Genomic DNA, 57,671 nt, shown 5'->3' with positions numbered 1-57,671 from the left:
TTACGATAGTTTCACTTATAATTTAGTACACTATTTAGAAGATTTAGACTGTGAAGTAACCGTTTACAGAAACGATGAATTTGATATTGACGAAATTGATTCTTTCGATAAAATTCTACTTTCACCAGGACCAGGAATTCCAGACGAAGCAGGATTGCTGAAAGATGTAATTCGTAAATATGCACCAACAAAAAGTATTTTAGGAGTTTGCTTAGGACAACAGGCTATTGGAGAAGTTTTTGGAGGAACGCTTTCAAACCTTGACAAAGTATACCACGGCGTTGCCACAAATGTAAAAAAAGCTGTTACTGACGAATCCTTATTTGAAGGACTCGAAGATGAATTTGAAGTTGGCCGTTATCATTCGTGGGTTGTTGATGCTGATTTACCGGATGTTTTAGAAGCTACTTCCTTTGAAGAACACGGTCAGGTAATGTCTTTACGTCACAAAACATACGATGTACGAGGTGTACAATTTCACCCGGAAAGCGTTTTAACACCTAACGGGAAAAGGATTTTAGAGAATTGGCTTAAAAGCTAGTCGAAAGTCATAAAGTTAAATACGCAATAAACTTAGTCTTTCAGTATATTTTAAAATAAAAAACAGTAATTAAACTAAAAATTAAAAGTCAGAAGACTTTAAGACCTTTGACTTCCGACTTTAAGACTTATCTATAAATGAAAAACATATTAAACAAATTAATCAATCACGAAGTACTCTCAAAAGAAGAAGCTAAAAATGTATTGATTAACATTTCAAACGGAAACTACAACCCAAGCCAGATTTCGGCATTTTTGACCGTATTTATGATGCGAAGCATTACGATTGACGAGCTTTCAGGATTTCGTGAAGCTTTATTGGAATTATGCATTCGTGTTGACTTATCAGCCTACAATACAATCGATTTATGCGGAACCGGAGGTGACGGAAAAGACACTTTTAATATTTCCACTTTAGCTTCATTTGTTGCTGCAGGAGCCGGAATAAAAGTTGCGAAACACGGAAATTACGGGGTTTCATCAATTTCGGGCTCAAGCAACGTAATGGAAAAAATGGGAATTAAGTTCAGCAACGATACTTCCTTTTTAGAAAAATGTATTGATAAAGCCGGAATTTGTGTTTTACACGCTCCCCTATTTCACCCGGCAATGAAAAATGTTGGGTCAATCCGTAAAGAATTGGCTGTGAAAACATTCTTTAATATGTTGGGACCAATGGTAAATCCATCTTTTCCAAAAAACCAGCTGGTTGGCGTTTTTAATTTAGAATTGGCCAGAATATATGCGTATTTATACCAAAGTACCAATGTAAATTTCACGATCTTACATTCACTTGACGGTTACGATGAAATATCCCTGACAGGTCCAACCAAAACGATTTCAAATCATATGGAAGGAATGTTGAAACCGGAAGATTTCGGAGTTAGGCAATTATTGCAAAGCGAAATTGAAGGTGGAAAAACGATCGAAGAATCTGCCGCTATGTTTATCAGCATTCTTTCAGGAAAAGGCACAGAAGCGCAAAACAATGTAGTCTTAGCCAATGCAGCAATGGCAATGGCAACGGTTACAAAATGTTCTCCGCTGGAAGGATTTGAATTGGCGAAAGAAAGTTTATTTTCCGGAAAAGGATTAAAAGCTTTGAATACCTTGCAAAAACTAAGTAAAAACTAAAGTTATATTTCGGAATTAGAAATATCGAATTTAATAAATCACAAACAATGGACTTATTTCCTTTAATCTCTTTACTAATTGTACTCTCAGCAAGTTTTGCTTATGTCAATTTCAGGTATTTTAAATTACCTAATACAATTGGCTTAATGCTCGTTTCTTTGTTGTTTTCATTGGCAATTATTGCAATTAGTCCTTTTTTTCCTTTTTTAAAAATAGAGGTCGAAAAACTGCTTGGCGATATTGACTTTAGCGAATTGCTACTCGAAGTTATGTTGAGTTTTATGTTATTTGCGGGTGCCATCCATATTAAATTAGAAGATTTAAAAGCTGAAAAATTAAGTATTTTACTTTACTCCACGATTAGTGTTGTTATCAGTACTATTTTAGTAGGTTACACCAGTTTTTACATTTTAGGTTGGTTTCATTTTGACGTTACACTCGTTCAATGTTTACTTTTTGGGTCTTTAATTTCACCTACCGATCCTATTGCTGTTTTAAGTATTTTAAAAAGTGCGGGAGTCTCTAAATCATTAGAAACCAAGATTGCAGGAGAATCCCTTTTTAACGATGGTGTAGCTGTTGTGGTTTTTATTACTATTTTGCAATTGGCGAAGCCCGGCAGTGAAATATCGATTCCTGATATACTTGTTTTTTTTGGACAGGAAGCTATTGGAGGAATGATAATGGGCGCTATTTTAGGTTGGTTTGCTTATAAATTAATTGCGAGTATTGACAATTACAATGTAGAAGTGCTTATCACACTAGCGCTCGTAATGGGCGGTTATTCTCTCGCACATTACCTTCATGTTTCGGGACCTTTAGCCATGGTAATTGCAGGTTTGATTACAGGAAATCAAGGAAAAAGCCTCGGAATGTCAAATAAAACTGCCGAATACGTAGATAAATTTTGGGAACTAATTGACGAAATTTTAAACGCTTTGTTATTTGTGCTTATTGGTTTAGAATTGTTAATTATAAAATTCAATAATAGTTTAATATTAGTTTCCTCAATCATTATTGTAGCTTCTTTAATCATTCGTTACATTTCGCTTTCTGTACCTTCAATTTTGATTCGCGTAAAAGAAACAATTACCAGAAAAACATTATTAATCCTTACTTGGGGTGGTTTGCGAGGCGGAATTTCGATTGCCTTAGCTTTATCGATTCCAAATGAATTAGGCAAAGAAATTTGGGTAACCATAACCTATATTATTGTTTGTTTTTCAATCCTCGTACAAGGATTGACAATAGGAAAAGTAGTCAACAGATTAAAAGAATAAAAACTATAGAAATGAATATTTTAGACAAAATTATAATTGATAAAAAAAGAGAAGTAGTTCTTAAAAAATCGATCATTCCTGTTTCGCAATTGGAAAATTCAGTGTTTTTTGGAAGAAAAACCATTTCCTTAAGTCAAAAACTCAGAACGAGTTCAACCGGAATTATTGCTGAACACAAACGCCGTTCTCCTTCAAAATCAGTAATAAATCATAGTTTTACAGTTGAAGAAGTCGTTAAAGGATATGAAAGTGCCGGAGCTTGCGGAATTTCGGTTTTAACCGATGGAAAATATTTTGGCGGTTCCTTAGACGATTTACTTTTGGCAAGAGCGAGCGTGAATATTCCGCTTTTACGAAAAGAATTTATTGTTGATGAATACCAGATTTTAGAAGCAAAAGCGTTTGGAGCAGATTTAATTTTACTGATTGCTGCTGTTTTAACACGCGAAGAGATCAAATCATTGTCGGCATTCGCAAAGAAATTAGGGCTGGAAGTTTTACTGGAAGTTCACAATCAGGAAGAACTGGAAAAATCTATTATGCCAAGTTTAGACATGATTGGCGTAAACAACAGAAATCTAAAAACGTTTGAAGTAAGTCTGGATTTCAGCAAGCAACTGGCTTCAAAAATTCCGGATGAGTTTGTAAAAGTTTCAGAAAGCGGAATCTCTTCAATCGAAGCCATTTCTGAATTGAGACCTTATGGTTACAATGGTTTTTTAATTGGAGAAAACTTCATGAAAACCGACAACGCAGGAAAAGCAGCAACAGAATTTATTAAACAGCTATAAGCTCTTAAAGCATCAAAAAATGAAACTCAAAATATGCGGTATGAAGCATCCCCAAAACATTCTCGAAGTAGGCACACTCCTACCCGATTATATGGGATTTATTTTCTGGGAAAAATCCGCTCGCTATTTTAACGGTGAAATTCCTGAACTGATCAAAACAATAAAAAAAACAGGTGTTTTTGTAAACGAATCAGTTGGAAATATCATCGAAAAAATTGACCAACACGATTTACAAGCTATTCAGCTTCACGGAAAAGAATCGGTTGAATTTTGTCAGGATCTAAAAAGTAAAATTGATCCTAAAATCGAAATTATAAAAGTATTTTCAGTTGGAGAAGATTTTGATTTTGATGTTCTGAAACCTTATGAAAATATCTGTAATTACTTTCTGTTTGATACAAAAGGAAAATTACCAGGTGGTAACGGAGCCACTTTCGACTGGGAAATATTAAAAAAATATAAATCTGACAAACCGTTTTTCTTGAGCGGCGGTATCGGAATGAAAGAAATAGCAGCGATTGAAAATCTCAAATTACCTATTTACGCCATTGACGTAAACAGCCGATTTGAAATTGAAGCCGGATTAAAAAACAAAAATTTATTAAGCAATTTCAAAAGAAAACTTGATATTGTAAACATCTAAAATTTAAATAAAATGAATTTTAACGTCGACGAAAAAGGATATTACGGAGAATTTGGAGGAGCTTATATTCCCGAAATGCTCTATCCAAATGTAGAAGAATTACGCCAGAATTATTTAAAAATCACTGCAGAACCCTATTTCAAAGCAGAGTTTGACCAATTACTTAAAGATTACGTTGGCCGCCCTAGTCCGCTTTATTTTGCAAAACGTCTATCTGAAAAATACAATACCAAAGTTTATCTGAAAAGAGAAGACTTAAACCATACCGGAGCACATAAAGTTAATAATACAATTGGACAAATATTAGTAGCAAGACGTTTGGGCAAAAAACGAATTATTGCCGAAACGGGTGCCGGTCAACACGGAGTTGCAACTGCAACAGTTTGTGCATTAATGGGCATGGAGTGTATTGTGTACATGGGCGAGATTGACATTGCTCGCCAGGCGCCAAACGTAGCCCGTATGAAAATGTTAGGCGCTGAAGTTCGTCCGGCACTTTCGGGTTCCAGAACTTTAAAAGATGCTACAAACGAAGCGATTCGTGACTGGATCAACAATCCGGTTGACACCCATTATATTATCGGATCTGCGATTGGACCTCACCCTTATCCGGATATGGTAACGCGTTTTCAAAGTGTGATTTCTGAAGAAATAAAGTGGCAGCTAAAAGAAAAAGAAGGACGTGAAAACCCTGATTATGTTGTGGCCTGTATTGGTGGTGGAAGTAACGCTGCCGGGACGTACTATCACTTTTTACATGAGCCGGAAGTTGGAATCATAGCCGTCGAAGCTGCCGGAAAAGGCGTTGATAGCGGTCACAGTGCAGCAACCAGTAAACTAGGAAAAGTAGGTGTTATCCACGGTTGCAAAACCCTTTTGATGCAAACACCTGATGGTCAAATTACAGAACCGTATTCGATTTCTGCAGGTTTAGATTATCCCGGAGTTGGTCCAATGCATGCACATTTGGCACAAACTGGTCGTGGTGAATTTTTCTCCGTTACCGATGATGATGCGATGAACGCAGGGTTGCAATTAACTAAATTAGAAGGTATTATTCCGGCAATCGAGAGCGCACATGCTTTTGCAGTTTTGGATCAAAAAAAATTCAAACCAACAGATATTGTAGTAATAAGCCTTTCAGGTCGTGGTGATAAAGATTTAGATAATTACATAGAGTATTTTAAATTACAATAAAAATCGTAATTTGGGCGTTCCCTGCGGTCGGGCTGTCCGCTAAATTCCCGATTAACAAAAACTAAGGCTAAAAAGCCTTGTTTTTCTAAATCGGGAGATACCGCTCCTATCCCTAACGCAAACAAATAACGAGAAAAATAGTAATTATGGAACAAATATTTTCTTACGGAACATTACAATCTAAAGAAATTCAAATGCAGGTTTTTAACAAACTGTTGGCCGGAACACCAGACCAGCTCATGGGTTACAAAATAAAAGACCTGCAGATAGAAGAAGAATTTGGAATGGAAGATTATTTTGTGGCAACACCAAGTGAAAATCCTTCAGATTCAGTAGACGGAATTGTTTTCAGTATCACAACTGCAGATTTAGCTAAAGCAGATCTATTCGAATCGAATGCTTATAAAAGAGCTCAGGTCACACTGAAATCCGGAATAACGGCATGGATTTATATTGAGAGTTAAAAATTTAAAAAAAAGAATACACCAACTGACAGGTTTTCTTACAGCCTGAGAGATAAAATATATAATAAAATGAACAGAATAACTCAGAAACTACAAGAAGAAAAAAAGATTCTTTCTATTTATTTTTCGGCGGGATATCCCAGTTTAAATGATACCGTTCAAATCATTCAGGATTTAGAAAAAAATGGCGTTGACTTAATCGAAATCGGTTTGCCTTTCAGCGATCCTCTGGCCGATGGACCAACTATTCAGGCAAGTTCTACACAGGCACTTCATAACGGGATGACCACTCAAATTCTTTTTGATCAACTGAAGAATATTCGCGAAAGCGTAAAAATTCCGTTGATAATTATGGGTTATTTTAATCCGATGCTGCAATACGGAGTCGAAGCATTCTGTAAAAAATGTGCCGAAATTGGTATTGACGGGTTGATCATTCCGGATTTACCGGTTGATGTTTATGCTGAAAAATACAAAGCAATTTTTGAAAAAAACGGACTAATCAATGTTTTCCTGATTACGCCACAAACTTCAGACGATCGTATTCGATTTATCGACAGCGTTTCAAACGGATTTATATATATGGTAAGTTCTGCAAGTGTAACGGGTTCTCAATCCGGTTTTGGAAATACACAGGAAAGTTATTTCGAAAGAATCGGAAACATGCATTTGAAAAATCCACAAATTGTTGGTTTCGGAATTTCAAATAAAGAAACCTTTAATCAGGCAACAAAATATGCAAAAGGAGCTATTATTGGAAGTGCTTTTATCAAACATTTGAGCGAAAGTGGTTCTGGAAAAATTTCTGAATTTGTAGGGGACATTAGATAGAACCATATGCCCAATTAATAATTAATTTCATGTTGACATTTCCGACGAAAAAGTAATGACAAAATTTTGAAAGATATAAGCTGAAATATAAGTTTCAGCTTTTTTTATTTTCAAAAATAACTATATCTTTTTGTGTTAATTTTTTGTTAAACAAAAATTAAACAAGCGTTTAATTTAAACACTTGTTTAATTTTGTATCCGATTACAAACATTACCATGTCAAACATCGAATTAAACGACAAAAAAATTCAGATTCTGGAAGTTGCTGAAAAACTATTTTCTGAGAAAGGATTTGAGGGTACATCAATACGGGATATCTCAAAACATGCCAAAATTAATATTGCCATGGTTTCGTATTATTTTGGTTCAAAAGAAAGACTTCTGGAGGCTTTAATTCTCTATAAAACTTCTGATTTAAAACTACAACTCGAAAATTTATTACAGGAAAATCTGGAACCGATTGAAAAAGTCAATAAATTGATTGAAATTTACATCAATAGAATTAGCTGTAACAAAGGCATTTTCAGAGTTTTACATTTCGAAATCAATTCAGAGAAAAGAGAAAAAAGCATGATCGCTTTTACCGAATTAAAAAAAGGCAATCTAAAATCAGTAGAAAGTATTATAGCACAAGGCCAATTAAAAGGCGTTTTTAGAAAAGATGTTATAATTCCGCTGCTTACACCAACCATAATTGGAACCTTCTTTCACTTTCACATGAATAAATCCTTCTTCGTGGAATTATTGAATTTAAAAACCGAAGAAATGTATAACAATTACATTAAAACCAGTCTTACAAAGCACATTCAACAAACTATAAAAGCGCTACTTGTTTATGAAAATTAATCCATTATTGCTCTTTGGTATTTTCTTTATCGGAATCTCATCAATAGAAGCACAAGAGAAAACAAGTTTAACCTTAGACGAAGCCGTTAAAATGGCCTGGGAAAAAAGCAACGAAGTTACACTTGCCAATACTAAGGTAAACTCAAAAAAATACGAATTGCAAACGGTCAAAAATAATCAATATCCTGATCTTAAAATTTCAGGACAATATCAGCGTTTGGGAAAAGCTTCGATTGATATGCATAATGATGAAGCCAGTTCTTCTGAACCAGCACCATCTCCGAATCAGGCAATGTTAGGAATGGCGAATCTAAGTTTGCCAATATTTGCAGGATTTAAAATCCAAAGCAGTATTGATGCTTCAAATAATTTATATGAAGCTGAAACTGCCAATGCAGAAAAAACTAAAGAAGATGTTGCCTTACGTGTAATAACCTATTACACTGCGCTATATAAAGCTCAAAAAACATTGGATCTTTTAAACGAAAATCAAAAACAAGCTAAACAGCGTGTAACTGATTTTACGGAATTAGAGAAAAACGGAATAATTCCAAGAAATGATTTATTGAAAGCACAATTATTGGTTTCTAAAACGCAATTATCTATTGATGAGGCTAATAATAACATCAATAATATTAATTTTTATTTAACGACTTTGCTTAAATTAGATCCTAGCGTAAAGTTAACTGTTAATGAAAGTGATTTCTTTAGTTTAAAAACAGGAAATGCTCCTACTTCAGATGCTTTGGCACTTGAAAACAGAAAAGATTTAGAGGCAATTCGTTTTCAACAAAAAGCGAGCGAAGCTAATGTGAAAGTGGCAAAATCAGGCTATTATCCCTCACTTTCGTTATTAGGCGGTTATACTGCTTTTGATCTAAAAGATTTTATTACTGTAAAATATGCAATGAATTTTGGAGTTGGTTTATCTTATGATTTATCAGGAATCTATAAAAACAGTGCACATGTAAAAGAAGCTGAAAGCAGAGCGTTAGAAGTAAAAAATACTGAAGCTATTATGACGGATCGCATCAAAATTGAAGTTCAAAAATCTATTGAAGATTATGATTTAGCGATTAACCAAAGTGTGGTTTACGATGAAGCGCTTCAACAGGCATCTGAAAATTACAGGCTTGTAAAAGATAAATTTGACAACGGTTTATCTGACACAAACGACTTGGTAGAAGCAGATGTTGAACACTTAAGTGCTAAAATCAACACCGCTTTATCGAAAGCAACTATAATTCAAAAATATTACGAATTACTTTCAGTATCAGGACAATTATCACAATCATTCAATCTTTCTAAAATATAATCGATAGCTCTCATGGAAAAGAAAAAGACAAATAAAAAATTCATCATCATATTAACCGTTTTGATTTTAGTGGGCGGAACTTACGGAATATCAAAATACTTACATTCACAGGCTCACGAAGAAACTGATGATGCTCAAATTGAGAAAAAAATGAATCCAATTATTCCAAGAGTATCCGGATACATTAGTAAAGTGTTTGTAAAAGATAATGATTTTGTAAAAAAAGGAGATACCTTATTTACTATCGACAAAAGAGATTATCAATTGAAAATTGACGAAGCAAATGCTGCATTATTAGGAGCTGAAGGACAATACGAAGCTGCTAAAGCAGATATTGGAAGTGCTTATGCGAGTATCTCAGTTTCAGATGCAAACATGAAATCGGCAAGCGGTTCAATTGAAAGTGCAAAAATCAGATTGAGACAGCTTACAAACGATTTTAACCGTTATAACAATTTATATAAAACACATACCATTACAAAGCAACAATTTGAGCAGGCTCAAACTGCAAAAGAAGAAGCTGAAAACCAGGTACGTGTTTTAGAGCAACAACAAAGAGCAAGTTCTTACCAAAAATCGGTAATTGAATCTAAATCTAAAGCTTCTGACAAACAAACTGAAGTTGCTGCTGCAAACATTAAAAGAGCTAAAACAATGCTGGATGTTGCAAAATTAAACCTTACATATACTGTTGTAACTGCTGCAATTGACGGTCAGGTTTCTAAAGTTGATATTCAGCCGGGACAATTGGTTCAGCCGGGACAATCTTTATTTTATATCATAAATAACAATGAAGCCTGGGTTGTAGCGAACTTTAAAGAAACACAATTAAACAAAATGATTGTGGGACAAAAAGTAAGCTTAAAAGTAGATGCCTATCCTAACTATGAGTTTAAAGGAATTGTTACATCATTCTCTCCTGCTACCGGATCCCGTTTTTCATTATTACCTCCAGATAATGCAACAGGAAATTTCGTGAAAACAATTCAAAGATTACCAGTAAAAATTAGTTTAGATCCATCTAACGATCCTGAAAAAGTAAAATTATTACGCCCAGGGATGAATGTTGATGTAGACGTACATTTAAAATAAATAAATGGCAACAGCAGTACAAGCAGACGACGATTTAGTAGAATACGGTTACAGACGTGTCATAATAACGATTACGGCGGTACTTTGTGCCTTGCTTGAAATCGTTGACACGACCATTGTAAACGTAGCTCTAACAGACATGCGAGGCAGCCTTGGTGCTACCCTGACAGATGTGGCTTGGGTAATTACAGCATACGCTATTGCGAATGTAATTGTAATTCCGATGACGAGTTGGTTATCGCAGCAATTTGGAAGACGTAATTATTTTGTGGCTTCTATCATAATATTTACGGTCTGCTCCTTTTTATGTGGTAACGCAAGCAATATTTGGGAATTAGTGGCTTTTAGGTTTGTACAGGGAATGGGTGGAGGAGCTTTATTAGTAACTGCCCAAACCATTATTACAGAAAGTTATCCGATTGCAAAACGTGGTATGGCTCAGGCTATTTACGGAATGGGTGTAATTGTTGGCCCAACCTTAGGTCCGCCTTTGGGAGGTTATTTAGTAGATAATTATTCCTGGCCCTATATTTTTTACATCAATATTCCATTAGGGATTATTGCAACTATTTTGGCTCTTACTTTCGTAAGAAGTCCTAAATACGGAGAAAAATTAAAAGCAAATCAGGTTGACTGGTGGGGAATTATATTATTGGCTGCTTTCATTGGATCTTTACAATTTGTATTAGAACACGGTCAGCAAGACGACTGGTTTAACGATTCATTAATTGTAACCTTAAGTGTTGTTACCGTTATGGGGCTTATTCTTTTTATCTGGAGAGAGCTAACCTATAAACATCCAATTGTAAACCTGAGTGTTTTAAAAGATGGAAATTTAAGAATTGGAACTATAATGTGTTTTATTCTTGGTTTCGGATTATATGGTTCAACTTTGATTATCCCAATTTACACGCAGTCTATTTTAGGATGGACAGCCACTGATGCCGGATTATTATTGATTCCAGGTTCTATTACTACTGCGATTATGATGCCATTTGTTGGTAACATGATTCAGAAAGGTGTTCCGCAAGGGTATATGGTGGGAGTTGGATTTTTAGTTTTCTTCTTCTTTACCTTTATGATGCAGACTCGTATGACACCTGACACTGGTGTTGAGCATATGTACTGGCCTTTGATATTAAGAGGAATTGGTTTAGGATTACTTTTTGTTCCTATTACCACACTTTCGCTTTCCACTTTAAAAGGTAAACAAATTGGTGAAGGAGCTGCTTTTACCGGAATGATGCGTCAATTGGGAGGTTCATTTGGTATTGCAATTATTACCACTTTTATTACTCGTTTTAGTCAGGAGCACCGCGTGAATTTATTAAACAACTTAGATCCTGCAAAATTCGATGTTCAACAGCGTATTGCAGGAATGCAAAGAGCCTTTATGTCAAAAGGATATAGTGCTGATGTCGCCCTTAAAAAATCATATCAGGCATTAGATTATGCCGTTATGAAACAAAGTACAGTAATGTCTTATATAGATATTTTTATGTACTTAGGAATTATGTTCTTATGTTGTATTCCAATTATCCTTTTTATCAAAAAAGGCAAAAACAAGATTAATCCTGCAGATGCAATGCATTAATAATAATTGATTTATAATTTTTTATAATACGAAAAGCCGGGCTAATTAAATTTAACCCGGCTTTTTAAATTTTATAATTTTATTTATTATCATTTGAAGAGAAAATCCTCCCGACAATATGAATCGAGACTACGACTCACTACCGAAAACTTAGTTCCTCTAAAAAATTATCTTGTAAAGACCAAATGATTTTCTTTTGAAAGATTCGCATCAAAATGATACCCATCATAATTAAAACCTTTTAGGTCATCAATAGTTTCGGCATTCGTATCAATAATGTAGCGCACCATCATGCCCCTAGCTTTTTTAGCAAAGAAGCTGATCATTTTTAATTTTCCGTCTTTATAATCTTTAAAATCGGGAGTTACAACCGGAACCTTTAACGTTTTTACATCAACTGCAGAAAAATATTCATTACTGGCCAGATTCACGAATAATTCATCTTTTGTCAATTCTTTATTTAAAGCTTTGGTTACTGTTGGTTTCCAGAATTCATGAAGGTTTTTATATTCACCAACAGGCATTTTTGTTCCCATTTCTAAACGGTACGCCTGCATTAAATCGAGTGGTTTTAAAACTCCGTACAGTCCGGATAGAATTCTAAGTTTATCCTGCAATACCTCTAATTTTTCTAACGAAATTGTATACGCATCTAAACCGGTATATACATCACCATCAAAAGTATAAACAGCCGGGCGGGCATTTTCAGGAGAAAAAGGTGTTTTCCATTTTTGATTACGTTCCCAGTTTAAATCAGATAATTTGTCTGAAATCGACATTAATTCAGATAATTCTGCTGGCTTTTTAGTTTTTAAAACTTTATGAACCTGACGCGCTTCTTTTAAAAATGACGGTTCAGTATATTGAGTAGTTGGTAATTCTTTTTCGAAATTCAGTGACTTCGCTGGCGATATAACAATTTTCATTTGTACGTTTTTCTATGTTTCAAAAATACAAATTGAATTTTTAAAAATAAGCTATCGGAATTGATTTGTTTGATAGTTCTATAAGCCACGATTAGCATATTATTTTATTCCCAGGAATGGCATTGATTTCTACTGATCTCAATTTTTTAGAACTGAAAGAATTTGTTTGAATTCGTGAAATTGATCCCAAACCTTTTTGTGATTAATAAAATTTCATGCCTCAAACTATGAATTTCTATAAAAAAGTGATCGTTACATTATAAAAGGCATTTTCTATGTTGTAAATTTGCAGACGTTTTATTCTCTTCAAGAAAAGAATGTAATACTTAAAAATTCGTGAATTCGTGGCTATACAAACAAATTACAAAACAGCTTTACAACACAAAATCTTTGGCATAATTTCGCAGGCATCTCAGGAACTAAACGTTGACAGTTATGTTATTGGTGGTTTTGTTCGTGATTTACTTTTAACCCGAGGATCAAAAAAAGACATTGATGTAGTGGCCGTTGGAAGCGGTATCGAATTGGCTTTAAAAGTTTCTGAATTGCTTCCAAAAAAACCTAAAGTACAGGTTTTTAAAACGTACGGAACGGCAATGCTCCGTTTTGAAGACACTGATATTGAATTTGTTGGTGCCAGAAAAGAATCTTATAATTTTGAAAGTCGAAATCCTATTGTTGAAAACGGAACTCTGGAAGATGATCAAAACCGTCGTGATTTTACGATCAATGCTTTGGCTTTATCATTAAATAAAAAAACTTTCGGAGATCTTTCGGATCCTTTTAACGGATTGGCGGATCTTGAAAACAAAACTATAAAAACGCCTTTAGACGCAAATATCACATATTCTGATGATCCTTTGCGAATGTTACGAGCCATTCGTTTTGCCAATCAATTAGGTTTTGAAATTGAGAAAAATTCTCTTAATGCTATAACCAAAAACGCAGAGAGAATTAAAATTATTTCGGGCGAAAGAATTGTCGATGAATTGAACAAAATCCTTTCTACTGATAAACCTTCTGTTGGATTTTTACTTTTATATCAAACAGGACTTTTAGATATTATTCTTCCAGAATTAACAGCTTTAAATCAGGTAGAAGAAATTGAAGGTCATACACATAAAAACAACTTTTATCACACTTTAGAAGTCGTCGATAATATTTCCCCACATACAGACGATGTCTGGTTACGTTGGTCGGCATTATTACATGATATTGGGAAAGCGCCAACAAAACGTTTCAACAAAAAACAAGGCTGGACATTTCACGGACATGAATTTTTAGGCGGAAAAATGGCTAAAAAAATATTCGAACGTTTACACATGCCATTAAATCATAAAATGAAATTTGTACAAAAAATGGTGATTATGAGTTCGCGTCCAATTGTTTTGGCTGAAGATATAGTGACCGACAGTGCAGTGCGTCGTTTAGTTTTTGATGCAGGAGAAGATGTTGAAAATTTAATGACATTATGCGAAGCCGATATCACAACGAAAAACCCATCGAAATTCAAAAAATATCACAAAAACTTTGAAGTTGTCCGTAGAAAAATTGTTGAAGTTGAAGAACGCGATCATGTACGTAATTTTCAACCGCCCATTTCCGGCGAAGAAATTATGGAGATGTTCGATTTAAAACCTTCAAGAGAAATTGGAATTTTAAAAGAAGCTGTAAAAGAAGCAATTTTAGAAGGCGATATTCCAAATGAATATCAGGCTGCTTATGATTTTGTAATTAAAAGAGCTGAAAAGTTAAATTTAAAACTTAAAAAATAATGGATGCATTAGGGGTGCTTTTTTTTTCTGTATTTTTTGGAACAATGGCATTTACTTATTTTTTCTTTTTAAAAAAACTAAAAGCTAAAGGTGAAATCAAAAAAATCAAAATCAAATTTATAGTTGCTCTAATTTGCATTCTTACTCCTATCATAATAATACTAATTTATTTTTGTTTTGAATTTTATTTTATTGGAGACCTTTTAAATTTCAAAATAAAGAACAATTACCTAACGCGCATTACAAGAACAACTATAATATTTAGTGCAAATAGCCTTATAAACTTCTATTTATTAAATTTCTACCTAATAAAAATTAGCAAAGAAAACGAAATCGAATTAATCGGAACAGAATGAAAAAAAACTTCCCTACAATCGCAAAAACAGCATTAGTTTTAGTTTATTTAGTAATTATTGCAGGAGCTTTGGTTCGTATGACAGGTTCTGGAATGGGCTGCCCTGATTGGCCAAAATGTTTTGGGTATTACATTCCTCCAACAGATTTGAGAGAATTAACCTGGGAACAAAACCGTACTTTTGAAAAGGGACAAGTAATCATTAAAAATGAAATACTTTTAGTGGCAAAAGATAATTTTACTACTGAAGCTTCTTTTGATGTTACGCACTGGGAAAAATATACAAAACATGATTATGCTATTTTTAACCCTTTACATACCTGGATTGAATATATCAACAGATTGTGTGGGGCCTTAGCAGGAATGGCGTGTTTTTTCATGGCAATTGCTTCCTTTAGATTTTGGAAACAAAACAAAAAAATCACTTTACTCTCCTGGTTAGTCGTTTTTATGATGGGCTTTCAGGCATGGTTGGGTGCAAAAGTGGTTTATTCGGTATTAAACCCAATAAAAATAACTGTTCATATGGTTATGGCTTTGGTAATTGTTGCTGTAATTTTATACATTATTCAATTAGCCAGACCGAAATTAGTTACAGTAAGATATGATTCTACTTTCAGAAATGTACTTTTATTTTCGCTTTTACTTACTTTAATTCAGGTAGCAATTGGAACACAAGTACGCCAGTTTGTAGATGAACAGGTAAAAAATGGTTTGACGGCCAGTATTCTTTGGCTACAAAATCCGTCAGTTATTTTTTACGTTCACCGTTCATTCTCTATTTTAGTCCTTTTGATAAATTTATACTTGTATATTAGAAACACCAAATTTGGCTTAGGTTTTTCAAAAATAAACTGGGTGCTTTCCATTATCGTAATCGAAATTTTCACTGGAATTGCAATGGCGTATTTTGATTTCCCAATAGGAAGTCAGGCGATACATTTGGTAATGGCTTCTGTATTATTCGGAATTCAGTTTTATATGATTTTGGAGGCTAAGAAATCTAGCCCAGCCAACTCTTAAAATCCTGAACTTTTTCTCGGCTTACAATAACCTCATCTTCTTTATAAGTTGGCAAAACAACTTTAAGTCGTGAATTGGTGTAGACCTGAATTTCCTTAATTGCCTGAAGCGGCACAATGAATTTTCTGCTTACCCTGTAGAAATCTTTCATATCTAATTCCTGCTCCAGAATCTCTAAAGTCGAATCGATTAAATAGTTTCGATTGTCGAAAGTATGAATATAAGTTCCTTTGTTTTCACTAAAAAAACATTCGATTTCATCAGTTGTGATCACTTTTAAATGCTGTCCGATTTTAACCGTAAATCGCTTTTTATAATTCTTTTCAAAAGGGTTCGACAGTATTCTGCGTATTTGTTCAAAATCAAGCTGCAGATTTTGACTGTCTGGATTTGACTTTGGCAAACGTGTTTTGAATTTAGCAACTGCTACTTCCAAATCATCCTCATCAATTGGCTTTAATAGATAATCTATACTATTAAGTTTAAATGCTTTTAAAGCATATTCATCATAAGCGGTTGTAAAAATAATAGCACTTTTGATGTCTATTTTCTCAAAAATTTCGAACGATAAACCGTCAGATAATTGGATATCCAAAAATATCAAATCAGGATGTTCATTGTTAGTAAACCAAACTACAGATTCTTCTACAGAATGTAACATGGTTTCTACGGCAATTTCTAGCTTTTCAAGCTTTCTCTGCAATAATCTTGCTGCCGGTTTTTCGTCTTCTATAATTAATGTGGTCATTTATTGATTGAAAAAAAAATTAAAATTACTCCCATTTGTTGGTATTTGAAGTTTTCTTATCCATGTATTTTTGGATTTTTTTTTGCTCCCAATCTTCGTTGAAAAATAAATCAGGTCCAAATACTGTAAATGCGTGAATCCCTAAAGCTATTCCCCAATAAAATGCTGTTGAATATGTATGCCAGTCAAACAATCTGCTATCGTAAATATTATGTCCGAAAAAATCTCTGTTTAAGTTTGAAACAATAATAATGATATTTACAATAATGTATACTTTTAAATGTGAGTAAAAACCTTTAATCTTTTTTACTTTTCTGTATGCTGCGTTGTAACTTTCGTCTGTACTAAATTCTTGTCTGTATTCTCCGTACATATGTCTTCTAAATCTTCCCATTTTATATTGATTTAATTATTGCCATTTATTTTTATTTTCTTTCTCTTTTTCCATCAGTTCTTTTATTTTTCTTTCTTCCCACTCCTTTCCAAGAACCGGAAATATTTCAAAAACCTTTAAACCATGAAAAAGAACACCTGCTCCCCACCACATTAAAGGCCAATAAAACCATAAATGATGTGGTGTTGTGTATAAATTAATAAAAATTAAAACAATATTTACACCAATATAAGAAGTTAAATTACTGTAAAATCCCTTTATATTTTCGACTTTCTTTTTTGCAAGGTAATATTTGTCCTCTTCGTTATAATTTATTTCCATGATTACTCCCATTTATATGTTGTTGCTTTTTTTTCTAAAATACTTTTCATTTTACGCGCTTCCCATTTTTCATCAAAAATTTTGTAAGACACAAACAAATCAATTGCAGAAAATAAAAATACACTTGACCAGATTAACATTACTACACAGTTTATGTATTGTATTGGAAAGAAATTTAAGGGCGCTCCAAAGTATTCTTTCAAAACATATACAATTAATCCAATCGCATATATAAAGGCGTGGGAATAAAAGGATTTTAATTTCGTTGCTTTTTTACTAAATATCTCCTCAAACTCGATTTTTTCTCTGGCTTTGTTACAATTTCTTTCCATAATTATTTCCAGTTTTGCCTATTTTTTTCTTTTTCCAAAATTTCTTTGATTTTTCGTTCCTCCCACTCCTTATTAAAAAATGGTGAAACTCCAAAAGCCTTCAATCCGTGTGCAATTACACCAATTCCCCAACCCAGTATGCACCAAATAAACCATAAATATTCTGGCGAAGTCATTAAATTTATAACAATAAGTATTATCGTTACGAGAATAAAAACGGTTAAATGCTGGTAAAAATCTTTCATCTCTTTAACCTTTTTCTGAGCCTGCTGATAGCGCCTTTCTTCATTATATTCTGGTTTCATGATTATTTCCAGTTTTGTTTATTATTCTCTTTTTCCAGGATTTCCCTGATTTTTCTTTCTTCCCAATCAGAACTGTAACCAAACACTTTAAAAGCATGCATTACTACTCCAAATCCCCAGCCTAAAGCCGAAAACCAAAACCACTGAAATCCAGGAGAATACCTCAAATTTATAAAAATCAAGAACGGTATCACACAACAATACGAAATTACGTTTGCATAAAATCCTTTTAATTCTTCTACTCTTTTTTTAGCTCTGAAATAAGCTTTGTTTTCATCACTATAGTCTGCAGTTGTTTCCATTACTGATATTTGTTTTGTTAAAATCGGAATCTTAACTGTGAATGTTTTTTCATTTTGTTCAATTAATACTTTTCTGTTGGTTACAATTGCGTATCGATTTACTATATTTTGTAATCCAACTCCTTGCCTGTCCTGCAAAACTTCTTTCTTCTGAAAATCATTTTGAATTGCCAAACAATCTCCATCAACAAAAATTCGAATATGTAAAGGCTTTTGCTCACTTACTACATTATGTTTTACTGTATTTTCAAGTAAAAGCTGCAACGATAACGGAACCACTTTGGCCTCCGGATTTATATCTGTTGTGGGCAATTCGTAAAACAAACTATTTTCGAAACGCATTTTAAGCAGATTCATGTAGGTTTTAGCGAAAGACAATTCATCTTCTACCGAAACCAGTTCTTTGTCTTTTTGTTCCAAAACATAGCGATAAATTTTAGACAAAGAAGTGGTAAATCGCTGTGCATTATCCGGATTTTCTTCGATCAAGGAACTTAGAACATTAAGGCTGTTAAAAAGAAAATGCGGATCGATTTGATTTTTTAAACTTTCGAATTTAGCGTTGGCCGTGCCCGCGATAATTTTTTGCTGTGTGATTTCAAATTTTGATGCCTGTTTCCACTTTACCATAAAGCTTCTGGCTTGCATAAAAGTTGAGACACCAAGAGATAAAATGATATAAAAAAGATGCACCCAAATCATTCTTTCTCCAAAAAAAACGGCTAAAGTTACATCTTGTAAAACAACAAATATGAAATAATTTATCCCTAAAACTATCGGAATAGTGTACAAAACAGTTACTAGAATTCCGTAATAAACTCTAAGATTTGTTTGCTCCAGCCAATCCCATCTTCTATCTAAGAGCACATTAATAAATCCATTTCCAAAACCAAGACCAAAAGAATAAAGGCAACTAACAAAAAAAGTAACTAAGACATTTTTAATAGTTAAATCTTCTCCTAAAAGTGCTATAAATATTATAGCAAAAATCATAGATATCTTAAACGAGACAATTGTTCCGCTTTTTAAACTTGCATATACATATCTCTGATCTTTCATTTCTTTCCTGGCTTAAATTAGTTTTATTTTTTGCAATTTTTTTGTGCTTCCAAAGCTCTTTCTAATCCCCATTTTGGTGAAAAAGGCGTTTCAGGTTTAAAAGTAGCAAAAAGTTCGACAGCTTTATCAACCTGCACACAAAGTGGTTTTGTATCCACACCTGTCCATTTTGCTCCTCCTAACTGATAATCAGCTTCGCCAAAAACGGCTCTTGGATTATTTGGATCTATAGCTTTTGCTTTCGCATAAGATTCCATCACTTTAGCCGAATATTTCATCCCGTTTGTCATTGGATCAGCAACTACATAACCTGTATATATTAAAGCCTGTAGAACATGTAATTCTGCGTTGTTTTGATCTTTGATTAATTCGATATCTAAAGCGTCCTGAGCTTTTGTCAACAATAAATCGATTTTAGTTTTGTCTTTCTCCGTAAAAACTGATGTTGTATTGATTAGTGCAACATAATAATTTGGCAAATAACTGGTTTTGTCTGCTGCTGCAATTCTTTCAAACATTGCCGAAGCTTCAGCATTTTTTCCTTCTTTCCAAAGCCCGAAAGCTTTTCCCATTCCTTGTTCAAATTGTGTTTGTGCAGATAATAAACTGCAGATAAATAACGTGGTAATTGTAATAATTTTGGTCATGATTTCTTTTTTTTTAGTTATTATTTTTTTGATGATTGAAACTCTAATTAATTTATACTTCAAAAGTATATTGGTTTTCGCTGTTTTAAAATTAAATGATACTGAATTGTTGAATTTGATGACTGAATTGTTCTTTTCTGAGGTTATGAGATTCTGAGTCGCTAAGCTTCTAAGTTTTTTCTTAGCAACTCAGAATCTTAGCATCTTTTTTTACAAATTTTTCAACTGATTATCATTCTTATTTTTACTAATCGTCCAGAAAAACCCTACGAAGAAAAATCGGTCTGCTGTTGGCACAACAGCCTGGCTATTATAAATTCCGTTTGCATCCGGCAATTTTGCATAATCATATCCAAACACGTTTTGACTTCCTAATACATTTGAAACCGAGAAATATAGGATTTTTTGTGTCGTCAATAAATATGCCCAGTTGAAACTTAAACTGTTATATGATTTTGTTTTTCCGTTCATAAACTGTGTTTGGTTTGGATCGTTGTACGGACGTCCCGAACTGTAACTGTTTGTGAAACCAATTTGCGATTTCCAGTCGGTTATAAAATATTTCGTTACAATTGATAAGTTGTGATTCGCAATAAAATTGGGTGTCGCCATTGTTGGAAAATTCTTGTACTGTCTTTCTGAATCGATATACGAGTAAGAAATCCAATATTCTAAATTTTTATACAAATTACTGTCTCTCCAAAACAGATCCAAACCTTTTGCATATCCCGAACCGTTATTATTGAAAACCGAATTGTATTGAATATCTTTTGTATCATACTGAACTAAATTGCTGTAATCTTTATAGTAAGCTTCAGCCCTAAAAGTCTGACCCGGTTTTGTAAATTGATAGTTTAAGATATAATGTTTGGCTTTTTCGCTTTCGAATTGATGGTATTTTGAATATTTAATATAATCAACCACAGGTGTTTGTGTGAAATCTCCGTAAGCAAAAGAAAACTGACTGTTTTTTGAAACTTTGTAAGCTAATGAAGCTCTTGGTGCAATATTCGTTTCGTTAAGCAAACTATTATTCGAAAGCCTGAAACCTACTTTTGCTGCGAAATTTTTCGAAAATAAAATATCGCCTTCGGTGTAAAAAGCAGCAATATTTGAATCGTAGCCATTTTCAACTTTTATAGAAGCATTATCGTCAAAGTTTTCATTGAATTTCGTAATGAAATAATCGGCTCCAAAAGACAATTTAAAATAATCAGAAACATTTTTTCTTAATTTTAGTTTCAATTGCGCTGCGTTTTCATCATTATCAACATCATTTACATCATACTCAATTTTGTTTATACTGTATCCATAACTAATTCCTGAGGTTAATTGCCAGCCTGTTCCAATAGTGCCTTTATAAGATGCATTCAAATAGAAATTATTATTGTTTAAATCGGTTCTGATTTTGTCTTCGAAATTCACGTTTTTCTGATTCAGATCGAATTTCTCTGAATCAAAAGCAGCATATAATTTGAATATTCCATTGGTAAAATGATAACGATAAACCGTTTCTCCAGATAAAGACTGATATGGGCTATTCCAATCTACATTTTGCGGAATCACAGCCTGGTAAGGTGCCAGATTGATGTAAGCCGTATTGACACTCAGGGAACTTTTTTTCCATTTCTGTGTATTTCCCAAGCCTAAACCAACTGTCATTAAAGCAATATCGGTTTTGTTCATATCCGGTTCGTCCTGGGTGTTCAGCAATAAAACACTTGACAAAGCCTCGCCATATTCTGCTGAGTAACCTCCGGTTGAAAACGCAATTCCGCTGAATAAAAAAGGAGAAAATCTTCCTCTTGTTGGCAAATTATTGGTTGTTGCACCATACGGCTGAGCCACACGAATTCCGTCAACAAAAGTCTGCGTTTCACTGGCTTCACCTCCACGAACAAACAAACGTCCGTCTTCGCCAACAGTTTGTGTTCCCGGCAAAGTCTGTAAGGCAGCAATAATATTTCCGGCAGAACCGGCAGTGGTTACAATATCTAAAGGTTTTAAAACTGAAACTCTTGCTTTATCACCGGATTCTAAAGTTCCGGCAGTAATTACAACTGCATCAAGTGCATTTACATTTTCTCTCAGCTTTACGCTCTGATCTTTAAAATTCGTTACATCAATTTCTTTTTTGAAGGTGTCGTAAATTAAAAAACTCACTATTAAAAATTGATTTCCGGTTGCAGTGGTTTCAAAAGAAAATTCTCCCGTTTCAGAACTTGTGGCACCATCGTAAGTTCCGTCAATGTAAATGTTGGCACCCGGAACCGGTTTTCCTTTTTCGTTAACCACTTTTCCTGAAATAGTGTTTTGAGCAAAGATGAAAGATGTTAGTAATAATAAAATTATAGTAAAATTGGTTTTCATGATATTGTTGGTTTTTGATGAAGCAAATGTATTTTAACAGTTCTTGTTAAAAAAAATTAAATAACCGAATTGTAGAATTTCAAGGATGAGTTGTAAAATACTTATTTGTATCTTAGCTAACCGTTTTAAAACTATCGATTATGTCAGAAAGCAAAAGAATTTCGAATCTATATCAGTCCATTTACAATGGAAATCCGTGGCTTGAAGTCACTTTGGCAAATACTCTAAATGAGATAACTGCAGAGCAGGCTTACAAAAAAGCACATCCTAATCTCAATACGATTTGGGAAATTGTCAATCATCTTATCCAATGGAGAAGAAATATTTTAAAACGTGTTCAGGGAGAAGTAATCACAACTCCTGACCATAATTATTTCGTACCTGTTTTAGATCCATCTGAAGCAGCCTGGGAACAATCGCTTCAAAGTCTGGCAAAATCACAAGAATCGTGGAATGCTTTTTTTGAAAGTTTTGATGATGCTGATTTAGCAAAAATATATGTTAACAACGATCATACGTATTACGAACATATTCACGGAATTATTCAGCACGATGTTTATCACTTGGGTCAGATTGTTATTTTGAAGAAACTGCTTTAAAATTCGTGAAACATAATCAAAAACAAATAAATGATTAATGATCAATTAGATTATAGATTATTAAAGATTAAGAATGGAAAACCATTTTTTGCAATAATAAATCTTGAAATTAGTACAAACTATAATCAAAATGAAATTATAGAAGAATATACAGGTGAAGGCTGGATTAGAATAGGCGATATTGAGAATGTTCCTGCAAAAGACATAGAAGGTAAAATAGGTTATAAAGATTGGAAAGAAGCTGTAATAAAAGGATTAGAATTTGTTCTTTCAAAAACTAATCAAAAATGGACCGTGAAAATAAAAAAAATAGAAGGCAGAATTGCAACTGATACGAATCCAACTATTGTAGGTTATGCCACTATTTTAGCTTTCTGTAAACAAACTAATCTAGAATTAGATTTAGACTTAAATAGTAAAATTGAAAATTTCGCATTTAATAGTTGGGAAAATAAAAATTACGAAAAAATTCCAAACTTTATAAACTTAAATTATGAGCTATAAATATTTTGGTAATTATATTACGCAAATTATTCTCTAAAAATATTTCACATGAAAAAATCAACACTATTGATTCTTTTCTCATTTCTGAGTGCAATTGGATTTTCACAGGAAACTGAAGCAAAATATGACGAAGAACTAGCTAAATCATTAAATGCAGACGAATACGGAATGAAAAAATATGTGTTTTGTCTTTTAAAAACAGGCATTAACACTACTGCTTCAAAAGAAGAAACCAAAAAAATATTTGAAGGCCATATGGAGAATATTAATAAATTGGCGCAGAAGGAAAATTGGTTGTAGCCGGACCTTTCATGAAAAACGATCGGAATTACAGAGGTATTTATATCTTTAATGTAGCAACTATTGAAGAAGCAAAAGCACTCGTAGCAACAGATCCGGCAATAAAAGCAAATTTATTGGAAGCAGAATTAATCCCTTGGTATGCAACCGCAGCTTTGCAGGAAACATTGAAAATTCATGAAAAAATTACTAAAAAGAAGTTGTAAATCTAATTTAAAAAACTCTTCCTAACTTACATTAAATGAATAAATCTGTCGTCAAATTTTCATTCCTTTTATCACTTTTAGTTGTTTTTATATCTTTTGGTTGTGTTAAAAAAAATAATTCTGAAACATCAAAATTATCTAAAAAAACAATCGCTATAGTTAGGCGAATAGAAAAAATTAATGTTCTGATGGGGTCTGCAGTCTATTCGTCGGGAACAAGACCAAAACAATATGAAAATTTCGAAGAATTAAAAAAGAATGCATCAATAGAAGAATTGAAAGCTCTTACTAATCATGCAAACGGTGTTGTAAGATGTTATGCGTTCTGGGCGTTATCAGATTATAAAGAAGCTGATTTATTTTCAATTGTAAAAGAGCATATCACGGATGACACACGAATAGAGGCTCTATTTGGTTGTATAAAGTCTCAAGAAAAAGTTGGTGATTTTTTTATCAATGTAGTTACTCCTGAACATGTTGACATTGATGTGAAAAAATTGAATGAAAAAGAATTCGCAACACTTGATAGTCTTTTAATTTATAAAGAAAACAATCTGGACTCAAGATTTAGAGCCATCGAAAATGCACCTCCTACAGAGTTTCTTTATCCAAAAGTCCGGGAACTAGTAATAAAAAAAAATATTCAAACTGCCTTAGTTACATTAGCAAAATATAAAAAAGAGAGTGACATAAAACTGATTTTAAAAAACAATGACAGTGACAACAGTTATTTCTATACTTACAAAGCAATTCAAAAGTTTCCAGATCCAAGCTTTTTTCCACTCCTTGAAAAAAACTTAAATCTAACTTTAAATGATGATCATTATGATGGCGAATGGTTACAATTGTACACAGCAATTACTACCTATAAAAATCAGAAGTCATTAGAATTATTAAAAATTCCATTTACAAAAATCAAACATCAAGACATTAAAAAATATCACATACATTTTGTTTATGAAGCAATTTTAGCAAATAAATCTAAAATTTATGATGATTTATTATGGAAAATATGGGAAGAAGAAAGCCTTATTACCATGGAAGGTTTTAAATATCTATTAGAATTAAATAAATCTAAAACTTACGAATTAACTAAAAAAAATTTAATCGAAAATTATCAAACTAAAAATTCAGAAACTATTTTGAAAAGTAATGATAATATGATAAGTGAAAGTTTAGATGAGACAATGTTAAACTTCATTCTTCTAAATGATAAACCTATTGCTTATAGTATAATCATAAATAAAATTGCTAATACAGATGTAAATGACTTTGAAATGTATTGTCGTAAAGTTTTAGAATTAAAAGAGAAATTCTTTATTGAAACCCTTTTTAAAAGAATGCTAAAAGACGATAATCCTCATGTTTATTTGCAAATTACAGAAACATTAATTTCTTTTAAAGATATTAGTATCAATAAAAGAATTCTTGAAACTAGAAAGACAAATAAAAGCATGAATGAAGGCTGGGGAAGCGAGTCTTTAGAGAAAATTCTAAAAGAAAATAGTATTAAGTAATAGATTAAAATATAGAATGAGGACAGAAAAAGAAAAAATGATTGCCGGAGAATACTATATTGCGGGCGATCCTGTTTTAGTAAAAGAACGAAGAAAAGCCAAGAATTTATTACACCGCCTGAACGTAACCGAGTATCGTTTGACGAAAAAAGCCAAAGAAATTTTGGCCGAATTAATTCCGAATACAGGCAAGAGTTTTTATGTTGAACCTCCTTTTCATTGTGACTATGGCTACAATATTACTTGTGGTGACAATGTTTATTTTAATGTCAATTGTGTTGTTTTGGACTGCGCACCTGTAAACATAGGCTCCAATGTGTTTTTTGCTCCAAATGTTCAAGTTTATACCGCAACGCATCCGCTTGACGCAGAATTAAGAAAAACACTCGAAAATGCTTTACCTATTTCTATTGGAGACGATTGCTGGATTGGTGGAAATTCTGTTATTTGCCCGGGCGTAACTATCGGAAAAGGCTGCGTTATTGGTGCCGGATCTGTTGTAACAAAAGATATTCCGGACAATTCATTGGCCGTTGGAAACCCTGCTAAGGTAATTCGCAAATTAAACCAGAAAACTCAACAAAGCTCATAATGCTTACCTTAAACAAAATTCACCATATTGCTATTTTATGCTCTGATTATCAAAAATCCAAAACTTTCTATACCGAAGTTTTGGGATTAACTATTGTTAGGGAAATCTATCGCGAAGAACGTCAGTCTTATAAACTTGATCTGGCCTTGAACGGCACTTATATCGTTGAATTATTTTCTTTCCCAAATCCGCCAAAAAGACCATCAAGACCGGAAGCTGTCGGTTTGCGTCATTTGGCTTTTGAAGTTACAAATTTAGATGAAACGATTTCTTTTTTAAATACAAAAAATGTAACATCTGAACCTATAAGAATTGATGAAACTACCGAAAAAAGATTCACTTTTATCGCTGATCCTGATGACTTGCCGATTGAGTTTTATGAACAATAGTCTATCAGCTGATACGATTACTTATGAGATATTTCATCGCTATGCTAAGAAAAACATAATGAGAGAATTTCTTATTTTATAAGTTTTAACATATTATAAAGACTGTCTATTATTAAAAAATAAATTTGATTGCCTAATTTTGCGAAATCGCAAATAAAATTCTGCGGTTTACAAATTTACTTTCTGATGAATAAAACGGCGCAAATCAAAAAAAATCATCAATTTATTAAATTCCGGAAATTAGTTATTGTTTCTGTATTAATTGGCTTTCTCTCCGCGTTTCTTGGAATCTCACTTAAAAAAATAACCGAATATTACGAAGAAATCTTCTTTCATGAAGTATCTGTAAATCCCGTTTTTTATATCTTTTTCCCCGTTTTTGGATTATCTGTAATTTATTTTCTAAGGCAATATCTTTTTAAGAAAAAAGAAAACAAAGGAATCAAGGAAGTTTTTGAAAGTACAAATTCAACCTCAAAAAACCTGCCTTCTTACAAAATCCCTTCTCACTTTATAAATGGATTATTGACCGTTATTTTTGGAGGTTCAACCGGAATCGAAGTTTCTACGGTAGTTGGTACAGCTACAATAGGCTCTGTAGCACAGCAAAAAGAAAACGTATTTCGTCAATATAAAACCGAGTTGATTTGTGCAGGAGTTGCTGCGGGAGTTACCGCTTTATTCAGCAGTCCAATCGCCGGAATTTTATTTGCTCTTGAAGTTATTTCGAGAAAAGTGAGCCGAGCATTTATCATTTCAAATGTAATAGCGGTTTCAGTTGCTTTCGGATTGCTTTCTATTTTAAAAGAAGAACCTTTATTTGCGGTATCAATTACAACCTGGCATTTAAAAGCAATTCCCTATTTTATTCTTTTGGGAATTTTGGCAGGAATGAATTCGATTTATCTTACACGATGTGTTTTATTCTTTAAATCCCAATTTGGAAAAATAAATACACATTATTACAAAATCATAATAGGTTCAGCAGTTTTAAGTATTTCGCTGTTTATTTTTCCGCAATTATATGGCGAAGGATATCATGCAATTAAAACCAGTTTCATTGCTCCAAACCAAATAATGACATTCACTTTAGCCTTAACTTTTATCGGAATATTGCTTCTAAAACCAATTGTCACATCCATAACATTAGCTTCAGGAGGCGATGGCGGCGTTTTTGCACCTAGTCTTTTTATCGGTGCTTTTTTAGGATTGTTACTTTCTTCGATATTAAATACTTTTTTTAATGCCAATGTAATTCCTGTAAATTTTATGATTATCGGAATGGCAGCAGTTTTAAGTGCGAGTATTCATGCTCCTTTTACAGCTATATTTTTGGTTTGCGATTTAACAAATGATTATACTTTATTTTTCCCGATTCTTGTAGTTTGTTTAATTTCGAAATACACGGCAAAAATGATTTATCCTTATACTGTGTATAGTTATTCTCCAAGTTTATTAAAATAGAAGTCATGCCTGTTCAAAAAATAAAAAGGGGATATCGAAAAACACGATACATTCTTTACAAAGAAACTTTAGTAGATTATAAAGAACATTTTTGGTCTTTCTTAGGCTCTTTTGTAGGCATTGGGATTTTAGCTTACATTCAGTCGATACATTTTTCAGGAAATGATGCGGTTTATTTAATTGGTTCGTTTGGAGCATCGAGTGTTTTGGTTTACGGAATTATTCAGAGTCCGTTTTCACAACCGCGAAATCTAGTTGGAGGACATGTTATCTCCGCATTTATTGGTGTTACTGTTCACAAACTGGCTCCGGATATTATCTGGATTGCAGCGCCCTTAGCAGTTTCACTTGCTATTATTTTAATGCAGATGACCAAAACATTGCATCCGCCAGGAGGTGCAACGGCTCTTATTGCCGTTATTGGCTCTGATAAAATAAAAGCCTTAGGCTATATGTATATACTTTCTCCTGTATTAATTGGCGTTTTGATATTGCTTTTTACAGCGCTAATTTTCAATAATATGACTTCGAGCAGAACTTATCCCAGCCATAACAAATATCATAAAAATTACCATAAAATCAGGAAACGATTGATAAAGAAGTAATATTTTTTATTAAACCGACTATCGTCCGAAGCTGTCGAAGACTTATCAATTGAAATGAGCATCAACTTAGTTTATTCTGAGGTAAGCCTACAGACTCAGCCTGACAAAAGAAAAATGTTTTCAACAAATCGTATTTACTAATTCATAAATCATAATTTATATTTTACCTTTGGCTTTTCAAAAATACAAAGATTATGGTTTATAAATTTAGAGTAATTCTGGACGCCGAAGAAGATATTTTTAGAGACATTGCAATTCTTGAAGATGATACTCTTGAGGATTTACACAATGCAATCTTCAACGCTTTTGGTTTTGACGGAATGGAAGTAGCTTCGTTTTACACTTGCGATGAAACCTGGAACCAGGAAGATGAAATTCCGCTTTTTGATACTGGCGACGTTCCCGGAGAACAAAAAACCATGAGTGATTATCAATTATCTGATATCTTAGACAAAGAAAATACCAAAATAATTTACGTATACGATTTCATCAATATGTGGACTTTCTTAGTGGAATTGGCTGCTATTGAAGATCAAATTGCCGGAGCTCCTTATCCTGAAACGCTATTCTCTCATGGAGAAATGCCGGATGAAGCCGGAGAAAAAAGCTTCGAAGCCGATATGCACGACGATATTTATGGCGAATTTGAAGATGATCTTGACGAAGACGATCTTGATATGTTCGAAGGTGATGATAGCTTTGAAGATTTTGGATTTGAGGAGAACTGGAATTAGAAAATAACAAATTAAGAATCAAGAGCCAAGAGTAAAGACTTTAATGCTGTCTTTTTTCTTGGCTCTTTCATCTAAAAATATTAAAAAAATGATTAACCTTTTCAACACCCACATCGAAACGCTTGCGATTCATCGCGTAGGAAACAAAAGCAGAAACGAAGCTATTTTTTTATCAGAACAGCCTTTTAATTTAAATGATGAAATTGTGCCCTTGATAAAAGAGTACTTTTTTAAACCTTTTAGAGAGAAAGAAGAAAACTATTATCAGTTTGCGCACGAAGTCGATCTGGATTATAACGACATGTTTAAATATGCGACTGAGATTTTTGATAATCCCAGCAGATTACAGGAGATTTCTAAAAATATTACGACACATTTATTCGAACAGTCTAATCATCCGCATATTAAAAACGGAGAGGTTTATGTAACCTATTTAACAAATTTAAGCATTGATAATAATGTTGTGGATGCTATCGGAATTTTTAAAAGTGAGTTGCAAGCAGACTTTTTACAATTTGAGGAAAAAGACAGTAATCTTGAAATGATATTACAGCAAGGAATCAACCTGAGCAAATTAGATAAAGGCTGCTTGATTTTTAACTATAAAAAAGAAGAAGGTTACAAAATTCTAACCGTAGACAGCAACCGTTACGATGCACGTTACTGGTTAGAGCACTTTTTATCTGTTGATGCTTTTGAAGATGAAAATTTCATCACTAAAAAGTATTTAAAATTCTGTCAAAACTTTGCGAAAGACGTGGTTTTACCAGCAGAAGACAAAAAAGAGGAAGTAATGTTTATGAACCGATCAGTGAATTATTTCGCTAAAAATGATCAGTTTGAAGAGCAAAACTTCCTGAATGAAGTTTTAGATAATCCTGACTTAATTCCTGAATTTAAAAACTACAAAGTTGATAAAGGAGAAAAATACAGCATCGAAGATGTAACCTCATTCCCTATTGCAAACGCAGCAGTTTCTGACGCCAGAAAATCGATTAAAAACGTTATTAATCTGGATACTCATATTCAGATTAAAATGGATTTTATCAATCCTGAAAGTGCCGAAAAATTTGTTGAAAAAGGCTGGGATGAAGAAAAACAAATGTATTACTATTTAGTTTATTTCAATAAAGAAGAAAAAAGCTAAGAAGTTATTCATTTTCTATTACTTACTTAAACAAAAAACGGCATTTATAAATATAATTGCCGTTTTTTTATAGTCCAATTTTATTTTTTACATATTCAAGCATTTGTAATGTTATTGGCTTAGAAAGGAAATCAATAATAATATCATACTGTTTAGCTTTAGCTAAATCTTCAGGATTGATTGTAGAAGACAGAACAATAACGCTTGTCGAATTGAATTCATCATAATCTGAGGTTGTAAAATGATCTAAAAACTCCCATCCTCCCATTACCGGCATATTTAAATCCAGAAAAATTAGTTGTGGTTTTTTTGCAGTTTGATCTTTACTATATTTTAATGTATTGAAATAAGACAAAGCTTCCTCTCCATTTTGAGCAGTTATGATTTCATCAGAAAAACCAGATCTTGCAATTACTTTTTTAGATAGCATCAATGTAATAGGATCATCATCAATACATAAAATTTGTTCCAACATAACTTAATTTTTAAATGTTATGATAAATGAGGTTCCTTTGTTTACCTCGCTTTCAACACTAATTGTGCCTCCCATAGTTTCAACCTGAGATTTTACAAGGTACAAACCAAGCCCCTTACTATCTGGATAATTATGAAACCTTTGATATAATCCAAAAACTTTATCACCATTTCTTTCCAAATCAATACCGATTCCATTATCACTAAAGGTCAAAAAGACTCTTTGATCAATCTGTTCAGCAGTTATAGAAATTTTTAATTTTCTGTTCTCGGACTTATATTTTATAGAATTCGTTAACAAATTTAGTAATATACTTTCAATATATGCCTTATTTGTATTAAGTAAAGGAACTTTATCTAACCTAAGCTTTATTATTGGCTTATGTGCTTCTATTTGAAAGGACAACTGACTAAATACATTCTCAAAAACATCGCTCAAAGAAACCATTTCTTTTTGCATTGAAGGATTATCTTTTATAATAATAACTTTTACTAAATCATTGATTGTTTCATTGAGGAGATGCGTAGACTTAGAAAAACCATTTAGTATTTCCTCTAACTCAGGGTTTTCTAAAGGAATATCCTCTATTAAATTCAACAGCCCCATTAAATTAGACAATGGAGCTCTAAGATTATGTGATGTTATATATGAAAATTGCTTTAAATCTTTATTATTTTGAGTTAGTTCACGAATTAAATGTTCTTTTTCAGTTTCTAATTTTTTCTCTTCTGTAATGTCTTGCTGAATAGATATCCAATGTGATATTACATTTTCAGCATTAAAAATTGGAATCATTGAAAACCGAACCCAATATTCTCTTTTGCTTTTGCTGTAACTTATTGTTTCAATAAAACACTCCTTTTCCTCTTTAATAGCTTTTAATATTTTTTTCAAACCTTCTGAATCAGAATTTGGCCCTTTAAAAACATTTGGGGACTGCCCTAAAATTTCATCAGATTCATATCCTGACATTTTAGAAAAAGCTGGGTTTACGTAAACAATTCGCGGAATTTTGCCTTCTGTAGAATTCGCCTCGGTAATCAAAATAGAGTCTTTAGATTGGGTAATTACCGTTTCTAAAAGCTTAAGCCTCTGTTCTTCTTCTTTTTGTCTTGTAATATCCTGAATGGCTCCAATCATTCTGATGCCTTTACCATTGTCATCTTTTAAAAGGAAACCTCTGTCCAAAACATATTTGTAACTACCATCAGCACATCTGAAACGATATTGATCCTGCCATTTCTCCGTTTTAAGTTCAATAAAAGAATACAATCTGACAGACATTTTTATTGTATCTTCTGGATGAATTTTATCAAACCACCATTTTGAAGTCATCCCTACTTCTTCCAGCTTATAACCAAAAACATTTTCGATTCCTTTATTCCAGGTAATATAATCCTCCTGAATCCTCCAATCCCATATTGTATCACTTGTAGCTTTTGCAACTATATCATACTTTTCATTAGATTCTTTAATCTCTTCATTAGCAAGTTGCATTTTGTTTAAAATAGAAATAGTTCTGCTTTCATTTTTTGATAAAATATAATTAAAAATTAACCCTGTAAAAAAAATAAAAACGATATCTTTTATAAAACTGAAATAATAGAATTCAGTCCTTAAAACGTAGCAAATTAGAAATTTATGACATAAGATAGCCATAAATAACGAAATGATAACATATATCAGCGTAATTTGTTTTGGTTTACTTTTCATTACTCAAATATAAGTAAATAAACCAGATTGAACCAAATGGAAAATACTTTTAAATCGATAGAAACATCACTATTTCGTTAAACTAATTCGTTGGCATTACGTAAACTATCTCCAAAACGTTTTTTATATCAAAATAAAGTGTACCTTTGCACCCATTAAAAATCACAGATGGAATCTATTAGAAACATTGCAATTATTGCCCACGTCGATCACGGTAAAACCACTTTGGTTGATAAAATTATGTATCACTGTCAATTATTTCGTGACAACGAAAACACAGGTGATTTAATTCTTGATAATAACGATTTAGAGCGTGAGAGAGGGATTACTATTACTTCTAAAAACGTATCTGTTCAATATAAAGGAACAAAAATCAATATTATTGACACTCCTGGTCACGCCGATTTTGGAGGTGAAGTAGAACGTGTATTGAACATGGCCGATGGTGTATGTTTGCTTGTGGATGCTTTTGAAGGTCCAATGCCACAAACTCGTTTTGTATTACAAAAAGCGATTGACTTAGGTCTTAAGCCTTGTGTAGTTATCAATAAAGTTGATAAAGAAAACTGTACTCCTGAAGAAGTTCACGAAAAAGTTTTTGACTTAATGTTTGAATTAGGTGCTGAAGAATGGCAGTTGGATTTTCCAACCGTTTATGGTTCAGCTAAAAACAACTGGATGTCTGATCACTGGGAAAACATAACTGATAATGTTGAAGCACTATTGGATATGGTTGTTGACAATGTACCTGCTCCTAAAGTTTCTGAAGGAACACCACAAATGTTAATTACTTCTTTAGATTTTTCTGCTTTTACAGGTCGTATTGCAATTGGTCGTTTAGAAAGAGGAGTTTTGAATGAAGGTATGCCAATCTCATTAGTAAAAAGAGATGGTACTGTATCTAAATCCCGTATCAAAGAACTACATACTTTTGAAGGTCTTGGCCGAAAAAAAGTACAACAAGTTATTGCCGGAGATATTTGTGCAATCATTGGCGTTGAAGGTTTTGAAATTGGAGATACTATTGCTGATTTTGAAAATCCTGAAGGTTTAAAAACGATTGATATCGACGAGCCTACTATGAGCATGTTGTTTACAATTAATGATTCTCCTTTCTTTGGAAAAGAAGGTAAATTTGTAACTTCTCGTCATATTAGAGAAAGATTGACAAAAGAATTAGAGAAAAACTTAGCTATGAAGTTAGGTGAAACTGATTCTGCTGATAAATTCATGGTTTTTGGTCGTGGAGTACTTCACTTATCTGTTCTTATTGAAACAATGAGAAGAGAAGGTTACGAATTACAAATCGGTCAGCCACAAGTTATCATCAAAGAAATTGATGGTAAAAAATGTGAGCCAATTGAAGAATTGACAATCGATTTACCGGAATCACTTTCAGGTAGAGCAGTTGAGTTCGTCACTATGCGTAAAGGTGAAATGCTGAGCATGGAAACTAAAGGTGACCGTATGATTGTAAAATTTAATATTCCATCACGTGGAATTATTGGATTACGTAATCAATTGCTTACTGCTACAGCTGGTGAGGCTATTATGGCACACCGTTTCATAGGATACGAACCTTACAAAGGAGAAATTGCAGGACGCAATAAAGGTTCATTGATTTCTATGGAAAAAGGAAAAGCTATTCCTTATTCTATCGATAAATTGCAGGATCGTGGTAAGTTTTTTGTTGAACCAAATGCTGAAATCTACGAAGGTCAGGTAATTGGAGAAAACTCTCGTGGTGATGATATGTGTGTAAACGTAACTAAAGAGAAAAAACAATCTAATGTACGTTCTTCTGGAAATGATGAGAAAGCAAGAATCATCCCGCCAATCATTTTCTCTCTTGAGGAAGCTTTAGAATACATTCAAAAAGATGAATATGTAGAGGTTACACCAAAATCTATTCGTTTGAGAAAAATATATTTGACAGAAACTGATAGAAAAAGATTTAAGTTCTAATTTTTATCAAATTTCAATATTTTAAAATCCCAAATTCAATTGTGAATTTGGGATTTTTTGTTTTACAGATTATAATTTTGAATTTTCAGTTTGGAATTTTTAAGCTTTATCTCTTCAAACTAAAATGCCCCTTTGCTTCTCTCCCATCTTCAAATTTTGCAGTATACCAATAATCATCAGCAGGCAATGGATTTCCAAGAAATGTACCATCCCAGCCTAAACCTGAAGGAGAAATTTGTTTGATCAGTTTTCCATATCTGTCATATATATATATGATTGATTTGGAATAAAAATCTGCACTTACACCTTCAACATTCCAAAAATCATTAAAGCCGTCTCCATTTGGAGTGAAGAATTTTGGAGCGCCGAGAACTGCAATTTCTTTTTGAGTAATACCACAACCATTTAAATCTTTGATATAAACGGTATGAAATCCTACTGCAACCTTTTCGAATAAATTGGAATCCTGATAAGGACCATTTGAATCAGCAATACTATACACATATTGTCCAGGCCCATTTATATTTATTAAAACAGAATTATCATTTCTTAAATCCTTAACTTCGATTTCAGCAATACCAGCAATATCTGACGCCACGACTTTTATAATTCGGGTTCTTTGACAATTACTTTTATTAGTCACATCTACATTATAAGTTCCTTGTGTATTAACTTTTATAGAATAAGTTGTAGCTCCCTGAATTACATTTCTATCCAAATACCACTGATAACTATAATCATCTTGTGGCGTTCCATCATTAATACCCGCATCAAGAGTAACCCAAAGTTCTGGCAAATTACTACAGACAATTTTATTTTCGGTGCCGTCAGTGTTTAGGTTTATATTAGGAAATGGATTTACGATTAAATTAAAAGTAGTAAATCCAAAACAATCATTAGACAAAGAATTCTCAACCCTAGCCCATATTTTCTGATTATTTGGATAGCCAATATTTCTATAATTTGAAATATTTGTAATTGCTAATGAATTTCCCGAAGCATCTGTTTCTGCCAGAAAATCAGCTTCATTTTTATAATAACTTATCGTGTAATTTGTACCCGGAACCGGAAGTGTATTTTTTATTTCCTGTGTTACATTACTAAAATCAAAACTTGAAATACCATCTTTGTCATTATTTACATCATCTATAAAATCATCACATGACTGATAATCCTGAATTTTAAAATTAACTGGTATTTGAGTTACAGAGACAATCAGTTTTAACTGTGCAATACTAAAACAACCATTCGCATTTTCAATACGCACATAAATTGTTTTATCTGAACTCGTATAAGACTGAAAATTCACTATTAACGATGACACATCTTGTAATTCTGCACCTGCAAAAGTGGCGTAATAACTAAACTTTTCTAGAGCTGAATTTACTGAAATAGCATTATTTTTCTGCGTTAAATTGAATATCGAAACCCCATCCGTATTATCGTCACACTGCACTAAAGTTGCAGGTGTATTAATTGCTGGTAAAGCCAAAATGGTCAATACCGCTGCATTTGAATATAACCCGCATGAATTTCCTGTTCGGCTCAAAAATACCCGGTATTGATACCTATTCATCGATTGAGAAACATTTGAGACTGTTAACGATAATGAATTTACTCCTGCATATGTCGTATTATTAACCAAGTCTGTCCAGGTCAAACCATTATTACTGGAAACCTCCCACTGATAGCCCGAAGCTGAAGCAGCAACAACTGTAAAAGTTGTGTTTTGAAATTCACAAACAGATTTGTTTTCTGGTTGATTATCAATAATAATTGGTGCAGCAATCGTATAACTTGAATTTGGAGTTGTATAACCGATTCCACTTGTAACAACACCCTTTATATTTACAATTGGTGGAGAAACAGCACCTAAAAATTTATCGTTATTTGCATCAATAAATCCTGCTTCAATTACATCCGGACACAAATCATTGTCGCTATCAAGTTCTATATAATTACAAATACCGTCTGAATCGGTATCTGTTATACTATAATTTAGTTTTCCGCTTTCAGGACTTGTTTCTACTGAATTGGCCAATCCGTTTGATCCAAAATCATTACCGCCAATTATACCACTAAAATTGGCATAAGCAGCATTACTTCCAGATTCTGTCAGGTCGTAAATTCCGTCATTATCACTATCTAAGTCTAAATAATTAGGGACATTATCATTATCGAAATCTAATGGTATTAATCCGTTTCCATAAATATCATCAATTCCATCATGATTAGCGTCAACATTAGATACAATTTTAAAACCTGCTCCTTGTGCTTCAACAGCATCCGGAATACCATCATTATCACTATCGAGATCAAAATAATCAAAAATCCCATCATTATCAGAATCTTTAGGAACACAAACCAAATAGAATTTTAAAGATGTTTTATTTAAGGCTGTTTCAGAAAGATTTTGATGCTTAAAACTTATCATTTTAGACTGATGCGTTAAAAATTTAAAAGTCCCTGTACCTGCTGGTAACGAAACAGCACCATTTAACCTTAAACGAATTTCAAATGATGAAAATTCGGTGACACCACTTTCATAAAAGCCATCATAATTAGTATCAATCAATAATTGGTTATTTGGATTTAATACCGTTATCGTTTTGTCCGTTTCCGAATTCACCACATATTCAGCAGTAGAATTCAGTAAATCAGTAGTATTCCCTATTGAAATATAATCCAATCCAATTGAAACAGGCTGAGCAAAATTCAAAGTGTATTTTACCCAGTTTGTTTTTCCGGCAGGGATTTCACTAACAAAACTTCCGTCAGTATTACCAAAGAAAGGTACAGCGCTTGCTGTTGCCGAAGTAGTAACTGTTCCTGTGAATGAATTAGTATAAGTGCCTATAGAAATAGTTTTTGAACCTGAATTTGATATATCTATATCCTGATTTCCAAATGATTCCGTACAATTCGTTATTCCGTCCTGATCATTATCCTGATCTATGTTGTCATTGATTTTGTCATTATCCATATCTGTCGGACAGTCACTAACCGGAATTTCATCAGAAAACAACTCTATACCACAGGCAGACAAGGTCGCTTTTACTTTGTAATATCCTGGTTGTGTAGGCAAATAGGTATTTGAAGTAGCTCCGGAAATTTTCGCATTATTAAAATACCACTGAAACACATCAAACCCCGTGAGGGAACTCACATTAAGTTTAACATTAGGAATACAGCCTGATTGGGTTACATTTAATTGTTGGAAATTCACTTCTGGCTTAAAGGTAAAACCGGAGTAATACCCTCCAAATGTTGCTGCATCATCGCTGCCATATGCTGCCAGATATAATTGAGAAGTAGAAAAGATGGATACATTTCCTGTCAATCCTGTTAAAACATAACATTCATATTCTGTATTTCCTGTAACAGTAGTTGGGCCTAAAACTTTCACTCCAGGAAGCAATGTATCCAAAGTATAAGGGATTTTATTAATTATAAAATTTAAATCCGACCCTGCTTTAGTTGTAATTGTCACTCGTCCTTTGAAGGCACGATTACCAACCAATTCAATAGCTGGAATATTATCTATTGATTTTGGCGTTTGACAACTTAAAGGCGGTACAAAAAACATTTCCTGATTGGCTTCATCTCCTCTAATTTCATCACCTATAAATTGATATGCAAAAATATTTTTGCTGGAACGCACATACAAATTTCCCTGAAGATTATAATCAGAACCTAAAAGCGAAACGTATTCGCCTGAATTAATGATATAAGTCGGAGTTGTAGAACCATTTAAAAATAGTTCGGTATTGTTTTCATTCGCGATTAAAATCACCTTTTCAACATTTTCTGAACCTGTACTTTTAATAAAAATGTACTCCGTTCCTGTTCTTTCTGCTGAAACAATTTGATCAAATCCTAAATCAACATTATTTCTTATTTCACCATTGGATCCGGCAAACGAACCACAATTTACAGCTATTGGTTTGTTAGAGGTAATTAATGACCCAATCAGTGCATCATTATTAGCTGGCGTTGGACCTTGTACTGCTATAGTATAACTTTCCCCACTATTTAGGGTAATACTTGGTGCAGAGTTTCCCGTAATGTTATTATTAATTAAAACTGCTCCTGTTTTGATGTCTTTAAAATTGACTATAGTGTTGTTTTCAGTTGCCAAAATAGATGCAAATGTCAAATGCCTCTCTGAATATCCCTGATTTAATTTATTTGTAAGACCACTAATTCTAAACTGAGTTCCTAATGCCGCTAAACCTTTAGAAACTATTTCACTTGCTTGATTTCCTGTCTTATCAATGACCCTAACTGTAGCATACACAACATCTCCTGCCTCAATAATATAACCTCTGTTAGATCTAACACTGCTCACTTCTGATTCATAAAGAACCAATTGATTACCATTATGTGCATCAATGTCAAAAACATAAGGAACATCTCTTGAAACTGTTCCAGTAGTAATTGGTCCACCAATTTCGTTTATGCTAAAGCTGACCGGGGTTAAACTTGGAGTAGAAATATAAATATATTGCGGACCTACAGGCACACCACTTGAAACCACAATTGGCGGAATGTAATGAGTCTTGCTAAATTGCGAAAAACTCAAAAACGGCAATAGTATTAAAAAAAGGTAAATATTTTTTAGCATATTTTAAAAGTAATAATTTTTGCATTACTTTTTAAACTAAAATAACCTTTCTCAATTATACATCAATAAATATACTGTAATATAATAAATAGCTACAAGTCTCTTTTTTTCAACAACTTGTATGAGAAGTAAACGAATAGAAAAGTCCAAACCAAAACTATTAAAACTGAAAAATAATCAACACTGTAATCTTTTGTATTTTCAACTCCCATTTGGGTTCCGATAGTTTTTATAATAGATAATCTTGTAAATGGCTCAATAATTAAATTGGACATTGCTTCTAAAGGAAAAAACTTCATAATAGTATGTCCAATAGTACTTTCCGGAAAGATTTTAAATATTAAAAGCCCTTTTGCAATTCCTTCCACAATACTCCAAACTAAAAGAAAACCTAATGCAAAAGCCGATCGTTTTACTAAAATGCCTAAAAACAAACAAAAAGAAAAGAAACCAGTCAGTTTAACAAAAAACGCTAACAGATAATCCAAATCCGTGAAGACAACTCCGAATTCAGTGTAAGATGAGAAACAAAATCCTAAAATCAAACTCATTACAAAAACAAAAATGGTAGAGCACAAAGCAAAAAGAACAACCGTGAAGAATTTTGATAATACAAATTCTTTTTTACTTAACCCATCAATCAAATTTTGTTTTAAAGTACCATAACTATATTCATTTGCCATCATAGAAACAATTACAATGGCCAGAAAAAATTTCAACCATGCTGCTATGTAAGTATTGAAATGCCAAATAAACGGAAAGTTAAAAATACCCATTTCAGCAAAGTGAAGCTTGAAAAATCCAATATCAAATTTTATGGAAGCAATTAAAGCTATAAATGAGAGTAGAATGAAATAAGTGAGTGTCAATACTTTACTGGCTTTATTTTTCCAGATTTTTTGTAATTCTATAGATATAAGTCTGTTCATGGTTAGTTATTTTGAACGTTGGCGTTTTTGGTTAATTCTAAAAATTGAGCTTCTAAGCTATTTTTACGTTTTACTAAATGGCTTAGTGTAATGTTTTTTGAAAATAGAAATTGATTCAATTCCGAAGCTGATAATTCTGATCTTAGGTAAATCAAAATTTTACCTTCCTCTTCAGTTATTCTCTCAATTGCCGGATGCTCATTCAAAATAAATTTTAACGCTTCATTATCTTCAGCCTGAACTTCAAAGAAGCCTTCATTTGCTGCCATTCCGTCAACAGAACCGGAATAAAGCATCTCTCCTTTCCGCAATACAACTACATGCGAACACACTTTTTCAACCTCATCCAATAAATGTGATGCTAATAAAATAGTAGTTCCCTGTGAAGCAATTTTTCTGATAATATCACGAATCTGATGAATTCCCTGAGGGTCTAAACCATTCGTAGGTTCATCTAAAATCAAAATTTCAGGATCATTTAAAAGTGCCGAAGCAATTGCCAGACGTTGTTTCATCCCTAACGAAAAAGTACTGAATTTACTATTTTTTCTTTCGCTCAAACCTACTAAATCAAGCTTTTCGTTTATCTTAGAATAATTAATACTTTTTATTTTGCAAACAAGCTTCAGGTTTTCTTCAGCTGTCATATAAGGATAAAAATTTGGTCTTTCTATAATGGCACCAACTTTTTTTAAAGCTTCATGGGTTTGCATTTTTCCTCCAAACCAACTGTAATTACCTGATGTTCGGTTTACAACATTCAGGACAATTCCTAATGTAGTTGATTTTCCGCTACCGTTTGGTCCCAAAATACCATAAACGCGTCCTTTTTGTATTTCAAAAGATATATTTTTCAAGGCTTGAATTCGCCCATATTTTTTGTGAAGATTCTCAATTGTAAGTATGGTTTCCAAATTTATTTCGGTTTTAGTTTTTAGTAAGACGTTTCAAATGGCTTTTTGTTACTCCTAAATATAAATTAATGTAAATTTGCATTAAAGATATTGAAAATGAGCGAGCCTTTAATGCTTTTAAAAAAACCTTCCTACCCTTTAACACAATCACTTTTAAGTTATTTAGAAAGATATGAGCGAATCTCAAAAGTTTCTGTGTTTTATGATGACTTATTGCGCTTTTCCGGCTCTATAACTGTCTACGACAAAAATGATGCAGATACGTTATGGATTAGAGTTTACTATAATGAATTTGAAAGAAATGAAATTGATTTGAACCTTAAAAAAATCTATTCTCTTTTACATTCTGATGGAAATACCGAAATAATCCAGTTTCTTAATATTGATGCAATTGATTACTGTACTTTTGGAAACTCGAAGCCTTTCCGAATAAAAGTCCGAAATATTCTCAACGATAATTATGTTCACTTTTACATCAAAAAAGCAGATGCATCGAGAATTTACGGGTTAGAATTAGAGGATATTCTATCTCCAGATAAAATCAACTTCCTGGTTTACAACGACACTTTAATAGAAGAGCACATCATAGGAATTCCGGGTGATGTTTTCATGGATACTTTATTAGATTCCTGCACTGAAACCGAAAAGTCGCAAATTGCAAAAGAGTTTGTAAAATTTAATGAACGCTGCATGATCAGGCTTTTAGGTGATATGCGCGCTTACAATTATGTAATTGTACCGATTCATGATTTTGATCAGGTAGTCTATAAAATTCGTCCAATTGATTTTGACCAGCAATGTTATGAAGGCAATTTTAAAGTATATCGGCCACAGTTTTTCAAAGAAAATTATCCAATGATTAAATTGATTAAGGATAAACTCGAGGAACGTTCTATTTTTCAATATAAAGACGAAGAGCGTGCTATTTTGGCAAAACGTATTCACTCTGCCGAAAACAGAATTAAAAAGCTTTTAAATATAATGTGTCACGATACCATATCTACTGAACAACACTTGAATCAGTTAAAAATGGAATTGTATCGGTATACAAATGATATGAAATTTAAAAATGCCAAATCAATGGGACACATTATGTTTGCTGCATTTGAATTTATTACGCGTAATTTTAAAAACACTAATTTGATTTAAATATTGCTTAAATATTAAAACAACAATTTTATGAAAAAGCCTTTATTAATTGTAACTTCTCTCGTTTTACTGGCTTGCCAACACAAATCAAATAATGACTTAGAAACGCTTTGTTCGCTTCCAAAAAAACTTAAAGAAGTTTCAGGAATAACATATTTTCCGGAAACCAATTTGATTTATACATTGGAAGACAGCGGCAATAAAAATGAAATTTACGCAATAAATTCAGAAGGAAAATTAGAGAAAACTATTGCCATTACCAATGCTAAAAATGTAGATTGGGAAGATATTACAAAAGATAAAGCAGGTAATATTTATATTGGTGATTTTGGTAATAACGATAACGAACGTCAGGATTTATGTATCTACAAAGTAGCAAAAGGAGAATTAAATAAAGAAAAAGCTGTTTCTCAATATAAAGTTTCATTTTCATATCCTGAACAGACTGAATTTCCGCCTAAGAAAAAAGAATTATTTTATGATGTTGAAGGCTTTTTCGAATATCAAAATTACTTTTATCTTTTTACTAAAAACCGAAGTAAAGGTTTTGACGGAACTGCTTTTATTTACAAAATATTAAATGCTCCGGGAACGCAAAAAGCGGTTAAAATAGGCGAATTTAAAACCTGTAACAATTACAATCACTGTGTTTTAACAAGTGCAACCATTAGTCCTGACGGAAAAAAAGTGGTTTTATTAAGTCACGATAAAATTGTTCTTTTTAAAGATTTTAACGGTGATTGTTTTAACAAAGGCACTCAAACCGAAATTAGCTTAAATCACTTTTCGCAAAAAGAAGCTATTGTTTTTAAAGACAATAACACTTTATTAATCGCTGATGAAAAAACCAATAAAATTGGCGGAAACGTTTATGAATTCAAGCTGAAATAATTAAAAACTATAAGCAGCACCTAAAACAATTCTTCCTGCTTCATCCGGTGATTTAAAATAAGAAACTCTTGCCGTAATTAAATTTATTCCGTTAAGCCAGATTCCACCACCAAAATCATTATGCCATCTTTTTGAATTTTCACCATCCAGCCAAATACGTCCATAATCAAAACCTGCCAGAACTCCATAAGTTAACGGAACTATTGTTTTGCGAATTTTACCAATACTAAAACGCAAATCAGTGCTTTGTGAGTAAGACGCATTTCCTAAAAAACGCTCGGTTCTATATCCACGTAAATCTTTATCGCCTCCCAAAGTTACACCCTGATAAAATTCATAATTGTTGTTTAAAATTGCTTTTGACTTGAACAAAGTGGCAAAAACTAATTTCGCTTGTGAATCGATTTTGTGTACAAAGCTTAAATTACTTTCAATAGTGGGAAAATTTTGTTTAGAATTGTCCAAATTTGTTAACCAGCTGCCCGAAATCATGAACCCCATCCCTAAAGAGGGTTTTGAAGCGAAGTCGGCATTTTTGAAACTATATTTTATTGTTGCTCCTCCATAATACTGATTTTCAAAAACTTCAGGATTTATAATCCCTGGAGTATTAATATAACGTCCTTCAGTATCGTCAACCTGCATTTTTTCAAAAACAGGCTGAAAACTTAATTCACTTCCGTAACGCCCTACGTTTCTCACAGCTGGCGAAATCCTTAATTTCTGTATACGAACGCGATTGTAATCCATTCCCAGATCCTGATCATCATTTATTGTTTCATTACCATATCCAAAATAATTGATTGCAAAATTAGGTGTGGTAAATTTTGCCTCTACATCGATTACCCAGTTACCTAATAATCCAGGAAAATGAGAGATGTAATTCAACTCAAAACCACCTGTTGCAAAATAATAATAGCCATTTAGAACATGTCTTTGAGTGTACGGATTTTGTTTAAAATTATTAACGGTATAATTAAGATTGATTCCTAATTTTACACCATCATCTGGATTATATCCTGCAGTTGGCAAGCCAGAAAAGACATTATATTTTGGCTTTTCAAAATTATACAAGTTCACATCATAATCATCTGTAAGTACTGTTTGTGCTTTTTTATCGAGAGTATACGTATTGTCTTTTGATTTAAAATCGTAAATTTTGACTATTTTTCCATTATCAATAGCGTACAAATCATTGTTTTGACCACCAATTAACCGAATTAAAATTTTCGAATTATATTTTCCTTTCACTTCATAAACATCATCATCATCTAAACCGTAAATCCAAATATTTTTAGTTGTCTTGTCCTTATAAACTTTAGTGTAAAGCAATTCTTCACCCTCTTTTTTAAGACGATAAACTTTTAGTTCTAGGCTATTTTTAGCATTATGATTTAGAACAAACTTGTCTTTTTTGTCCGTTCCGGCTACCATGACGGTTCGGGAAAGAACATCAGCATAAGTAGCAGCATATTTTTGAAGCTCCCTTTTTCTCCTCTTTAATTTTTGTTTAATATCTTCAATCGTTTCATCCTGAACTTCTTTTGGCAGGTTCTTGAAAGCGTTGTCAATATCAGTATCCGAAAGATGTTCCTGAATATATTTTGCCTCTGTAATCCAATCTTCTTTATCTGAAATTCGAACAAAAGCCAAATCTAGAGGATAAGGTTCGCGATTAAGCCATTTTACATTATCAATTTTGTTTTTAAAGCTTCGCATATGTCGTAATGCCGGAATATTCATTAACAAAGAAAGTAAAGTACCGTCATATTTGGCAAATGCCTGATCACGATCACGCGGAATCGGTTTATAAATGACTTTATGGCCTTGCTTATATTCGCCCCAACGCCATTGATCCTTATGTCTGTCCCAGTCACCAATGAGCATATCAAACAAACGGGCTTTCATGTATTCTTTTTCATCAACACTATATTTTTCGTCCTTATGAAGGTTCATCATCATATCATCTGTACTGATAATATCATTTGGTTTTCCAAAACTACGGACATCTTTTTGATTATCTGCCGCACGTTCTTCTACCATATACAGTGCATCTCCAAAATTTGAATTAAATTCTTTTAAAGCCTCTTGTTTCGGAATATAATACAAAACCGGATTGGAATGTGCCAATCCTAACTTGTCAGCCATATTTCCAATAGTAAAAGGAGTGTAAGGATGAACTGTTGTGTAAAAATCAAGAAGAAAATCCTCGGCATAAGTATCTTTAAAGTCAGTTACAACATATTGATCCTTAAACGCAACGGATTGAAGAAATTGCGTAGCGCTCTTTTTTAAAGCACGCATAATGTATTCTCTTTTTTTTGAATCAACCAGTCTTAAAGATACTGACTGGTGTCCTCCACCTTCTCTAACAGGTTTCAAACCACCCATAAGTGTATCCAGACTTGCTGTTTTGGCTTCGACAGGCAGACTGTAATATTTGCGATAATGGTTTCCAAAAAGAAATCTATGTACAACACTTTTATTCGTCAAATCTGGAGAATAAATCGAGGAAGTAACTGTTTTAGGAAAATCATCAGGCGAATTCTTAACCCAGTTAAACTCTTTTGCTTTTATAATTTCGTGTTCAAAAAGCAATTTTTCTTTATTATTTTCATTACCAAAAAAAGCGACTTTTGCATCTCCGCTCTTAAATAAAGTCAATGTTGCATATCCATTTCCGCCATAAGAGAAATCGTTTGGATTTATTGCCCTTGCCGCTTCCGATTTTGAACCTGCACCGCTTATAATCTGATTGATATTTTCGTTGTTGATAAATTGCAAATTATGGTCATGACCCGAAACCACAATAATATTTTTTTGTCCCTGAATAAGTGCTTTTATCCTTTTAGCATAAATAGTATATTGTTTATTTTGAATATCCTGCGGACTGATCCCTGATGTTTTTCGGAGAAAATTAATCATCGAACCAATAATGGGAAGTGGAATTTTATTCTCTAATGGAAATAATTGTTTCTCTAACGAAAACTGGCCGCCATGTGTACCATTACTCATTAAGGGGTGGTGAATAGCCATCACTATTGTTTTTTCCTGATTTTTACTTAGAATATTTTCAAGTTCATCAAAAAAATCTTCACGTGTTTTAATATCACAATTGTCATTTATAGTAGGATGATCATTCCAGTCTTCTAAAAACCATTCGCTGTCAATTGTAATCAAAGAAGTAATACTATCCATTTTTACCTCTTCAATTGGGCAATTCTTTCTCGGTAAAAATGCTTTTTTATCATTTAAGTATTTAGTTACAAAATCAGACTGACGCTCTAGCCCTTTAGTTCCGCTATACCAATCATGGTTTCCAGGAATAAAGATGGTTTTCCCCTTAAAACCTTCAGTGAGTTTAAGCTGGTTGATGAGTTTTGTTTCGGCAATTTTTACTACAGATCCTTTATCTTTGGCAGGAAAACCTTTAGGATAAATGTTGTCTCCTAAAAAAAGTAACGTAGCTCTTTTATTAGATTTTTTTAGTTTTTGATGCAGTAATTCCAAGGTTTGATGCGCTTTTTCTTGGTCTGCATTCCCTGCATCACCAACTAAATAAAAAGTGTGTGCAATTTTTATGGTATCAGTTGCGTTTTCGTTTTCGTTGGCGCTTACATTTTCTCCAAATTGAGCATGGTGTGTGGCGCATGAACAGATTACAGACAAAAGTAAAAATGATACAATTTGGCTTTTAATCCTGACAATAAAATGATTATCCAGAAACAATTTCATAATTTAGTGGTATAAAAATATTCTCCATGAATCTAATAGAACAATCCGAAGATTTCGTTACTAATTTACTCAAAGATAAACTATCTGTTTTATATTCTTACCACAATTTTAATCATACTCAAAGTGTGGTTAATGCAACTAAAGAGCTTTGTGATAAAGAAAAAGTAAACTCTGAGGATAAAGAATTACTTTTAGTAGCCGCATGGTTTCATGATACCGGATATATTAGCGGGTATGAAAACCATGAAAATGAAAGTATAAAGATTGTTTCTGAATTTTTAAAAGAAAAAAATCAATCCGATGAATTCATAAAAAAAGTGGGAGATCTGATTTCGGCTACAGCCAAAGAATACATTCCCAAAAATCATCTGGAAAAAATAATTAAAGATGCCGATTTCATTCACATCATTAGTCCTGAATATGTAAGTACTTGTGAACTATTACGTCTTGAATTAAAAAACACAGGTATTATCGATTTTTCTAATTTTCAATGGGCTACAGAAAACTTCAGGTTTTTAATGACAAAACATCGCTTTTATACAGATTATGCTCAAAAAAAATGGCAGCCATTAAAAGAAAAAAATCTCGTTAAAATTCAGAAAAAAATCAACAAACAGGAGATAAAAAAAGCCGTTGAAATTGAAGACGAAAATAAAAAAAAGGGGAAATTAGAAAAAACAGAACGCGGTGTAGATACCTTATTTCGTGTTACTTTAGGAAATCACACACGCTTAAGCGGAATAGCAGACAGCAAAGCAAATATTTTATTATCAGTAAATGCTATTATTATTTCAATTGCACTTTCATCTATTATCCCAAAACTTGATAGCCCGAAGAATGCCCATTTGGTAATCCCTACTTTCATCATGCTCATCTCAAGTGTCACGACAATCATTTTTGCTATTTTATCAACCAGGCCCAAAGTAACTTCCGGTTTTTTTACACGAGAAGATGTAGAAGCAAAAAAAATAAATTTGATGTTTTTTGGAAATTTTTATAAAATGCCTTTACAAGAATATGAATGGGCAATGAACGAAATGATGAAAGACCGTGACTATTTATATTCTACAATGATAAAAGATTTATATTACCTGGGTCTGGTTTTGCAACGAAAATATAATTTGCTGAGAATTGCCTACAACTTTTTTATGATTGGAATTATTATTACAGTAATTTCTTTTGTAATCGCATTCAAATCAATTTAAAGGTAAACTAATTTTATTTAAGCTCATTCAATAAATCCTGATATGTAATTTTTTGAGAAATCGGATTTTCGGTATTATTTATAACTTTTACTCGAATTGCCCTTAATCCGGAAACTCCTTGTAAATCCTCAACTTCAAACTGTTCAATGGCAGGCTCCAGTACTTTTTTATGCTGTAAATATTTAATGTATTTTAAATATTCTGCTTCTTCACTATTTTGCGAATAAACAATGGTAATTTTTTCTTTTTCTGTAATTCTGTCGTTCGTTCCCTTAATATTTGATTTATCTATTCGTTTTTTCACAACTTCATAACGCGCATTATAAGTTCCGTCTACATCAAAACGTTTTTCATCCATTCTAAAACGAATTGAAAGAGGAGCACTAAATACCAAAATCAATGAAGTTACATCCAATTCATATGGTAAAGAAGCCTTTAGCTGATGATGTTCTAATTCCATTTCGCATAAAGTCTGTAATTGCCACAAACGCAAATTATGCAAATACATAATATCAAAAGGTTTTGAAGGCGTAATTGAAGCTCCTATATATAAATTATGCTCAACACCATCCGTTTTGAACCGTTCGTAATAATGTGGGTAAATTTGTTGAGCTTCTATTTGTTTTTTATCTAAAACTGAGGCTAGTTTTTTATTGATAATAGACATTGCATTATCAAATTTCTTTCTCTCATGATAAAACAAACCCGATTTTTCATCCAGACTCTCAAAATACAATCGTTCTAGCTTTTCGTTTTTTGCCGTGTCCTTGGTGTTTTTGAGAATAGGATGAATTTCCTCTTCAATATAATGCTGAATATGCTGCTCTGTATCTGCTTTTAAAGGGAAATCCAACTCCTGAAGCAATGATTCCAATTCAAACTTCCGTTGCTCTAACAACATCAAATTAGCATCTGATTTCGGATTTTCGAAAATTTTTAAAAGAGAAATCAACTGATTTTTTAAATCTTTCTTTACTGTATCATTCCTGTGCTCAGATGAACCCTTAATATCAATTTGTCCATATAACGGAAACACCTCCTTAAAAACGATTTCTTTGAAAATATAATCTTTGGAATGATTACTATTTTGAAAATAATTTTGAGATTCTTTTTTAAATTTCCAGTAAACACTAGGGTGTATTGTAGTATATTCTCGCTGAATGATAGCTTCCACCTGATGTTGCATATCGGTATTATAACGATCAATTGTATCTGTTAAATAAGGCAAAACCAATTCCAGTTTTGTTGCACTTATACTATTCAATTCTTTTGGGTAATGAGATACGATTTCTAATATACCTAAAAACTGATCATCTTTGATAATCGGTGCAAAAATACAACTCCCAATATTTTGACGAAGCAAATGCAGCCCCAGGCTTTCATGTCCAGGCTCCTGAGAAAATTTTTCTACGTTCGAAATTATAAAAGGCTCTTTTTTTTCTAATAAATTTTCAAAAGAACATCCAAATAAGGCATTTTTACAATCTACTTCCTGATTATCCACAAGCAAAAAACTATGCATTTGAGCATCAAATTTAAATGGTCTGATGAATTTTTCTTCTTCAGGACTGTAAACTATAAAACCGAATTTTAAACCCGGAATTTTAAATAGTGATATAAAAATAGATTCAATAATTTCGGTTGGAGTAACAGTGTCGTCCGGTTTTAACAAATTACTTTTTAAATTCGAAATAGCATTTTCGGTAGTCGCATCAAATAAAGAAACAATTCCAAAGCCTTTTAAAATCCAGCTGCCTATTGGAAATTTTGATTTCCAAAGCTCAATATCTGTATAATTATCTATAAGTAAATCAATATCCTCTTTAGTCAAATGAATTGAGTTCTCAGTAGGGATTATTTCAATAAAATCTGCGTTGTACAAAATACGATAATGTCTTATAATACCTTTTTCATCGGGAATATCATAGAAAAAAGGTCTGTTAAAATCTATATTTTGTTTGTAGTAGCTACTTAAAATAAGACAGCAGTTATTAATATAAAATTGATGTGCATCGAAATCACGGATTTCCATATCAAATTCTGAACCTGCGTTACTCAAAATTTTCCGGAATCGCTCTGTATAATTGAAAGTTAAATGCTGAAAAGGAATTGTAACCGCTTTTATTTCATTATGCGTTAAGGCTGTCGGAAATAAATCTGCCAATAAATTTTTTATAAGACCTTCATTTTTTTGAATAATCAAGTAATCCTCAATCCCGGTTCTAAATTCAGCTAAAGGCTCAATTTCTTTCAGGATTGCTTTTGCATAGTTTGATCGATAATCAACATCCGACAAGGCAATTTCTTCGAAAGATTCAATTAATTTATGAAATGATATTATAGTTCTGAAAGGGCTTTCTTTAAACAAATGAGTATTCATCTGAAATGTAGTTTAGAATGCAAAATTAGTAATTATGTCAATCTAATCATCGATTTAATCTATTTATTTCTTATTTTCCAATCTAAGAAGCATTCTTTGAGTTTTGTTAAAAACAAAAAAAGCCCTCAAAAGAGGGCTTTTATATTTAGGAAATTGTAATTAATTACAATTTAGCAACATGTTTCGTTAATTTAGACTTCAAATTTGAAGCTTTGTTATCGTGAATGATGTTCTTTTTAGCTAATTTATCAATCATAGAGATTACAGTTGATAATTTAGAAGCTGCATCAGATTTTTCAGTAGCTAACCTTAATGCTTTAATAGCATTACGAGTAGTTTTATGTTGGTATCTGTTAAGAACTCTTCTTTTTTCGTTACTTCTGATTCTTTTTAATGCTGACTTATGATTTGCCATTTTTTTTAATTTTAGATGTAATAATTATTATAGATACTAGTTAAAAAAGAAAAACCTCCCACAATTATATTAACAATCACTTTGGTTTTAACTAATAAAACAAAAACCGAGACACCAATTTTTATTTTATAAAACTTATTCACAACTAATTTTAGTAGTCCGTGGGGGAATCGAACCCCCCTTACCAGGATGAAAACCTGGCGTCCTAACCGATAGACGAACGGACCATTAACATCAAGTTAAAAACTTAATTTGCAGAAAAAAAAGTAGTCCGTGGGGGAATCGAACCCCCCTTACCAGGATGAAAACCTGGCGTCCTAACCGATAGACGAACGGACCGTGTTTCTCTAATGCGGATGCAAAAATACAACTATTTTTAAGATGTACAATACCTGATGCAAAAAAAATTAAAAAAAATTAATAAGCCTTTGCAAATAACACTCTTTTTGTTGACGGATTCCCAGTAAACACACAGCTTCCCGCTTCTTCTACATGACTTAAAGGAATACAACGAATTGTTGCTTTTGTCAAGTCTTTTATTTTTTCTTCAGTAGCTGCTGTACCATCCCAATGAGCCGAAACAAACCCGCCTTTACCATCTAAAATTTCTTTAAACTCCTCAAAATTATTCACTTCCGTAATATGAGTATTACGATAATCTAACGCTTTATTAAACAAATCCTTTTGAACCTGTTCTAACAAGTCATTTATATAATTTACGATTCCTTCGCCAGAAACTGTTTCTTTTGTCAATGTATCTCGCCTTGCAACCTCAAAAGTTCCGTTTTCCAAATCTTTTGGACCAACAGCGATTCGAACAGGAACCCCTTTTAATTCCCATTCAGCAAATTTAAATCCTGGTTTTTGTGTTGTTCTGTCGTCATATTTAACCGAAATCTTCAACTTCCTCAACTTTGCTGTTAAATCATTAACAGCAGCAGTAATTTCTGCTAATTGCTCATCTGTTTTATATATTGGCACAATTACAACTTGTATAGGCGCCAAATTTGGAGGTAAAACCAATCCCTGGTCATCAGAGTGTGTCATAACCAAAGCCCCCATTAAACGTGTAGAAACCCCCCATGAAGTTCCCCAAACATGCTCTTGTTTTCCTTCGGCATTAGCAAATTTTACATCAAATGCTTTTGCAAAATTTTGTCCTAAAAAGTGAGAAGTTCCAGCCTGCAAAGCTTTTCCGTCCTGCATTAAGGCTTCAATACAATACGTTTCATCAGCTCCTGCAAAACGTTCTGTCTCGGTTTTTATACCTTTCACAACTGGAATTGCCATAAAGTTTTCCACAAAATCGGCATAAACATTCATCATTTTTTCAGATTCTTCCACTGCTTCTGCTTTTGTAGCATGTGCCGTATGTCCTTCCTGCCATAAAAACTCTGCAGTTCTTAAAAACAAACGCGTACGCATTTCCCAACGCACCACATTCGCCCACTGGTTAATCAATAAAGGTAAATCCCTGTAAGACTGTACCCAACCTTTATAGGTAGACCAGATGATCGCCTCACTTGTTGGACGAACAATAAGCTCTTCCTCTAATTTAGCATTTGGATCAACCATAAGTTTTCCCGGTTTATCAGGATCATTTTTTAATCTGTAATGTGTTACAATTGCACATTCTTTCGCAAATCCTTCTGCATTTTTTTCTTCAGCTTCAAACATGCTTTTTGGCACGAATAAAGGAAAATAGGCATTTTGATGTCCTGTTTCTTTAAACATTCTGTCTAACTCAGCCTGCATTTTTTCCCAAATAGCATATCCGTATGGCTTAATTACCATACATCCTCTAACTCCTGAATTTTCGGCTAAATCTGCTTTAACGACCAGTTCGTTATACCATTTCGAATAATCTTCTGATCTTGTAGTGAGGTTCTTACTCATATTGAATAGTTTGGCACAAATTTTGTTTTATTTTTTTTACTAAATAGTTTAGCAAAACTAACTATTTTTGTAATGTCCAACAATAAAAAACACCACAGATATGAAAACTTATATTTCTCTCCAACAAAACTCAACTCATTTCTATCTAATTGGCTTATTGAGTTTTCTATTAACATCGTGTGGTTCTTACCAAAATACTTCGTACAATGATAATGATGGAGTTTATGGCAACACCCGCACTTATGCCCAATCAAACAACACTCCTGCAAATAATCAATACACCGATTATTTCAGATCCTTACAAGATGATAATCAGCCAACTGAAATTTTTACAGATGTAGACAGTTACGGCAATTATGCAGAAAACGACAGTATACAAACGGCCTCTACAGCTTACCCTGCATGGGGAAGCAGTAATTCTGAAGTATCAGTTAATGTTTATTCTGATCCTTACTGGTCCACGGGATTCGGTTTTGGATTTGGATACCCATATTACGGATGGGGCTACGGTGGTAGTTACTGGGGTTACGGCGGAGGTTATTGGGGTTATCCTGGATATGGATGGGGCTATCCGGGTTACTGGGGGCCTGGATGGGGCTATGGCGGAGGTTATTGGGGACCACGTTACGGTTACGGCTACAATAACTACTCTTACAATTATGGAAGAAGAGGATCTGCTGCTTATTATGGAGGAAGAAATTATACTTCTAACAGGAATTATAGCACCAATAGAAATTATACAACCAATAGAAATTCAGCTTCAAACAGAAATTACACCAACAGAAGCTATTCCACAAACAGACAAAATAGCTATTCTGACTACCGAAGAAGTTCTACTGTAAATAGCAGAACATCAAGCCCAACTTTTACCAACAGAAGAAGTACATCTCCAAACAGTAGCTATAATTCTTCAACCAGAAGATCAAGTAACACAACTACTCCTACGAGAAGCTATAACAATAGCAGCAACAACAATTCATCACGAAGCTATTCCTCACCAAGTTCTTCTCGTTCATATAACAGTGGTAGCAGCGGAGGAAGCATGAGATCATCTAGTGGTGGTGGAAGATCAGGAGGTGGTGGAAGAAGGTAACATTTTCCTTCTTTAGCGTATATGGAATTACATATTAAAACGAAACAAAATGAAAAAAATATTCTTCCTACTTATATCAGGACTAACTTTTGTCGTCTCACATTCACAAGAGGTTTCAGATGCTGTGCTTTATGCGCAGGACAATTTAACCGGAACAGCTAGATTTAGATCTATGGGCGGAGCTTTTGGAGCTATTGGCGGAGACCTATCTTCTTTATCAGTAAACCCTGCAGGATCTGCCATATTTACAAACAATCAGGTTGGAGTGACTTTTAGTAATCAAAACATTAAAAACAACTCTAATTACTTTGACACTCAAACTTCAGCCAAAGAAAACTCTTTTATATTGAATCAGGCTGGAGGTATTTTTGTGTTTAACGATCATAATCCAAATAATAACTGGAAAAAAATTGCTATTGGAGTTACTTACGAAAACACCAATAATCTCAATAATAATGTTTTTTCAGCCGGAACCAATCCAAGTAATTCAATTGACAAATATTTTTTAGCTTACGCTGACAGATCTGCTTCTTCTCCAAGCTACATTAAAAACGCCTATTACGAAGATTTATCTTATATAGAACAACAAACTCACCTTGGCCTTAACGGAAATATCATTCAGGCTTCCAACGACATTTATTCAAGTAATGTTCCTGATGGCACTATTCCTGGCGAAGGTAGATACTATCAAGAAAATGAAATTTATGCCAGAGGATACAATAGTAAACTAAGTTTTAACATAGCAACCACATATAAAGACCGCATTTACCTTGGAGCGAATTTAAATGTTCATGTTACTGATTATAGAAGATCGAGCCGTTTTTACGAAGAAAACAACAATCCGCTTGAATCAAGAGAAACAATATCTTATTTAAGTTTTAATAACGATTTGTATACTTATGGTAATGGTTTTTCTTTTCAGTTAGGTGCCATTGCAAAAGTAACCGAAGCTTTTAGACTTGGAGTAGCTTACGAATCAAACACGTGGTATGAATTATATGACGAAATTTCTCAAAGCCTATACACAACAACAGAAAACAATGCAAATCAGGCATTCGACTATGATGTAAATCCAAATATCATAAATGTTTACGATCCCTATACTTTGCAGACTCCAGGAAAATTTACATTCAGCGCCGCCTATATCTTTGGAAAATCAGGTTTAATCAGCATTGATTATGCTATTAAGGATTATGGAAACACCAAATTCAAACCAACGAATGATTCAGGTTTTGCAGGCCTAAACGATGATATAAACAATCAATTAAACAACAATGGCGAATTGAGAATTGGCGGTGAATACAAAATAAAACGACTAAGCTTACGTGGCGGCTATCGTTTTGAAGGTAGCCCATATAAAGACGGCACAATAATTGGCGACCTAAACAGCTACTCAGGCGGTTTAGGTTATAATTTTGGATCAACCAAAGTAGACCTGGCTTACTCATACACCGAAAGAAAATCGAGTCAGGGGTTTTTCAACGTTGGATTAACTGATCCTGCGAACATTACATCGAAACTCAACAATGTTTCTTTGACTTTATTATTTGAATTGTAATTAAGAATAAATAGATGAATGGAAATTTCCGTCTGGTGTTACCTGACGGATTTTTTTTAGCCCTGATGGAAGTGACATCCTTTTGTGGCGGGGTTCGACACAAAAGATATAACGGACAGCAGGATTAGCTCCATAAAAAACACCTAAAACAAACTCAAACAGGCGGTGTTTGAATAAAAAAGTGTAATTTTGCACTCCAATTTATAAAATCATGAGAACCAAGTCTTTAAAAAAGAACAAAATTAACGTAATCACTCTTGGGTGTTCAAAAAATATATATGATAGTGAAGTACTGATGGGACAGCTTCGTGCCAATGGCAAAGAAGTACAACATGAGGCTCCTGCTGCAGAAGAAGGAAACATTATCGTAATCAATACCTGTGGTTTCATTGATAATGCAAAAGCAGAATCGGTAAATATGATTTTGGAATATGCAGATAAAAAAGACAAAGGTCTAGTTGATAAGGTTTTTGTGACCGGATGTTTATCTGAGCGTTACAGACCTGATTTAGAAAAAGAAATTCCGAATGTAGATCAGTATTTTGGTACAACTGAACTACCTCAACTATTAAAAGCTTTAGGAGCCGATTATAAACATGAATTACTAGGAGAGCGTTTAACGACGACTCCAAAAAATTATGCTTACTTAAAAATTGCCGAAGGTTGTGACAGACCATGTAGTTTTTGCGCGATTCCGCTTATGAGAGGATCCCATGTTTCGCAGCCTATTGAGAAATTGGTTAAAGAAGCACAAGGTTTAGCAAAAAATGGCGTAAAAGAACTGATTTTGATCGCTCAGGATCTGACTTATTATGGGCTTGATATTTATAAAAAGAGAAATCTTGCCGAACTTCTGGAGGCCTTGGCAGCAGTAGAAGGAATTGAATGGATCCGTTTGCATTATGCATACCCTACCGGTTTCCCAATGGATGTTTTGGAGCTAATGAAACGTGAGCCAAAGATTTGTAATTATATTGACATTCCCTTACAGCATATTTCGGATAACATTTTGAAATCAATGCGTCGTGGTACCACTCAGGCAAAAACAACTCAATTATTAAAAGATTTCCGCGCTGCTGTTCCCGGAATAGCAATCAGAACTACCTTGATTGTTGGTTATCCGGGCGAAACACAGGAAGATTTTGAGATTTTGAAAGACTTTGTTCAGGAAATGAAATTTGACAGAATGGGCTGTTTTGCTTATTCACACGAAGAAAACACTCATGCTTATTTACTTGAAGACGATGTTCCTGCTGATGTTAAACAAGCCAGAGCAAATGAAATCATGGAATTGCAATCGCAGATTTCATGGGATTTGAATCAGCAAAAAGTAGGTCAGGTTTTTAAATGTATTATTGACAGAAAAGAAGGTGCTCATTTTGTAGGAAGAACCGAATTTGACAGTCCGGATGTTGATAATGAAGTTTTGATAGATGCATCGAAACATTACGTAAAAACAGGTGAATTTGTTAATATCAAGATAATTGAAGCAACAGAATTTGATTTATACGGAGAACCTGCTTAAATTTACGGGTAACAATTATCCAAATCATCAACTTAGATAACTATTTTATGAAATCTATTCACTCTATTTTCTTTTTAGCTCTCGCTTTATTAAGTTTTAATTCTGTTTCAGCACAATACGGAAATGGATACAATAATGGTTATGGCAATAATGGCTACGGAAGAAGTGGCGGAATGGGAATGGACAGAAGCATGATGCAAAGCCCACAAGGCAGTTCGAGTAAGCCTAAAGAAGTTCCTCCTGAAGAAACAGCAGCTAAAATTGTGGAACAAATGAAACCGGAAGTTAATCTTGATGAACTGCAAGCTATCGCTATCACAAATGTCTTAGCTGACAGCATGAGAGAACAAGGTGTTTTATTGAAAAATGAAAGCAGCAGCCAGGATCAAAAAGTGGAACAAATAACAGCCTTAAGAGAAGCAACTACCAAAAAAATAAATGCTTTTTTAAGTCCTGATCAGATAGAAAAATACACAGCTTTTATAGCCAATTTTAAAGAAATCAAAAAGACAAAATCAAAAAAGAAGAAAGATAAAAAAGAAGTTAAAGAAGATACTGAAGGACTAAAGCCCACAGAATAATTATCTTGACTTAACCTTAAAATGTAAAACATGTTAAAAAAACATTTTTGTTGTCTGATTTTAGCAGTTATTATCACTTCTTGCGGAACAAAAAATCCGTATAAAACAACCGAGAAAGCTTATGATCAACAACTTAAAACTTTAGAAAATCAAATTACAAGCAAAGAAGTTCAACCAATACCAGTAACCACAGTATTTATTGATACTACATATGCTTCGCAATTAGGTATAATAAAAGACACGTTATCAAAAACCGGATCTACACCTTTATTAAATGGTATT

General features: G+C 33.1%; 53 protein-coding genes and 2 tRNA genes (2 of these 55 running past the window's edge). 35 read left to right on the top strand and 20 right to left on the bottom strand.

The window, feature by feature from the left end:
* The 12 genes from ACEN2I_RS01075 to ACEN2I_RS01020 form a co-directional block, all read left to right on the top strand.
* Nucleotides 1-541 carry the 3' portion of an anthranilate synthase component II gene (locus ACEN2I_RS01075; RefSeq protein ID WP_441764268.1) on the top strand. The gene continues 26 nt to the left of window position 1, outside the view, so the window shows 541 of its 567 coding nt (coding positions 27-567); its start codon lies beyond the left edge, outside the window; the stop codon is at nt 539-541.
* 137 nt (nt 542-678) lie between these two features.
* On the top strand, nt 679-1,674 hold the full coding sequence (gene trpD / locus ACEN2I_RS01070) for an anthranilate phosphoribosyltransferase (RefSeq protein WP_441764267.1): 996 nt from the start codon (nt 679-681) through the stop codon (nt 1,672-1,674).
* Nucleotides 1,675-1,721: 47 nt separating this feature from the next.
* A complete protein-coding gene (locus tag ACEN2I_RS01065) occupies nt 1,722-2,954 on the top strand; it encodes a cation:proton antiporter (RefSeq protein WP_441764266.1) in 1,233 nt (410 codons plus the stop codon).
* An 11-nt stretch (nt 2,955-2,965) separates the two neighbouring features.
* Nucleotides 2,966-3,745 (top strand): indole-3-glycerol phosphate synthase TrpC, encoded by a 780-nt coding sequence (trpC, locus tag ACEN2I_RS01060; protein ID WP_441764265.1) that lies wholly within the window; start codon nt 2,966-2,968, stop codon nt 3,743-3,745.
* Nucleotides 3,746-3,764: 19 nt separating this feature from the next.
* Complete coding sequence (locus tag ACEN2I_RS01055) at nt 3,765-4,388, top strand: phosphoribosylanthranilate isomerase (protein WP_441764264.1); 624 nt, start codon at nt 3,765-3,767, stop codon at nt 4,386-4,388.
* 12 nt (nt 4,389-4,400) lie between these two features.
* Entirely contained in the window at nt 4,401-5,585 is a 1,185-nt protein-coding gene (gene trpB, locus ACEN2I_RS01050) for a tryptophan synthase subunit beta (protein ID WP_441764263.1), read from the top strand.
* Between the two features lie 146 nt (nt 5,586-5,731).
* Complete coding sequence (locus tag ACEN2I_RS01045; RefSeq protein ID WP_441764262.1) at nt 5,732-6,049, top strand: gamma-glutamylcyclotransferase family protein; 318 nt, start codon at nt 5,732-5,734, stop codon at nt 6,047-6,049.
* Nucleotides 6,050-6,118: 69 nt separating this feature from the next.
* Nucleotides 6,119-6,880, top strand: a complete 762-nt coding sequence (gene trpA / locus ACEN2I_RS01040) for a tryptophan synthase subunit alpha (protein ID WP_441764261.1) — start codon at nt 6,119-6,121, stop codon at nt 6,878-6,880.
* 216 nt (nt 6,881-7,096) lie between these two features.
* A complete protein-coding gene (locus ACEN2I_RS01035) occupies nt 7,097-7,726 on the top strand; it encodes a TetR/AcrR family transcriptional regulator (protein ID WP_441764260.1) in 630 nt (209 codons plus the stop codon).
* The gene (locus tag ACEN2I_RS01030; protein ID WP_441764259.1) at nt 7,716-9,041 is read left to right on the top strand and encodes a TolC family protein; all 1,326 of its coding nucleotides are present in this window, start codon (nt 7,716-7,718) and stop codon (nt 9,039-9,041) included. Before ACEN2I_RS01035 ends, ACEN2I_RS01030 begins: the two co-directional genes overlap by 11 nt.
* A 12-nt stretch (nt 9,042-9,053) precedes the next feature.
* Nucleotides 9,054-10,133, top strand: a complete 1,080-nt coding sequence (locus ACEN2I_RS01025) for an HlyD family secretion protein (protein ID WP_441764258.1) — start codon at nt 9,054-9,056, stop codon at nt 10,131-10,133.
* Nucleotides 10,134-10,137: 4 nt separating this feature from the next.
* Nucleotides 10,138-11,727: an MDR family MFS transporter gene (locus ACEN2I_RS01020; RefSeq protein ID WP_441764257.1), complete on the top strand. Its 1,590-nt coding sequence runs from the start codon at nt 10,138-10,140 to the stop codon at nt 11,725-11,727.
* Between the two features lie 167 nt (nt 11,728-11,894).
* Here the strand turns inward: ACEN2I_RS01020 and yaaA are convergent, their stop codons facing one another.
* Complete coding sequence (yaaA, locus tag ACEN2I_RS01015; protein ID WP_441764256.1) at nt 11,895-12,653, bottom strand: peroxide stress protein YaaA; 759 nt, start codon at nt 12,651-12,653, stop codon at nt 11,895-11,897.
* 344 nt (nt 12,654-12,997) lie between these two features.
* Here yaaA and ACEN2I_RS01010 point away from each other — a divergent pair, with 344 nt between their 5' ends.
* From ACEN2I_RS01010 to ACEN2I_RS01000, 3 genes are read left to right on the top strand one after another with little or no spacing between them, the layout of a single operon-like run.
* Complete coding sequence (locus ACEN2I_RS01010; protein WP_441764255.1) at nt 12,998-14,428, top strand: CCA tRNA nucleotidyltransferase; 1,431 nt, start codon at nt 12,998-13,000, stop codon at nt 14,426-14,428.
* Nucleotides 14,428-14,784: a hypothetical protein gene (locus tag ACEN2I_RS01005; protein ID WP_441764254.1), complete on the top strand. Its 357-nt coding sequence runs from the start codon at nt 14,428-14,430 to the stop codon at nt 14,782-14,784. The genes ACEN2I_RS01010 and ACEN2I_RS01005 overlap by 1 nt, the downstream gene beginning before the upstream one ends.
* Complete coding sequence (locus tag ACEN2I_RS01000; protein ID WP_441764253.1) at nt 14,781-15,806, top strand: COX15/CtaA family protein; 1,026 nt, start codon at nt 14,781-14,783, stop codon at nt 15,804-15,806. Before ACEN2I_RS01005 ends, ACEN2I_RS01000 begins: the two co-directional genes overlap by 4 nt.
* On the opposite strand, the gene ACEN2I_RS00995 is transcribed toward ACEN2I_RS01000, so the two are convergent.
* The 8 genes from ACEN2I_RS00995 to ACEN2I_RS00960 all read right to left on the bottom strand — a co-directional run bounded on the left by ACEN2I_RS00995 (nt 15,787) and on the right by ACEN2I_RS00960 (nt 22,284).
* The gene (locus ACEN2I_RS00995; RefSeq protein WP_441764252.1) at nt 15,787-16,554 is read right to left on the bottom strand and encodes a LytR/AlgR family response regulator transcription factor; all 768 of its coding nucleotides are present in this window, start codon (nt 16,552-16,554) and stop codon (nt 15,787-15,789) included. The genes ACEN2I_RS01000 and ACEN2I_RS00995 overlap by 20 nt on opposite strands.
* 25 nt (nt 16,555-16,579) lie before the next feature.
* Nucleotides 16,580-16,948, bottom strand: a complete 369-nt coding sequence (locus ACEN2I_RS00990; RefSeq protein WP_441764251.1) for a 2TM domain-containing protein — start codon at nt 16,946-16,948, stop codon at nt 16,580-16,582.
* Nucleotides 16,949-16,963: 15 nt separating this feature from the next.
* Complete coding sequence (locus ACEN2I_RS00985; protein WP_441764250.1) at nt 16,964-17,269, bottom strand: 2TM domain-containing protein; 306 nt, start codon at nt 17,267-17,269, stop codon at nt 16,964-16,966.
* 2 nt (nt 17,270-17,271) lie between these two features.
* A complete protein-coding gene (locus ACEN2I_RS00980) occupies nt 17,272-17,601 on the bottom strand; it encodes a 2TM domain-containing protein (RefSeq protein ID WP_441764249.1) in 330 nt (109 codons plus the stop codon).
* A 2-nt stretch (nt 17,602-17,603) separates the two neighbouring features.
* On the bottom strand, nt 17,604-17,906 hold the full coding sequence (locus ACEN2I_RS00975) for a 2TM domain-containing protein (protein WP_441764248.1): 303 nt from the start codon (nt 17,904-17,906) through the stop codon (nt 17,604-17,606).
* Between the two features lie 2 nt (nt 17,907-17,908).
* A complete protein-coding gene (locus tag ACEN2I_RS00970) occupies nt 17,909-19,267 on the bottom strand; it encodes a 2TM domain-containing protein (protein WP_441764247.1) in 1,359 nt (452 codons plus the stop codon).
* Nucleotides 19,268-19,290: 23 nt separating this feature from the next.
* A complete protein-coding gene (locus ACEN2I_RS00965) occupies nt 19,291-19,914 on the bottom strand; it encodes a hypothetical protein (RefSeq protein ID WP_441764246.1) in 624 nt (207 codons plus the stop codon).
* A 210-nt stretch (nt 19,915-20,124) separates the two neighbouring features.
* Nucleotides 20,125-22,284, bottom strand: a complete 2,160-nt coding sequence (locus tag ACEN2I_RS00960) for a TonB-dependent receptor (RefSeq protein WP_441764245.1) — start codon at nt 22,282-22,284, stop codon at nt 20,125-20,127.
* 140 nt (nt 22,285-22,424) lie between these two features.
* On the opposite strand from ACEN2I_RS00960, the gene ACEN2I_RS00955 reads away from it, so the two are divergent.
* From ACEN2I_RS00955 to ACEN2I_RS00905, 11 genes are all read left to right on the top strand, one after another.
* The gene (locus tag ACEN2I_RS00955) at nt 22,425-22,883 is read left to right on the top strand and encodes a DinB family protein (protein WP_441764244.1); all 459 of its coding nucleotides are present in this window, start codon (nt 22,425-22,427) and stop codon (nt 22,881-22,883) included.
* Nucleotides 22,884-22,913: 30 nt separating this feature from the next.
* Nucleotides 22,914-23,387: a hypothetical protein gene (locus tag ACEN2I_RS00950; protein WP_441764243.1), complete on the top strand. Its 474-nt coding sequence runs from the start codon at nt 22,914-22,916 to the stop codon at nt 23,385-23,387.
* 48 nt (nt 23,388-23,435) lie between these two features.
* Complete coding sequence (locus ACEN2I_RS00945) at nt 23,436-23,687, top strand: hypothetical protein (RefSeq protein WP_441764242.1); 252 nt, start codon at nt 23,436-23,438, stop codon at nt 23,685-23,687.
* Nucleotides 23,688-23,698: 11 nt separating this feature from the next.
* A complete protein-coding gene (locus tag ACEN2I_RS00940; RefSeq protein ID WP_441764241.1) occupies nt 23,699-23,893 on the top strand; it encodes a hypothetical protein in 195 nt (64 codons plus the stop codon).
* 35 nt (nt 23,894-23,928) lie between these two features.
* Nucleotides 23,929-25,410 (top strand): hypothetical protein, encoded by a 1,482-nt coding sequence (locus ACEN2I_RS00935; protein ID WP_441764240.1) that lies wholly within the window; start codon nt 23,929-23,931, stop codon nt 25,408-25,410.
* A 16-nt stretch (nt 25,411-25,426) separates the two neighbouring features.
* The gene (locus tag ACEN2I_RS00930; protein ID WP_441764239.1) at nt 25,427-26,002 is read left to right on the top strand and encodes a sugar O-acetyltransferase; all 576 of its coding nucleotides are present in this window, start codon (nt 25,427-25,429) and stop codon (nt 26,000-26,002) included.
* The gene (gene gloA2 / locus ACEN2I_RS00925; protein ID WP_441764238.1) at nt 26,002-26,391 is read left to right on the top strand and encodes an SMU1112c/YaeR family gloxylase I-like metalloprotein; all 390 of its coding nucleotides are present in this window, start codon (nt 26,002-26,004) and stop codon (nt 26,389-26,391) included. The genes ACEN2I_RS00930 and gloA2 overlap by 1 nt, the downstream gene beginning before the upstream one ends.
* A 186-nt stretch (nt 26,392-26,577) precedes the next feature.
* Entirely contained in the window at nt 26,578-27,855 is a 1,278-nt protein-coding gene (locus ACEN2I_RS00920) for a chloride channel protein (protein WP_441764237.1), read from the top strand.
* A 5-nt stretch (nt 27,856-27,860) separates the two neighbouring features.
* Complete coding sequence (locus ACEN2I_RS00915) at nt 27,861-28,460, top strand: HPP family protein (RefSeq protein ID WP_441764236.1); 600 nt, start codon at nt 27,861-27,863, stop codon at nt 28,458-28,460.
* A gap of 194 nt (nt 28,461-28,654) precedes the next feature.
* Nucleotides 28,655-29,194, top strand: coding sequence for an IS1096 element passenger TnpR family protein (locus ACEN2I_RS00910; protein ID WP_441764235.1), 540 nt, complete (start codon nt 28,655-28,657; stop codon nt 29,192-29,194).
* A gap of 88 nt (nt 29,195-29,282) precedes the next feature.
* On the top strand, nt 29,283-30,341 hold the full coding sequence (locus ACEN2I_RS00905; RefSeq protein ID WP_441764234.1) for a nucleoid-associated protein: 1,059 nt from the start codon (nt 29,283-29,285) through the stop codon (nt 30,339-30,341).
* Between the two features lie 67 nt (nt 30,342-30,408).
* On the opposite strand, the gene ACEN2I_RS00900 is transcribed toward ACEN2I_RS00905, so the two are convergent.
* Both ACEN2I_RS00900 and ACEN2I_RS00895 read right to left on the bottom strand, forming a co-directional pair.
* The gene (locus ACEN2I_RS00900; RefSeq protein ID WP_441764233.1) at nt 30,409-30,816 is read right to left on the bottom strand and encodes a response regulator; all 408 of its coding nucleotides are present in this window, start codon (nt 30,814-30,816) and stop codon (nt 30,409-30,411) included.
* Between the two features lie 3 nt (nt 30,817-30,819).
* Entirely contained in the window at nt 30,820-32,313 is a 1,494-nt protein-coding gene (locus ACEN2I_RS00895) for a PAS domain-containing sensor histidine kinase (RefSeq protein WP_441764232.1), read from the bottom strand.
* 384 nt (nt 32,314-32,697) lie between these two features.
* Here ACEN2I_RS00895 and typA point away from each other — a divergent pair, with 384 nt between their 5' ends.
* Nucleotides 32,698-34,494 (top strand): translational GTPase TypA, encoded by a 1,797-nt coding sequence (gene typA, locus ACEN2I_RS00890; RefSeq protein ID WP_441764231.1) that lies wholly within the window; start codon nt 32,698-32,700, stop codon nt 34,492-34,494.
* Nucleotides 34,495-34,600: 106 nt separating this feature from the next.
* Here the strand turns inward: typA and ACEN2I_RS00885 are convergent, their stop codons facing one another.
* From ACEN2I_RS00885 to ACEN2I_RS00875, 3 genes are all read right to left on the bottom strand, one after another.
* Entirely contained in the window at nt 34,601-39,118 is a 4,518-nt protein-coding gene (locus ACEN2I_RS00885) for a T9SS type B sorting domain-containing protein (protein ID WP_441764230.1), read from the bottom strand.
* A 92-nt stretch (nt 39,119-39,210) separates the two neighbouring features.
* Nucleotides 39,211-40,047 (bottom strand): ABC transporter permease, encoded by an 837-nt coding sequence (locus tag ACEN2I_RS00880; protein WP_441764229.1) that lies wholly within the window; start codon nt 40,045-40,047, stop codon nt 39,211-39,213.
* A 2-nt stretch (nt 40,048-40,049) separates the two neighbouring features.
* On the bottom strand, nt 40,050-40,961 hold the full coding sequence (locus ACEN2I_RS00875) for an ABC transporter ATP-binding protein (RefSeq protein WP_441764228.1): 912 nt from the start codon (nt 40,959-40,961) through the stop codon (nt 40,050-40,052).
* A 96-nt stretch (nt 40,962-41,057) separates the two neighbouring features.
* Between ACEN2I_RS00875 and ACEN2I_RS00870 the strand changes: the two genes are divergently transcribed.
* Together ACEN2I_RS00870 and ACEN2I_RS00865 are read left to right on the top strand one after the other, a co-directional pair.
* Nucleotides 41,058-42,110: a hypothetical protein gene (locus tag ACEN2I_RS00870; RefSeq protein WP_441764227.1), complete on the top strand. Its 1,053-nt coding sequence runs from the start codon at nt 41,058-41,060 to the stop codon at nt 42,108-42,110.
* Nucleotides 42,111-42,140: 30 nt separating this feature from the next.
* Entirely contained in the window at nt 42,141-43,001 is an 861-nt protein-coding gene (locus tag ACEN2I_RS00865) for a hypothetical protein (protein ID WP_441764226.1), read from the top strand.
* On the opposite strand, the gene ACEN2I_RS00860 is transcribed toward ACEN2I_RS00865, so the two are convergent.
* On the bottom strand, nt 43,002-46,736 hold the full coding sequence (locus ACEN2I_RS00860) for a metallophosphoesterase (RefSeq protein ID WP_441764225.1): 3,735 nt from the start codon (nt 46,734-46,736) through the stop codon (nt 43,002-43,004).
* Between the two features lie 26 nt (nt 46,737-46,762).
* Here ACEN2I_RS00860 and ACEN2I_RS00855 point away from each other — a divergent pair, with 26 nt between their 5' ends.
* A complete protein-coding gene (locus ACEN2I_RS00855; RefSeq protein WP_441764224.1) occupies nt 46,763-47,941 on the top strand; it encodes a Pycsar system effector family protein in 1,179 nt (392 codons plus the stop codon).
* Between the two features lie 13 nt (nt 47,942-47,954).
* Here the strand turns inward: ACEN2I_RS00855 and ACEN2I_RS00850 are convergent, their stop codons facing one another.
* From ACEN2I_RS00850 to proS, 5 genes are all read right to left on the bottom strand, one after another.
* Nucleotides 47,955-50,321, bottom strand: coding sequence for a GAF domain-containing protein (locus ACEN2I_RS00850; protein WP_441764223.1), 2,367 nt, complete (start codon nt 50,319-50,321; stop codon nt 47,955-47,957).
* A gap of 163 nt (nt 50,322-50,484) precedes the next feature.
* A complete protein-coding gene (gene rpsT, locus ACEN2I_RS00845; RefSeq protein WP_007803459.1) occupies nt 50,485-50,736 on the bottom strand; it encodes a 30S ribosomal protein S20 in 252 nt (83 codons plus the stop codon).
* A gap of 155 nt (nt 50,737-50,891) precedes the next feature.
* A tRNA-Glu gene (locus tag ACEN2I_RS00840) sits at nt 50,892-50,963 on the bottom strand.
* 40 nt (nt 50,964-51,003) lie between these two features.
* Nucleotides 51,004-51,075 (bottom strand) — tRNA-Glu (locus ACEN2I_RS00835).
* 78 nt (nt 51,076-51,153) lie between these two features.
* A complete protein-coding gene (gene proS, locus ACEN2I_RS00830; protein WP_441764222.1) occupies nt 51,154-52,632 on the bottom strand; it encodes a proline--tRNA ligase in 1,479 nt (492 codons plus the stop codon).
* Between the two features lie 100 nt (nt 52,633-52,732).
* Between proS and ACEN2I_RS00825 the strand changes: the two genes are divergently transcribed.
* The 5 genes from ACEN2I_RS00825 to ACEN2I_RS00805 form a co-directional block, all read left to right on the top strand.
* On the top strand, nt 52,733-53,725 hold the full coding sequence (locus tag ACEN2I_RS00825) for a hypothetical protein (protein ID WP_441764221.1): 993 nt from the start codon (nt 52,733-52,735) through the stop codon (nt 53,723-53,725).
* 49 nt (nt 53,726-53,774) lie between these two features.
* Nucleotides 53,775-55,283: an OmpP1/FadL family transporter gene (locus ACEN2I_RS00820; RefSeq protein ID WP_441764220.1), complete on the top strand. Its 1,509-nt coding sequence runs from the start codon at nt 53,775-53,777 to the stop codon at nt 55,281-55,283.
* Between the two features lie 211 nt (nt 55,284-55,494).
* Nucleotides 55,495-56,808, top strand: a complete 1,314-nt coding sequence (rimO, locus tag ACEN2I_RS00815; protein ID WP_441764219.1) for a 30S ribosomal protein S12 methylthiotransferase RimO — start codon at nt 55,495-55,497, stop codon at nt 56,806-56,808.
* 47 nt (nt 56,809-56,855) lie between these two features.
* Entirely contained in the window at nt 56,856-57,389 is a 534-nt protein-coding gene (locus ACEN2I_RS00810; RefSeq protein WP_441764218.1) for a hypothetical protein, read from the top strand.
* A gap of 30 nt (nt 57,390-57,419) precedes the next feature.
* On the top strand, nt 57,420-57,671 hold the 5' end (the start) of the coding sequence (locus tag ACEN2I_RS00805) for an N-acetylmuramoyl-L-alanine amidase (protein ID WP_441764217.1). 654 nt of this gene lie beyond the right edge of the window; the window shows 252 of its 906 coding nt (coding positions 1-252); the start codon lies at nt 57,420-57,422; its stop codon lies beyond the right edge, outside the window.

Origin of the sequence: Flavobacterium sp. W22_SRS_FK3, assembly GCF_052113665.1 — a bacterium.
GTDB lineage: Bacteria > Bacteroidota > Bacteroidia > Flavobacteriales > Flavobacteriaceae > Flavobacterium.
The sequence above is the reverse complement of the archived record's forward strand: the minus strand, read 5'-3'. Positions and strand labels throughout refer to the sequence as shown.

What these genes read in the sequence shown, in the direction of transcription:
- trpD (WP_441764267.1), top strand. Translation starts at nt 679, where the DNA reads ATGAAAAACATATTAAACAAATTAATCAATCACGAAGTACTCTCAAAA.
- ACEN2I_RS01065 (WP_441764266.1), top strand. Translation starts at nt 1,722, where the DNA reads ATGGACTTATTTCCTTTAATCTCTTTACTAATTGTACTCTCAGCAAGT.
- trpC (WP_441764265.1), top strand. Translation starts at nt 2,966, where the DNA reads ATGAATATTTTAGACAAAATTATAATTGATAAAAAAAGAGAAGTAGTT.
- ACEN2I_RS01055 (WP_441764264.1), top strand. Translation starts at nt 3,765, where the DNA reads ATGAAACTCAAAATATGCGGTATGAAGCATCCCCAAAACATTCTCGAA.
- trpB (WP_441764263.1), top strand. Translation starts at nt 4,401, where the DNA reads ATGAATTTTAACGTCGACGAAAAAGGATATTACGGAGAATTTGGAGGA.
- ACEN2I_RS01045 (WP_441764262.1), top strand. Translation starts at nt 5,732, where the DNA reads ATGGAACAAATATTTTCTTACGGAACATTACAATCTAAAGAAATTCAA.
- trpA (WP_441764261.1), top strand. Translation starts at nt 6,119, where the DNA reads ATGAACAGAATAACTCAGAAACTACAAGAAGAAAAAAAGATTCTTTCT.
- ACEN2I_RS01035 (WP_441764260.1), top strand. Translation starts at nt 7,097, where the DNA reads ATGTCAAACATCGAATTAAACGACAAAAAAATTCAGATTCTGGAAGTT.
- ACEN2I_RS01030 (WP_441764259.1), top strand. Translation starts at nt 7,716, where the DNA reads ATGAAAATTAATCCATTATTGCTCTTTGGTATTTTCTTTATCGGAATC.
- ACEN2I_RS01025 (WP_441764258.1), top strand. Translation starts at nt 9,054, where the DNA reads ATGGAAAAGAAAAAGACAAATAAAAAATTCATCATCATATTAACCGTT.
- ACEN2I_RS01020 (WP_441764257.1), top strand. Translation starts at nt 10,138, where the DNA reads ATGGCAACAGCAGTACAAGCAGACGACGATTTAGTAGAATACGGTTAC.
- yaaA (WP_441764256.1), bottom strand. Translation starts at nt 12,653, where the DNA reads ATGAAAATTGTTATATCGCCAGCGAAGTCACTGAATTTCGAAAAAGAA.
- ACEN2I_RS01005 (WP_441764254.1), top strand. Translation starts at nt 14,428, where the DNA reads ATGGATGCATTAGGGGTGCTTTTTTTTTCTGTATTTTTTGGAACAATG.
- ACEN2I_RS01000 (WP_441764253.1), top strand. Translation starts at nt 14,781, where the DNA reads ATGAAAAAAAACTTCCCTACAATCGCAAAAACAGCATTAGTTTTAGTT.
- ACEN2I_RS00995 (WP_441764252.1), bottom strand. Translation starts at nt 16,554, where the DNA reads ATGACCACATTAATTATAGAAGACGAAAAACCGGCAGCAAGATTATTG.
- ACEN2I_RS00990 (WP_441764251.1), bottom strand. Translation starts at nt 16,948, where the DNA reads ATGGGAAGATTTAGAAGACATATGTACGGAGAATACAGACAAGAATTT.
- ACEN2I_RS00985 (WP_441764250.1), bottom strand. Translation starts at nt 17,269, where the DNA reads ATGGAAATAAATTATAACGAAGAGGACAAATATTACCTTGCAAAAAAG.
- ACEN2I_RS00980 (WP_441764249.1), bottom strand. Translation starts at nt 17,601, where the DNA reads ATGGAAAGAAATTGTAACAAAGCCAGAGAAAAAATCGAGTTTGAGGAG.
- ACEN2I_RS00975 (WP_441764248.1), bottom strand. Translation starts at nt 17,906, where the DNA reads ATGAAACCAGAATATAATGAAGAAAGGCGCTATCAGCAGGCTCAGAAA.
- ACEN2I_RS00970 (WP_441764247.1), bottom strand. Translation starts at nt 19,267, where the DNA reads ATGAAAGATCAGAGATATGTATATGCAAGTTTAAAAAGCGGAACAATT.
- ACEN2I_RS00965 (WP_441764246.1), bottom strand. Translation starts at nt 19,914, where the DNA reads ATGACCAAAATTATTACAATTACCACGTTATTTATCTGCAGTTTATTA.
- ACEN2I_RS00960 (WP_441764245.1), bottom strand. Translation starts at nt 22,284, where the DNA reads ATGAAAACCAATTTTACTATAATTTTATTATTACTAACATCTTTCATC.
- ACEN2I_RS00955 (WP_441764244.1), top strand. Translation starts at nt 22,425, where the DNA reads ATGTCAGAAAGCAAAAGAATTTCGAATCTATATCAGTCCATTTACAAT.
- ACEN2I_RS00950 (WP_441764243.1), top strand. Translation starts at nt 22,914, where the DNA reads ATGATTAATGATCAATTAGATTATAGATTATTAAAGATTAAGAATGGA.
- ACEN2I_RS00945 (WP_441764242.1), top strand. Translation starts at nt 23,436, where the DNA reads ATGAAAAAATCAACACTATTGATTCTTTTCTCATTTCTGAGTGCAATT.
- ACEN2I_RS00940 (WP_441764241.1), top strand. Translation starts at nt 23,699, where the DNA reads ATGAAAAACGATCGGAATTACAGAGGTATTTATATCTTTAATGTAGCA.
- ACEN2I_RS00935 (WP_441764240.1), top strand. Translation starts at nt 23,929, where the DNA reads ATGAATAAATCTGTCGTCAAATTTTCATTCCTTTTATCACTTTTAGTT.
- ACEN2I_RS00930 (WP_441764239.1), top strand. Translation starts at nt 25,427, where the DNA reads ATGAGGACAGAAAAAGAAAAAATGATTGCCGGAGAATACTATATTGCG.
- gloA2 (WP_441764238.1), top strand. Translation starts at nt 26,002, where the DNA reads ATGCTTACCTTAAACAAAATTCACCATATTGCTATTTTATGCTCTGAT.
- ACEN2I_RS00920 (WP_441764237.1), top strand. Translation starts at nt 26,578, where the DNA reads ATGAATAAAACGGCGCAAATCAAAAAAAATCATCAATTTATTAAATTC.
- ACEN2I_RS00915 (WP_441764236.1), top strand. Translation starts at nt 27,861, where the DNA reads ATGCCTGTTCAAAAAATAAAAAGGGGATATCGAAAAACACGATACATT.
- ACEN2I_RS00910 (WP_441764235.1), top strand. Translation starts at nt 28,655, where the DNA reads ATGGTTTATAAATTTAGAGTAATTCTGGACGCCGAAGAAGATATTTTT.
- ACEN2I_RS00905 (WP_441764234.1), top strand. Translation starts at nt 29,283, where the DNA reads ATGATTAACCTTTTCAACACCCACATCGAAACGCTTGCGATTCATCGC.
- ACEN2I_RS00900 (WP_441764233.1), bottom strand. Translation starts at nt 30,816, where the DNA reads ATGTTGGAACAAATTTTATGTATTGATGATGATCCTATTACATTGATG.
- ACEN2I_RS00895 (WP_441764232.1), bottom strand. Translation starts at nt 32,313, where the DNA reads ATGCAACTTGCTAATGAAGAGATTAAAGAATCTAATGAAAAGTATGAT.
- typA (WP_441764231.1), top strand. Translation starts at nt 32,698, where the DNA reads ATGGAATCTATTAGAAACATTGCAATTATTGCCCACGTCGATCACGGT.
- ACEN2I_RS00885 (WP_441764230.1), bottom strand. Translation starts at nt 39,118, where the DNA reads ATGCTAAAAAATATTTACCTTTTTTTAATACTATTGCCGTTTTTGAGT.
- ACEN2I_RS00880 (WP_441764229.1), bottom strand. Translation starts at nt 40,047, where the DNA reads ATGAACAGACTTATATCTATAGAATTACAAAAAATCTGGAAAAATAAA.
- ACEN2I_RS00870 (WP_441764227.1), top strand. Translation starts at nt 41,058, where the DNA reads ATGAGCGAGCCTTTAATGCTTTTAAAAAAACCTTCCTACCCTTTAACA.
- ACEN2I_RS00865 (WP_441764226.1), top strand. Translation starts at nt 42,141, where the DNA reads ATGAAAAAGCCTTTATTAATTGTAACTTCTCTCGTTTTACTGGCTTGC.
- ACEN2I_RS00860 (WP_441764225.1), bottom strand. Translation starts at nt 46,736, where the DNA reads ATGAAATTGTTTCTGGATAATCATTTTATTGTCAGGATTAAAAGCCAA.
- ACEN2I_RS00855 (WP_441764224.1), top strand. Translation starts at nt 46,763, where the DNA reads ATGAATCTAATAGAACAATCCGAAGATTTCGTTACTAATTTACTCAAA.
- ACEN2I_RS00850 (WP_441764223.1), bottom strand. Translation starts at nt 50,321, where the DNA reads ATGAATACTCATTTGTTTAAAGAAAGCCCTTTCAGAACTATAATATCA.
- rpsT (WP_007803459.1), bottom strand. Translation starts at nt 50,736, where the DNA reads ATGGCAAATCATAAGTCAGCATTAAAAAGAATCAGAAGTAACGAAAAA.
- proS (WP_441764222.1), bottom strand. Translation starts at nt 52,632, where the DNA reads ATGAGTAAGAACCTCACTACAAGATCAGAAGATTATTCGAAATGGTAT.
- ACEN2I_RS00825 (WP_441764221.1), top strand. Translation starts at nt 52,733, where the DNA reads ATGAAAACTTATATTTCTCTCCAACAAAACTCAACTCATTTCTATCTA.
- ACEN2I_RS00820 (WP_441764220.1), top strand. Translation starts at nt 53,775, where the DNA reads ATGAAAAAAATATTCTTCCTACTTATATCAGGACTAACTTTTGTCGTC.
- rimO (WP_441764219.1), top strand. Translation starts at nt 55,495, where the DNA reads ATGAGAACCAAGTCTTTAAAAAAGAACAAAATTAACGTAATCACTCTT.
- ACEN2I_RS00810 (WP_441764218.1), top strand. Translation starts at nt 56,856, where the DNA reads ATGAAATCTATTCACTCTATTTTCTTTTTAGCTCTCGCTTTATTAAGT.